Here is a 54,082-nt window from a genome sequence, read left to right on the forward strand (position 1 = left end):
CGAGGATCCGGCCTTCGGCACGGTGCGCTGGCGGACGCTGTTCTGTGCGGATCGCACGGCCACCGGCGGCGTGGTCATGGGGATCGCGGAATTCGCGCCCGGCGGGACCTTGCTGCCGCATCGCCACAGCCCGGCCGAGGTCTATTTCGGGCTGGAGGGGGCGGCAGTCGTGACCGTGGACGGGGTGCCGCAGGCGATGGGGCCGGGGGTGGCATTGTTCATTCCGGGGGATGCCGAACATGGCACGGTGGCGGGGGCTGAGGGGTTCCGGATGCTTTACGTCTTTCCGCGCGACCGTTTTTCCGAGGTGGAGTATCGGTTTTCGCCGCTCTGAGCGTGGATCGCGGGCGCACAGGGGGATGTGCGCGGATAGGGTGATCTGGCCTCTCGCCAAGCGCGAAAAATCGGCGTAAGCCGTTAACATGCAAATCATTCCGCTTGCCCATGCCAAGGATTTGCCGGTCTGGCGCAGACCGGTGACGCTGCTGTTCGTGATGGCCGCCGCGATGCCCATCGCCTTTGCCACATGGTCGGCGCTGCTCAATAACTTCGTGATCGAGGTGGCGCAGTTCGACGGCTCGGACATTGGCTGGCTGCACACGGTACGGGAGATTCCGGGGTTTCTGGCGATTGGCGTGATCGCGATCCTGATGTTCATGCGCGAGCAGGTGCTGGGAATGGTGGCGCTGATCCTGCTGGGGGTGGCGACGGCGATGACCGCGTGGTTTCCCAGTCTGGGCGGGATTCTGACGATCACCATGCTGTCGTCGATCGGGTTTCATTATTACGAGACGGTGAATCAGTCCTTGCAGTTGCAATGGCTGCCCAAGGACCGCGCGCCGCAGATGTTGGGCTGGCTGCTGGCGGCGGGGTCGGGGGCGACGCTTGTCGCCTATCTGTGCATCATCGTGACATGGGAGGCGTTGGGCCTGACCTATAACATGGTCTACTTGCTGTCGGGCGGCTTCACGGCGGCGGTGGCCCTGTTCGCGCTTCTGGCCTATCCGCAGTTCGAGGCGCCCGATCCGCAGATCAAGAAGATGGTGCTGCGGCGGCGGTACTGGCTGTATTATGCGCTTCAGTTCATGTCGGGCGCGCGGCGGCAGATCTTTGTCGTCTTCGCAGGCTTCATGATGGTCGAGAAGTTCGGTTTTCGCGTCCATGAGGTCACCGCATTGTTCACCATCAATCTGGTGGTCAACATGATCGCGGCCCCGCTGCTGGGCCGGGCGGTGGCGCGCTGGGGCGAGCGCAAGGCGCTGGCGGTGGAATATACGGGGCTGGTCTGCGTGTTTCTGGGCTATGGCGGGATCTACTGGTTCGGCTGGGGCGTGATGATGGCGGCGTTCCTTTATGTGATGGACCACGTTTTCTTTGCCATGGCGCTGGCGCTGAAGACCTATTTCCAGAAGATCGCCGATCCGCGCGACATTGCGCCGACGGCGGCGGTCGCCTTTACCATCAATCACATCGCTGCGGTTTTCCTTCCGGCGTCGCTGGGCTATCTGTGGCTTGTCTCGCCGAGTTCGGTTTTCGTGCTGGCGGCGGCCATGGCGGGTATCTCTTTCTGTCTGGCCATGCTGATCCCGCGCCATCCCGAACCCGGGAACGAGACGATTTTTGCCCGGTTCCTGCCGGCCCCGGCGGAGTGACCCTGCATGCCAAGCCCTGATCTGACCGAAGTTGCCGAGCGCCCCGCAGTGAGTGGCAAATCACAAGCGAAGTTCCTGACCGGATCGACCATGCGTCATGTGGTCGTGATGACGCTGACAGGCTCGCTGGGGCTGAGCTTTCTGTTTCTGGTGGATTTTCTGGCGTTGTGGTGGATCAGCCGTCTGGAGAACGAGGTGCTGATCACCGCCATCGGCTTTGCGGGGACGATCCAGTTCTTCGTGATGTCCGTGGCCGTGGGGATGATGATCGGCGCCGTTGCCTTGGTCAGTCGCGCGCTGGGCATGGGCGACCCCGAGGAGGCGCGCCGGATCGCCACATCGGCGATGATCTATGGCGCGAGTTTCCAGACGGCGCTGGCCGTTCTGGTCTTCATCTTCCGTCGCGAGATCCTGATCTGGACCGGGGCCGAGGGCGCGGCGCTGGAGGTGGCGGTCGATTTCCTTGGGATCTCGCTGCCGTCCTTGCCCTTTGTCGCCATCGGCATGTGCGCGAGCGCGGTGCTGCGCGCGGCGGGCGAGGCGTGGCGGTCCATGATGGTTACAGTGTCGGCGGGCGTTGTGGCGCTGATCGTCGATCCGATCCTGATCGTCTGGATGGGCTATGGCGTGAGCGGTGCGGCCATGGCCATCGTGCTGTCGCGGCTGGCGATGGCGGTGATGGGCTTCTATTGGGTCAGCCGGTCGCGCAACCTGCTGGCGCGCCCGAGTCTGATCGACCTGCGCGCCTTCCTTATGCCTTTCGCGGCGATTGCCATTCCGGCTGTGGCGACGCAGGTCTCGACCCCTTTCGGCAACTGGATTCTTGTGCGGGCCATGGCGCAGCATGGGGACAGCGCCGTGGCGGGTCTGGGCGTGGTGATGCGCCTGACCATCGTCTGTTTCGGGGGCATTTTCGCGCTTTCGGGGGCGATCGGCGGGATCATCGGGCAGAATTACGGGGCCAAGCAATATGACCGCGTGGCCTCGGCCTATACCGATGCGCTGAAATTCTGCGCCATCTATACTGCCGTGATCTGGGTGCTGCTGATCCTGTCCGCGGATCTGATCGCGGGGTCCTTCGGGCTGGGGGAAGACGGGGCCGAGATCGTGCGGGTCTTTGCCTTCTACGCGGCGGGGACCTTCGTGTTCACAGGCGCGCTGTTCGTGTCCAATGCAGCGTTCAACAATCTGGGTCGTCCGCTTTGGGCGACGGCGGCCAATTGGGCGCGCGATGCGATCCTGATGGCGCCACTGGCCTTTGGTCTGGGCGCGCTCTATGCCGGGGGCGGGGTGATCATGGGGCAGGCGCTGGCCAATACGCTGGCGGGCATTCTTGCGGCCTGGATCGGCTGGCGCTTTGTGCGCCGCCTGAACGGGCGGCCTGCACCCGTGCTTGACGGCAGGCCCGCATCCACATAACGGCTTGGGTCACACCTGTCCGGAGAGATGCCATGCCCACTTTCACCGCCATTACCACCCTGACCGGCAAGACCCCCGCCGAGGCGCTGGGCGAGGCTGTCGAGACCCTGACCCCGGAACCCGAGGGCGTGGGCGTCTTCGAGATCGAGGATGGCTCGGGCCTGTGGGAAGTGGCCTGCTACTTTACCGAAAAGCCCGACCATGCGGGGCTGGCGCTGCTGGCGACGATCCACGGGGCGAAACCCTTTGCCATTTCCGAACTGCCCGAGACCGACTGGGTGGCCAAGGTCAAGCGCGAGCTGTCGCCGGTCGTGGCGGGGCGGTTCTTCGTCTATGGCAGCCATGACGCGGACAAAGTGCCCGACGGGGTCGAGGCACTGCTGATCGAGGCGGCGATGGCCTTTGGCACGGGGCATCACGGCACGACGCAGGGCTGTCTGCGGGCGCTGGACCGTCTGGATAACGGCGGGTTCACGGGGCAATCCGTGGCCGATATCGGCTGCGGCACCGCCGTTCTGGCGATGGCGGCGGCGCGGATCTGGCCGAACCCGGTGCTGGCGGGCGATATCGACGAGGTCGCGGTCGATGTGGCCGAGGCCAATGTGTCAGCAAATGGGCTGGAAGGGCGCGTCCATTGTGTCGAGGCGACAGGGTTTGACCATCCGGCCATCGCGGCGGCCAGCCCCTTTGATCTGGTCTTTGCCAATATCCTGAAAGGTCCCTTGATCGATCTGGCCCCCGACATGGCAAAACACCTGATTGCAGGGGGCTATGCGATCCTGTCGGGAATCCTGAACGAGCAGGCCGACGAGGTGATCGAGGTTTACTCAACCAATGGTATTAATCTTGTGAATCGCGAAGAAATTGGCGAGTGGACGACGCTGACTCTTCGTAAAAATTGATAGATTAAGGTTAAATTGCAGCGGCTTGGGCGGACTTGCCTTAGTTATGCCGTAATTCCCGCATAAGCAGAGTACCAGATTTTCGGTGGGGGCCGATGTTGGGAGCTCTGACATGTCAGATGCATTTCAGGATTTTGACAACCGCTTGCGGCGCATCCAGAAGTCGCGGGTCAAGCTGGCGAATGGCTATGTTTCGGTCGTCGGGGACGATGGTCTGATCGTCGTCAAGCCGCGCCGCACACGGCGTTCCTTTTCCCTTCGCGTTCTCACCTTCGTGATTGTTGGGTTTCTTGGCTTCAAGATCATGATCCTGGCGGTTCTGGGTCTGCCGGTCTATCAGGATCGCGTGGCGTCCCTGCAAAAGGGATCGACGGTCGAAAAGGCCGGGGCTTGGCTGATGCAGGCCGATCCGCTCAGCGTGACATTGGCCGACAAGCTGCGCCGGTATCTGCCCTGATCCGGGGACCGTTTGGCTGGCGCTGATCCGCAGAATTGAAAAAGCCGCGCATCCTTTCGGGACGCGCGGCTTTTTGCTGCCGTGAGTGGCGCCTGGGTCGGATCAGCGATTCTTGACCACGATGTCGATGTCGCCACGGCACAGGCCGATGTCTTCCAGCTCGCGGTCCGAAAGTTTGGACAGCGCGTTGCGGGTGATGCGGGCGTCATTCCAAGCCGACACGATGCCGACGAGGGTCGAGAAGAAACCAGCCTGGCCAGAGGCCTGGGCGGCGGTGCGGGGGGCGTCATAAACAGCCATGTTCGTTTTCCTTGGTTGCGCGTCTGCGCGGTGAATGGGTCAAAGGGTGTCAAGACCTGTAACGGTCCTCTTTCTGCAGCTGCACATAGTTTGCCTTGATTCCCGGCACAAGACGGGCTGTTTGCATAGGTCTTATGCGACTTGTGCATGGGTCTGGATTTGGCGCAGGATCAAGAAAACAAGGCGGAAATGGGACATGGATTCTGTCGCTTTCAGTGCTGAAAGCGACGAATCCGCCCTAAATTCTGCATTGCAGCATCGCGGGGCGTCCTGAGCGGGCTTTCGCTTTGGGATTTCCTTTTGTTCGCCTTTCGTGCTAGTGCATCAAAAAAGCAACAGAGCAGGGGCAGATGATGCGGGTTTTGGGGATCGATCCCGGCTTGAGAAACCTCGGCTGGGGCATCATTGATGTCGATGGCAGCCGCCTGACCCATGTCGCCAATGGAATCTGCCACTCCTCGGGGGATGATCTGTCGCTGCGGTTGCTGGCGCTGCATGAGCAGCTGACCGCCGTTGTCGCGCAATACCGGCCCGATACGGCGGCGGTGGAGCATACATTCGTGAACAAGGACGGTGTCGCCACGCTGAAACTGGGGCAGGCGCGCGGGATCGCCTTGCTGGTACCGGCGCAGGCCGGGTTGACGGTGGGCGAATATGCCCCGAATGCGGTAAAAAAGACCGTGGTCGGCGTGGGCCATGCGGCCAAGGAACAGGTGCAGCATATGGTGCGGATGCAGTTGCCGGGCGTGGTTCTGGCGGGGCCGGACGCGGCGGATGCCTTGGCGGTGGCGATCTGCCATGCCCATCATGGGGCCGCCGGCAGCCCGCTGGCCGCCGCGATCCGGAGGGCGACGGCATGATCGGAAAGCTGACTGGCCGCATAGATTACCGCGCCGAGGATCATTTGCTGATCGACGTGGGCGGGGTGGGGTATCTGGTCTATTGCTCGGACCGGACGCTGGCCGCCCTGCCGGGGCCGGGCAATGTGGTGGCGCTTTATACCGATCTGGTGGTGCGCGAGGATCTGATGCAGCTTTACGGCTTTCCCACGCTGCTGGAGAAGGAATGGCACCGCCTTCTGATGGGGGTGCAGGGCGTGGGGGCCAAGGCAGCGCTGGCCATTCTGGGCGCTTTGGGGGCGGAAGGTGTCAGTCGCGCGATCATGCTGGGCGACATGAACGCGATCAAGGCGGCCAAGGGCATCGGCCCCAAGACCGCGCAGCGCGTGGTGATCGAATTGAAGGACAAGGCCCCCGCCGTGATGGCGATGGGCGGCACCCTGTCGGCGGCGATGGGCACCGCGCCCGCGGCGGTGGAGGGCGAGGTGATCGACGCCGCTCCCGCAGCGCGCAAGGCGCCTGCTCCCGCGCGGCCATCCGGCAGTGCGGCGGCGCAATCGGATGCCTTGTCCGCCCTGACCAATCTGGGTTATTCCCCCGGAGATGCGGCAGGCGCCGTGGCCCGCGCGGCGATGGACGCGCCCGAGGCCGATGCCGCCGCCCTGATCCGCGCCGCCCTCAAGGCGCTGGCCCCGAAAGGGTAAGAGATGACGCAGCCCGACCCGATTCTGGACCCGACACAGCAGCCCGAGGATTTCGATCGCGCCCTGCGTCCGCAGGGCTTGGACGAGTTCATCGGACAGGCCGAGGCGCGGGCGAATCTGCGCGTCTTCATCCAGTCGGCGCGCCAGCGCGGCGAGGCGATGGATCACACGCTGTTTCATGGCCCCCCCGGTCTGGGAAAGACCACGCTGGCGCAGATCATGGCGCGCGAATTGGGGGTGGGGTTTCGGATGACATCCGGCCCCGTGCTGGCCAAGGCGGGCGATCTGGCGGCGATCCTGACCAATCTGGAAGCGCGCGATGTGCTGTTCATCGACGAGATCCACCGGCTGAACCCGGCGGTGGAGGAGGTGCTTTACCCCGCGCTGGAGGATTTCCAGCTTGATCTGGTGATCGGCGAGGGACCTGCGGCGCGGACCGTGCGGATCGAATTGCAGCCCTTCACGCTGGTGGGGGCGACCACGCGGATGGGCTTGCTGACCACGCCATTGCGTGATCGTTTCGGGATTCCCACGCGGCTGGTTTTCTATACGGATGCGGAACTCTATGAGATCGTGATCCGCAATGCCCGGCTTTTGGGGGCGCCCGCCGAGGAAGGCGGCGCGATGGAGATCGCGCGCCGGTCACGCGGCACGCCGCGCATCGCGGGGCGCCTGTTGCGCCGCGTGGTGGATTTCGCGCTGATCGAGGGCAATGGCCGCGTGACGCGCGAGATTGCGGATTACGCGCTGACCCGGCTGGGCGTGGATCATCTGGGGCTGGACGGGGCGGATCGGCGTTACCTGCGTCTGATCGCCGAGAACTATCAGGGTGGCCCGGTGGGGATCGAGACGCTGTCGGCGGCGCTGTCGGAAAGCCGCGATGCGCTGGAAGAGGTGATCGAGCCTTTCCTGCTGCAACAGGGGCTGATCCAGCGCACGCCGCGCGGCCGGATGCTGGCGCAGAAGGCGTGGACGCATCTGGGGCTGGATGCGCCCAAGCGTGAGGCCGATCTGTTCGGCTGAGGCGTGGACTTTGAGTATTTTTGGCAAGATGAAGGAAAGGGCGCGGGCATGGCGGAGGCGTTGAGCGCGAAGGATGTCGAGGCGCTGTTCACGCGGTCTGATGGCACATATGCCTTTGCGCGCTGGGGGCGGCCGATCGCGCCTGTGGTGTTCGGGGTCGAGGATGAGACACTGGCCGTGATCAAGGGCGCGCTGGAGGCGGTTGTGACGCTGGCGGGCCATGAGATGGCCGAGACCGACCCGGAACTGGGCGCGAACCTGATGGTGTTCTTCTGCCGTGATTGGGATGAGTTGGCAGATGTGCCCAATCTGGACCGTCTGGTGCCGGACCTTGTGCCCCTGGTGGCGCGGTTGAAGGCGGCGGAGGCCAATCAATACCGGATTTTCCGCTTTGATGCGGCAGGCGGGATCAAGGCGAGTTTCGTGTTCTTGCGGATGGATGCGCATTTGCAGGCGGTGGGGGCGGATGTTCTGGCGCTGTCACAAGTGGTGCAGACGATTTTGCTGTGGTCGGATATGGCGTTTCGGGATCGCTCGCCGCTGGCGGTGGCGGGCGGGCAAACGATCCTGCGGCCCGAGATCGCGGGGCTGATCCGGGCGGCCTATGATCCGGTGATGCCTGTAGTGGCGCAGGATGCGTCCCATGCGTTGCGTCTGGTGGCGCGGCTGGGGCGGGTGGTGTGATCAGCCTGGCGTGCCGCCCAGGGCGCGGGTGATCTCGGCCGCGGCGGCGGCGACCTGGCGGCCATAGTCGGGGATGCTGCGCGCGTCGAAGCGGGCCGAGGGGCCGGAGATGGAGACGCCGCCCACAGCCTCGCCCTGCGCGTCGAAGATGGCGGCGCCGATACAGGCCATGCCCAGATGCCGCTCCTCGCGGTCAAAGGACCAGCCGCGCGCGCGGGTCAGGTCGAGATCGGCGAAAAGCTCGGCCGGGGTGGAAAGCGTGTGATCCGTGAAGGCGGGCAGGCCCGCCGATTGGATCAGCGCGCGCAGGCGGGGTTCGGACAGGGTGGCGAGGATGGCCTTGCCGGTGCCCGAGGCATGCATCGGCGTGCGCGTACCCGGGTTGAAGAAGGCGCGGATCGGGTGCGGGGTTTCGATCTGGCCGATGAACACCACCTCGGCCCCGTCGCGGATGGCAAGATTCGCGGTTTCGCCCGTGGAGTCCATCAATGCGCGCATGACAGGGCGGCTGAGTTCGGCCAGATTCATGCGCTTGAGGAAGGAGGCGCCCGTCCGATAGGCCTCGATGCCCACCATCCAGTCCTGCGTCGCCTCATCCAGTTCGGCGAAACGGTGTTTTTGCAGCGTGGTCAGGATGCGGTGCGTGGTGGCCGTGGGGATGCCGAGGCTGAGCGACAGATCGGTCAATGAGGCGCGTTCCTGCCGGGCCAGTGCGTGCAGCACGCCCAAGGCGCGGTCCAGCGCCTGCATGGTTTGCGCGCCGGTGTCGGTGAAGGGCGATTTGGGGCGGCCGCGTGATTTGCGTTCGGTCTGGGTCATGGATCTGTCCTGATGCGGGCTTGGCTGCCGCACAGGGTAGATCATTTCTGAAAAATATTTTCAATGTGGGGATGAAAAGATTTTTCAGAAACAGGAAAAATCATAAAAAACAGGTGGTCAGCGTCTTTTTGTCAGAAGTGGAAAGAGTTTTTGAGAAAATTGCGGGCTGGGAAAACTCTGCTACCCTAGGGGCAACTCAGGAGGAGAGCGACCATGTCCGACCAGAACCCGGTGTTCATCCCCGGCCCGACCAATATCCCCGATCGTCTGCGTCTTGCGATGCAGGTGCAGACCCGCGATCATCGCGCGCCGGATTTTGTCGATACTTTTGCCCCCGTGCTGGAAGATACCAAGCGTGTCTTTGGCACTGTGTCGGGGCGCGTTATCACCTTTCCGTCCAGCGGGACGGGCGGATGGGAGGCGGCGATCAGCAATACGCTGTCGCCCGGTGATCGTGTGCTGGTGGCGCGCTATGGCATGTTCTCGCATCGCTGGATCGACATGTGCCAGCGGCATGGGCTGGATGTGCAGGTGATCGACTGCGACTGGGGGACGGGCGCGCCGGCGGACCTGTTCGCAGAGGCGTTGCGCGCGGATAAAGTGCACAAGATCAAGGCGGTGCTGGTCACGCATAACGAGACGGCGACGGGTGTCGTGTCGGACATTGCCGCCGTGCGCGGTGCGATGGACGGGGCGGGGCATCCGGCGCTGTTGATGGTGGATTGCGTCAGTTCCCTGGCCTCGATGCCCTTCGAGATGGACGCCTGGGGCGTGGATATCGCGGTGGCAGGGTCGCAAAAGGGGTTCATGCTGGCGACCGGCATGGCGATCCTAGGGGTCAGTGAAAAGGCGCTGAGCCATATGGACAGCGCGAAGCTGCCGCGCACGTTTTTCGATTTCCGCGACATGCTGGCGGCCAATGCCAAGGGGGGCTTTCCCTATACGCCGCCCTTGCAATTGATCTACGGGATGCGTGAGAGCCTGAAGATGCTGTTCGAGGAGGGGTTGGACAATGTCTATGCCCGCCATACGCGGCTGGCGGGGGGCGTCCGGGCGGCGGTGCGGGCTTGGGGGATGGATCTGGTGGCGCGGTCGCCGGAGCTATATTCCGATACGGTGTCGGCCATCTATGTGCCGAAAGGGTTCGACAGTAACGCGCTGACGGAACATGCCTTTTCGGCCTATGGCCTGTCTTTCGGGATCGGGTTGGGGCAGATGAATGGCAAAGCCTTCCGCATCGGGCATCTGGGGATGCTGACCGATGTGATGGTCCTGTCGGGGCTGGCGGGGATCGAGATGGCGATGGCGGATCTGGACTATCCGATCCGGCTGGGCGCAGGCGTGGCGGCGGCGCAGGATCATTTCCGGGCGACGCGCGCGGCATCCTTGAAATCAGCGGCGTGAGGAGGCGATGAAAGACGTGATTTATCCAAGTTTTGACGATGTGATCGCGGCGCATGAGCGGATCCTGCCCTATATCCATCGCACGCCTGTGCTGACATCGACTTACCTGAACGCGCTGACCGGGGCCGATCTGCATTTCAAATGCGAGAACTTCCAGAAGGCGGGTGCCTTCAAGGTGCGGGGCGCCTGCAATGCGGTGTTCGGCCTGCCCGAGGAGAAACTGGCGCGCGGTGTGGCGACGCATTCCAGTGGCAACCATGCGCTGTCGCTGTCCTATGCGGCGGGGCGGCGGGGGATCCCCTGCACGGTGGTGATGCCGCGCACCGCGCCCGAGGCCAAGAAGGCGGCCGTGCGGGGCTATGGCGGGCGGATCGTGGAATGCGAGCCGTCCACCAGCAGCCGCGAGGCGGTCTTTGCCCAAGTGGTCGAGGAAACGGGCGCGGAATTTGTGCATCCCTACAATGACTTGCGCGTGATCACGGGGCAGGCGACATGCTCGCGCGAATTGATGGAGCAGGTCGAGGGTCTGGACGGGATCGTGGCCCCGATTGGCGGCGGCGGCATGATTTCGGGCACCTGCCTGACCGTGTCGAGCACCGCGCCGGGGGTGAAGATCTATGCGGCAGAGCCGCTGAATGCGGATGACGCGGCGCGTAGTTTCCGCGCGGGACATATCATCGCGGATGATGCGCCGGTGACTGTGGCGGATGGCCTGAAAGTGCCGCTCAAGGAGAATACATGGCACTATGTGTCCAACCATGTGACCGATATCCTGACCGCGACGGAGGAGGAAATCATCGCGGCCATGAAGCTGACATGGGAGCGGATGAAGATCGTGATCGAGCCAAGCTGCGCCGTGCCGCTGGCCGTGATCCTGAAGAATAGGGACGTTTTTGCGGGCAAGCGCATCGGCGTCATCATCACCGGCGGCAACGTCGATCTGGACAAATTGCCCTGGATGCAGGGCTGAGGAGACACCCCATGACCAAACATGTGAACCTGTCGGATTATGAAGTGGGCTATGATATTCCCGCCGCGATCGGGATGGATGAAAAGGATATCCAGACGCCGTGTCTGGTGCTTGATCTGGACGCTTTGGAGTGGAATATTGCAAAGATGGGTCGTTTCGCGCAAGAAATGGGCGTGAGGCACCGGGTGCATGGCAAGATGCACAAGTCCGTGGATGTGGCGTTGTTGCAGGAGCGTCTGGGCGGATCTTGCGGCGTGTGCTGCCAGAAGGTGTCCGAGGCCGAGGTGTTCGCGCGCGGCGGGATCAAGGATGTGCTGGTCAGCAATCAGGTGCGCGATCCGGCCAAGATCGACCGACTGGCGCGCATTCCCAAGCTGGGGGCACGCACGATTGTCTGCGTGGATGACGTGGAAAATGTCGCCGATCTGTCGGCGGCAGCGGTCCGGCATGGCACGCAGATCGAATGTCTGGTCGAGATCGACTGCGGCGCGGGGCGCTGCGGGGTGACGACGACGCCTGCTGTGGTGGAAATCGCTCGGGCGATTGATTCCGCGCCTGGCCTGCGGTTCGCGGGTTTGCAAGCCTATCAGGGCGCGATGCAGCACATGGACAATTATGATGACCGCAAGGCCAAGATCGACATTGCCGTGGCGCAGGTGCGCGATGCGGTCGAGGGGTTGAAGGCCGTGGGGCTGGACTGCGATATCGTCGGCGGCGGCGGCACGGGCAGCTATTATTTTGAAGGGAATTCGGGCGTTTACAACGAGTTGCAGTGCGGGTCCTATGCCTTCATGGATGCGGATTACGGGCGGATTCTGGACAAGGACGGCAAGCGGATTGATCAGGGCGAGTGGGAGAATGCGTTGTTCATCCTGACGAGCGTGATGAGCCATGCCAAGGCGGACAAGGCGATTGTCGATGCCGGGTTGAAGGCGCAGTCGGTGGATAGCGGCCTGCCGGTGATCTTTGGGCGCGATGACGTGACCTACGTGAAATGTTCGGATGAGCATGGGGTTGTGGCCGATCCGCAGGGTGTCTTGAAGGTCAATGACAAGCTGCGGCTGGTGCCCGGTCACTGTGATCCGACCTGCAATGTGCATGACTGGTATGTCGGCGTCAGGAACGGCAAGGTCGAGACGCTGTGGCCCGTGTCGGCGCGCGGGAAGGCGTTCTGAGATGGGTCAGATTGCGATCATCCCCGAGGATGTCTGCGCGCAGGTGGTGACGCCCGAGGCCGCTTTTGCGGCGGTCGAGGGGGTCTTTGCCGCCATGGCGCGGGGGGAGGCGCGGAACTTTCCGGTGGTGCGCGAGGCGTTGGGGCATGCGGATGCGCTTTATGGTTTCAAATCGGGTTTTGACAAGGCGGGGATGGCGCTGGGTGTGAAATCAGGTGGTTTTTGGCCGGGAAATGTCGCCCTTGGGTTGACTAATCATCAGTCCACGATCTTCCTGTTCGACCCTGATACCGGCCAGTTGCAGGCATTGGTGGGCGGAAATTACCTGACTGCGATCCGCACGGCGGCGGCCTCGTCCGTTTCGATCGCGCATCTGGCGCGGCCGGATGCGAAGGTGCTGGGCATGGTGGGTGCGGGGCATCAATCGACCTTCCAGCTGCGCGCGGCCGTCCGCCAGCGGGCGTTCGAAAAGGTCGTGGCCTGGAACCCGCATCCCGACATGCTGCCGAAACTGGCGGCGGTGGCGGCGGAGCTTGGCCTGCCTTTCGAGGCGGTGGAGCGCGAAGCGCTGGGAGCTGAGGCGGATGTGATCATCACCATCACCTCGGCTTTCGAGCCGCTGATGATGAAGGGCTGGATCAAGCCGGGCACGCATGTCGCCTGCATGGGCACCGATACCAAGGGAAAGCAGGAGGTGGATGCCAATCTGCTGGCGGCGGCGACGGTGTTCACCGATGAGGTGGCGCAATCCGTCACCATCGGCGAGGCGCAGCATGCGATTGCCGCGGGGCTGATCCATGAGAGCGACATTGTGCCGCTGGGGGCGGTGATCAACGGGACCCATCCGGGCCGGACGGGGGCCGATGAGATCACGGTTTTCGATGGCACCGGGGTGGGGTTGCAGGATCTGGCGGTGGCCCATGTGGCGATGCGCGCGGCACAGGCGCGGGGGCTGGGGGCAAGCGTCGCGCTGTGAGGGTTGCGGTCGGGGGTGGATTTGGCGCTAATGCGTGCAACCATCCCTGACCGAAGGCCACGCCCATGCCCCATACTCTGCCGATCCGCGTCTATTACGAGGATACCGATATGGCGGGGATCGTCTATTACGCCAATTACTTACGCTATATCGAGCGGGCCCGCAGCGATTGGGTGCGCGGGTTGGGGATCGACCAGAACGCGATGAAGGCGCAAGGTCTGGTCTTTGCGGTGCGGCGGGTCGAGGCGGATTACCTGATGCCCGCGCGATTGGACGACGAACTGGTGGTCGAGACCGAGGTGGTGCAGGTCACGGGCGCGCGGCTGGTCATGGATCAGGTGGTGTGGCGCGGCAAGGACCGGCTGTTTCACGCCATTGTCACTGTCGTGGTGATCTCGGACAGCGGTCATCCGGCGCGGATGCCGGCAAATATTCGCCAGATGTTGCATTGATGTGATCGAATGACGCAGATGTGTTGGCCTTCCCCTTTGAACTAGGGTAGTTTGCCTGCCAAATGGACCGCCAACGCGGCCGATAGTCAGAGCAGGCATAATGGAAACCGAGATCATCGCTGGCGCCGCCGGGGCGGACTACACCATGTGGGCATTGTTCGCCCGCGCCACAATCGTCGTTAAACTTGTCATGATAATACTGGTTCTGTGCTCCTTCTGGACATGGGCCATCGTGATTCAGAAAACGATCCGCTTCCGCAAGGCGCGTGGCGAATCTGCGACATTCGATCAGGCGTTCTGGTCGGGCGAACCGCTGGACGAGTTGTTCCAGCAGATCGGGCCGGAGCCTGCGGGCGCATCCGAACGGGTCTTTGCGGCGGGCATGATGGAATGGCGGCGCAGTCATCGCAACGATGGCGGCCTGATCGCAGGGGCCTCGGCCCGGATCGACCGCAGCATGGATGTGGCCATCGCCAAGGAAGCGGATGAGTTGCAATCCGGTCTGACGGTTCTGGCCACCATCGGCTCTGCCGCGCCCTTCATCGGCCTGTTCGGGACCGTCTGGGGGATCATGCATTCCTTCATCGAGATCGCCAAGGCGCAGAACACCTCTCTGGCCGTTGTGGCCCCCGGCATCGCCGAGGCGCTGCTGGCGACGGGCATCGGCCTTGTCGCGGCCATTCCGGCGGTGATCTATTACAACAAGCTGAGCGCGGATGCGGATCGGATCATCGGGGGCTATGGCGCCTTTGCCGATGAATTCTCGACCATCCTCAGCCGTCAGTTGGATAGCTGACGATGGGCGCGGGTGTTGTCAAAAGCGGTGGTGGCGGATCGCGCCGGGGGCGGCGGCGCGGGGCCGGGCGCGCCGGTGTCGTGTCCGAGATCAACATCACGCCTTTCGTGGACGTGATGCTGGTGCTGCTGATCATCTTCATGGTCGCGGCCCCGCTGATGACCGTCGGTGTGCCGGTGGAATTGCCCAAGACGGCGGCCACGTCATTGCCTGCGGAGCAGGAAGAACCGCTCAGCATCACCATGACGGCCGAAGGCGCGGTGATGATCCAGATGACCGAGGTGCCGCTGAATGATCTGGTGCCGCGCTTGCAGGCGATTGCGTCCGAGCGCGAGGGGGATCGCATTTTCCTGCGTGCGGATGGGGCGGTGCCCTATGCGGATGTGGTCACGGTGATGGGCGCGCTCAATCGCGGCGGGTTTTCCAATATCGGTCTGGTGACCGATCTTGGCGGTCCGGCGCTGGACGGAACCCAGCCCGCCGGGCAGGGCAACTGAGGGCGCCGTGCGGATCGGCTATTACATCTCTGGCGCCGGGCATATCGGTCTGATCCTGTGGATGTTCTTCGGGGGCATGTTCAACACGCCCCCGCAGTCGTTCGAGGTCACCGAGGTGTCGGTCATTTCCGGTGCGGAGTTCGAGGCGATGATGGCCGGCGTGCAGACCCCCGAGGTCACGACGGATGTGGCCATGCCCGCGCCCGAACTGCCCGCCGAGGAAGTGCCGCCCACCGAAAGCCAGCCCGACCCGACCCCGCCGCCTGCCGAGCCGCAGGTGACCGAGGCGCCGCCCGCGGACCCTGTGCCGCAACAGCCCGAGCCTTTGCCGCAGCAGGCCGAGGCCGAGGTCAGCGATGAGGCCCCGGTGATTGCGCCGCCACCCCAGGAAGAGGTGGTGCTGGCCCCGAACACATCCGACCGTCCGGTTCCGCGTCCCGCCGAGCGCGTGGCCCCGGAGCCTGTGGCCGCGCCCGAGCCGGATACGCAGGTGGCCGATTCCGTGACCGAGGAAGTTGTGCCCGACGAGTCTGCCGAGGTTGTCCGCGAGGAGACCGAGGGCGGCGCGCCCGAGGAGGCGACGACCCGGATCGTGACCGAGGCGATGGAGGAACCTTCCGCCGCGCCGACAACCTCGATCCGGCCGCGCACGCGTCCTGCGCGGCCAGAGCCCGCGCCCGTGGCCGAAACCCCGCGCGAGCCGGCGCCGCAACAGCAGGCGCAGGAACAGCCGGCGCAGCAGCCCGACCGCACAGCCGATGCCGTGAATGACGCCTTGCGTCAGGCCCTTGAGGGCGGCGCGGCCAGCCCCGCCGCCGGTGGGCAGAGTGGCCCGCCCATGACGTCCGGCGAGCGTGACGCGCTGCGCGTGGCCGTGCAGCAATGCTGGAACGTGGGATCGTTGTCATCCGAGGCGCTGCGCACAACGGTTGTGGTTGCGGTGTCGATGACCGAAGATGGACGCCCGCAGCCCGAGACGCTGCGCATGCTGAGCCATGACGGCGGATCGGCCGAAGCGGCGCGGCAAGCCTTTGAATCCGCGCGCCGCGCGATCATCCGTTGCGGGGCCAATGGCTTCAGCCTGCCGCGCGACAAATACGACCAGTGGCGCGATATCGAAATGACGTTCAATCCCGAGAACATGAGGATCAGATGATGACACGTGTGTTGACCCTGCTGGCGGCCTTGCTCGTCCTTGCGATGCCTGCGGCGGCTCAGACCGGCGGCCCGCTGCGCATCGAGATCACCGAGGGTGTGATCGAGCCCTTGCCCTTTGCCAACCCGGATTTCGTGGCCGAGAACGCCGCCGCCGCCGAATTGGCGCGCCAGATCGCGCGGGTCGTGTCCGAGGACCTGACGGGAACGGGTCTGTTCCGCGAGATCCCGTCGAGCGCCTTCATCAGCCAGATCACCAGCTTCAACAGCCCGGTGCAGTTCAGCGACTGGCGCGCGATCAACGCGCAGGCGTTGATTTCCGGGGCGGTCAGCGTGGGCGGCGATGGATCTGTGGCGGTGAAGTTCCGCCTTTATGACGTGTTCGCCGGTCAGGAGCTGGGCGACGGGTTGCAGTTCAACGGCACGCAGGCCGGGTGGCGGCGCATCGCGCATAAGGTGGCCGATGCGGTCTATAGCCGGATCACGGGCGAGGGCGGCTATTTCGACAGCCGCGTCGTCTATGTGGCCGAGACCGGCCCCAAGGATGACCGCCGCAAGCGTCTGGCGATCATGGATTATGACGGGGCGAATGTGCAATACCTGACCGACAGCAATTCCATCGTGCTGGCGCCGCGTTTCTCGCCCACCGGGGACCGCATCCTTTATACCAGCTACGAATCCGGCTTTCCGCGCATCTATGTGATGGATGTGGCTTCGGTCGGGCGGCGGGCGCTGCCGACGCTGGAAGGCGACATGAGTTTTGCGCCGCGTTTCGCACCCGATGGCAATACGGTTGTCTATTCGCTGACCACAGGCGGCAATACAGACATCTACCGGATGGATATCAATTCGGGGGCGGCAACGCGCCTGACCTCGACCCCGTCGATCGAGACGGCCCCGAGCTTCAGCCCGGATGGCAGCCGGATCGTGTTCGAGAGCGACCGGAGCGGCACCCAGCAGCTTTACATCATGGGCGCGAATGGCGGCGAGCCGCAGCGGATCAGTTTCGGGCAGGGCCGCTACGGCACGCCCGTCTGGTCGCCACGCGGGGACCTGATCGCCTTCACCAAACAGTCCAAGGGCCGTTTCCATATCGGCGTTATGCGGACCGACGGATCGGAAGAGCGGCTGCTGACCGCGTCTTTTCTGGATGAGGGTCCGACATGGTCGCCCAATGGCCGCGTGATCATGTTCACCCGCGAGACACAGGGCGAAAGCGGGGCCGCATCGCTGTATTCGGTGGATATCTCGGGGCGCAATCTCAAGCAGATCAGAACCGAGGGCGGCGCATCCGACCCGGCATGGTCGCCGTTGCAAAGATAGGCCAAGGCCGCGCGCACCGATTCCCTTGGGCGCGCGGATGTGCTAAAGACATCGACGAAACAGGCAAATTCTTGTGACACACAACAACAACGGGGCACCCATCATGACTCTCTTCACACGCGGCATCCTTCTGGCTTCTGTTCTGGCGCTGGCCGCCTGCACCAACCCTGACCGTTTCGACAGCGCGGGCGCTGGCGGTGCCGGTGGCGCGGGCGGGGCAGGTGGCATCGGCGCGCCGGGCAGCGCATCGGACCCGCGCTCGCCGCTCTATTTCCAGCAGACGATCGGGGATCGCGTGCTGTTCCAGGTCGACCAATCCAGCATCACGCCGCAATACCAGACCGTTCTGGACGGGCAGGCGCAGTGGCTGATGACCAATACCGATTACGTCGCCATCATCGAAGGCCATGCCGACGAGCAGGGCACGCGGGAATACAACCTTGCCCTTGGTGCGCGCCGCGCCAATGCCGTTCAGGAATACCTTGTCTCGCGCGGGGTGGCCCCCAGCCGCTTGCGCGTGATCAGCTATGGCAAGGAACGCCCGATCGAGCTGTGCAGCGACGAGGCCTGCTATTCGCAGAACCGCCGTGCCGTGACTGTCATCTCGGCTGGCCTGTCCAGCTGATCGGGGGTTTCGCATGACGCTGCTTTCCGCATGTCAGATGGGGGCGGGCCGTTTCGGCCCGGCCCTGCGGCCCGTCCTTGGCCGGTTGCGCCTGTCGGTGATGGCGCTGGCGCTGAGCGGCGCGCTCTTGCCGCAGATGGCCCCCGCGCAGGACAGCCAGACCCTTGCGGATATCCGCCAGGAAATGTCGATGCTGTTTGTCGAGGTGCAGCGCCTGCGCCGCGAGTTGTCCACCACTGGCGCCTCGGGCTTGGCGATCCCCGGCGGCTCGGTGCTGGACCGCGTCAACGTGATGGAAAGCGAGTTGCAGCGTCTGACCCGCAAGACCGAGGAGCTGGAGTTCCGGATCAACAGTATCGTTTCGGACGGGACCACCCGTCTGGGCGATCTGGAGTTCCGCCTGTGCGAGTTGGAGACAGGATGCGACATCGGCAAACTGGGTGAGACGACGACCCTTGGCGGCGGTCCCGCTCCGGCCACCACGGGCATGATCGCCTCGCCGATCCAGCCCGCGCCGGGCGGCGCGGCCTCGCCTTCCACCTCCACCCCCAGCGCCCCCACGGCGGAACTGGCCGTCGGTGAGAGAGCAGACTTCGAGCGGGCGTCGGAGGCGCTCGCATCCGGTGACTTTCGCGGCGCCGCGGACCTCTTTGCGACCTTTAATGAGACCTATCCGGGCGGACCGCTAGCGGCGGAAGCCGATCTGAAACGCGGTCAGGCCCTGTCGCAACTGAATGACGTGCGGGGCGCTGCGCGGGCCTATCTTTCGGCCTTCACCACCGACCAGACCGGCCCGAACGCGCCCGAGGCGCTGTTCCGGCTGGGCGATGCGCTGGGACAACTGGGCCAGACGCAGGAAGCCTGCACGACCCTGCAAGAGGTCGGTGTGCGCTTTCCGCAATCGGCCAGCGTCGCCTCGGCGCAGGAGGCCCGCACCCGTCTGGGCTGTCTTTGACGGCAGAGCGCGACGATCAGGCCGCGCTGGTCGCGGCGGTCGGTCGCGCGCTTGATCGGACGGCCCCGACCGGCATCGCCGTGTCGGGCGGCAGCGACTCGTTGGCTTTGCTGCATCTGGCGCATGACGCGGCGCGGGCGGAGGGTCTGGCGATCGCTGCCGTCACTGTGGATCACGGTCTGCGGTCCGAGAGTGCCGCCGAGGCGCAGGGCGTGGCGCGGATCTGTGACGACTTGGGCATTCCCCATGATACGCTGCCTTGGCAGGGCTGGGACGGGCGCGGCAATCTGCAGGCGGCGGCGCGGGAGGCGCGGTATGGCCTGATGGCGGCATGGGCGCGCGGGCAGGGGATCGGCACGATCCTTCTGGGACATACGCAGGACGATCAGGCCGAGACTTTCCTGATGCGGCTGACGCGGCAGGCGGGTCTGGACGGGTTGTCGGGCATGGCGGCCGGTTTCGAGCGCGACGGGATGGCATGGGCGCGGCCCTTGCTGGATGTGACGCGGGCACGGTTGCGTGACTGGCTGACCGGCCGGGGTATCGGGTGGATCGACGATCCCTCGAACGACAATACCCGTTTCGAGCGGGTCAAGGCGCGCCGCGCGCTGGCGGAACTGGCTCCCTTGGGGATCGACGCTGGCGGATTGGCCCGCGTGATGGCGCAACTGGCCGATGCGCGGGATGCGCTGCGCGCGCAACTTTATGATATCGCGGCGATAACCGTGCAGCAGGACCGGGGCGATCTGATCCTTGATTGGGCGGCATGGGCGCGGCACCATCCCGAGATGCGCCGCCGTATCCTTGTGGCGGGGCTGGTCTGGGTGGCCTCGACCCCCTATCCGCCCCGGCGCGAGGATGTCGCGGCGCTGTTGCAGGCGGTGGAGCGGCCGGGGCAACGGACGCTGGGGGGCTGTCTGGTGCTGCGACAGGGCGCGCTGCTGCGGATCACGCGGGAGCATCAGGCGCTGCGCGATCTGACGGGGGCGACCGACCGGCCTTGGGATGGCCGCTGGCAACTGGATGGCCCGCATGATCCTGCCCTGCATGTGGCGGCCTTGGGCGAGGCGGGGCTGCGGCTTTGCCCGGACTGGCGCGAGACGGGGCTGCCACGGGCGGCGTTGCTGGCCTCGCCGGCGGTGTGGGAGGGGGAGCGGCTGATCGCGGCACCGCTGGCCGGGGTCAATCCAGACTGGTCGGCGCGGATTGTCGCGGATTTTCACGCCACGCTGCTTTCGCATTGAAGTAAACCATTTGTTGCCTATTTTAGACCTAAGGTTCGTGGCATATTGCGGCGGACCAGAAGATTTGTGGGAGACATGCCTTGGGCAACGCGCGAAACATCGCTTTCTGGGTCGTTCTGTTCCTGCTGATACTGGCCCTTTTCAACCTGTTCAGCGGATCCGGAAACACCCTGCAAAGCCAGAATATCAGCTATTCGGAATTCGTCCGGGCCGTGGAAAGCGAACAGGTCAGCCGGGCGACGCTGGACGGCGAGCAGATCCGCTACCGCAGCACCGATGGCCGCGACTATGTGACGATCAAGCCCGAAGATGCGCAGGTCACAGACCTTCTGATCGCGAATAACGTGCCGGTGACGGCGGAAAGCCAGCAACAGTCGGGCTTCCAGACCTTCATCCTGTCGCTTCTGCCCTTCCTGCTGCTGATCGGCGTCTGGGTCTATTTCATGAACCGGATGCAGGGCGGCGGCAAAGGTGGCGCGATGGGTTTTGGCAAGTCCAAGGCGAAGCTGCTGACCGAAAAGCATGGCCGCGTGACCTTTGACGACGTGGCCGGTATCGACGAGGCCAAGGAAGAGCTGGAAGAGATCGTCGAATTCCTGCGCAACCCGCAGAAATTCAGCCGTCTTGGCGGCAAGATCCCCAAAGGCGCGCTGCTGGTGGGCCCTCCGGGCACCGGTAAGACGCTGCTGGCGCGGGCCATTGCGGGTGAGGCGGGCGTGCCCTTCTTCACCATCTCTGGTTCCGACTTTGTGGAAATGTTCGTGGGTGTCGGTGCCAGCCGGGTGCGTGACATGTTCGAACAGGCCAAGAAGAACGCGCCCTGCATCGTCTTTATCGACGAGATCGACGCCGTGGGCCGTGCGCGTGGCGCAGGCTATGGCGGCGGCAATGATGAGCGGGAACAGACGCTGAACCAGCTTCTGGTGGAAATGGACGGGTTCGAGGCCAATGAAGGTGTGATCATTCTGGCCGCCACCAACCGACGTGACGTGCTGGACCCGGCTTTGCTGCGTCCGGGTCGTTTTGACCGTCAGGTGACCGTGCCCAACCCCGATATCAAAGGCCGTGAGAAGATCCTTGGCGTCCATGCAGCAAAGGTGCCGCTGGGCCCCGATGCCGACATGCGCATCATTGCGCGCGGCACGCCCGGTTTCTCGGGTGCGGATCTGGCGAACCTTGTGAACGAGGCGGCGCTTATGGCCGCGCGTGTGGGCCGCCGTTTCGTGACGATGGCCGATTTCGAGAATGCCAAGGACAAGGTGATGATGGGGGCCGAGCGCCGGTCGATGGTGCTGACGCCCGACCAGAAGGAAAAGACCGCCTATCACGAGGCTGGCCATGCGGTTGTCGGTCTGGCGCTGCCGAAATGCGATCCGGTCTACAAGGCGACGATCATCCCGCGCGGCGGTGCGCTGGGGATGGTGGTGTCCCTGCCCGAGATCGACCGGCTGAACTGGCACAAGGCCGAATGCGAGGAAAAGCTGGCCATGACCATGGCGGGCAAGGCGGCCGAGATCCTCAAATATGGTGAGGAGAACGTGTCCAACGGTCCTGCCGGTGACATCCAGCAGGCCAGTGCGCTGGCCCGCGCGATGATCATGCGCTGGGGCATGTCCGACAAGGTTGGAAATATCGACTATGCCGAAGCGCATGAGGGATATTCCGGCAATACGGCGGGGTTCTCGGTCTCGGCCCATACCAAGGAGCTGATCGAGGAAGAGGTGAAGCGCTTCATTCAGGAAGGGTACGAAACCGCCCACCGCATCCTGACCGAGCGCAAGGACGAGTGGGAACGGCTGGCGCAGGGTCTTCTGGAATATGAGACCCTGACCGGCGAGGAGATCAAGCGCGTGATGCGTGGCGATCCGCCCCATGCCAATGATGATGAGGATGACAAGACCGACAAGGGCACAGCCGCATCCGTCACGGCCATTCCCAAGACCAAGCCCAAGGTGAAACCGGCGGGCGGGTTGGAACCTGAGCCGACGTAATGGCCACAAGCCTGCATACAGACTGGGACCCCGGAACCTATAGCAGGTTCCGGGGTCTTCGCTTGCGCCCCGCCCTTGATCTGCTGCGCGCGCTGCCGCCTTTGCCCGAAGGTCCGGTGGTTGATCTGGGCTGCGGCAATGGCGCGGCGGGACCTGCGCTGGCCACGCTGGGCCGGACTGTCACGGGGATCGACGCGTCTCCGGCGATGCTGGGCGAGGCGCGTGAGACGGGCGTTTACGCATCGCTGCATCAGATGGATATCGCGGCATGGACGTCAGAAGGACCGGCCCCCGCGCTGATCTTCTGCAACGCGGTGCTGCATTGGCTGCCGCATCACGAGGTGCTGATCCCGCGATTGGCCGCGATGCTGGCCCCTGGCGGCACGCTGGCGGTGCAGGTGCCGCATCAGAACAACGCGCCCTCGCACCGGGTGTGGCTGTCGCTGGCGGATGAGCTTTTTCCCGGACGGATCGACCCGGATCAGGGCCCCGCTGTGCTGCGCCCGGCGGAATATCATCGGCTGCTCACGCCTCTGGGTGCGCTGAGCCTGTGGGAGACCGAGTATTATCAGCAGCTTGACGCCTGCGCCGACGGCCATCCCGTGCGCCGCTTTACCGAGACGACCTTCGCCCGCCCCATCCTTGCCGCACTGGACGACGATGAACAGACCCGCCTGATCGCCGCCTATGAGGCGGTGATGGACAAGGTCTATCCCGCCGGGGCCGATGGCACGGTGCTGTTCCCCTTCCGACGGATGTTTTTTACGCTGACGGTCCCGGCCTGACATCGGACGCTGCCTGCCACATAGACGGCGATGGCTGCATCCGGCGGGGGAAGCCCAGCGTCAGAGGGGGGCATCGGGTCTGAAACCGGTAACGCCTTGCCTTGGCGCCACCTTTGTCATTCACTGACCCTCAACACGAGAGCGAGAGCGGGGGCCACCATGCGCCACGACTATCTGCATGACGCCGCAAGCGGGCGGCTGATCGCAGCGCCTGACACGGACAGTCGCGCGGTCTGGACCGATTTGCTGGCACCCACTTCCGAGGAGGAGGCGGCGCTGGAGGCGGAACTGGGGATCGACCTGCCCACCCGCGACGACATGCGCGAGATCGAACCCTCGGCGCGGATCTATTCAGAGGACGGCGCGCTGTTCATGACCGCCACCGTTCTGGCCGGGGCGGCGACGCTGGAGCCTGTCAGCGAACCCGTGACCTTTGTGTTGACCTCGGACCGGGTGGTGTCGATCCGCTATCACGAGCCTTATTCCTTGCAGAACGTGCCCCAGCGCGCGGCCGGGTTGCAGGCCGATTGCGCGACGCCGCTGAGGATGCTGATGACGCTGATGGAGGTGCTGGTGGAGCGTTGCGCCGACATCCTTGAGGCCGAAAGCCAGTCGGTCGATGCGCTGAGCCGCCAGATCTTTCAGCCGGCGGGCCAGCCTGCGCAGAAGGGCGTCGATCTGTCGGCGGTCATCAGCCGGATCGGGCGGCATGGCGAGTTGAATTCCCGGTTGCAGGACAGCCTTGTCACCATCGAGCGGATCGTCAACCACATGACCCAGATGCGTCTGGCCGCGCGCAAGGATCGTGCGGGGCAGGACAGTGCCAACCAGAAGGATGCGCCATCGGGCGGGCCGGTGTCGGGACTGAACGGGCGGGACAAGCGCCTGTTGCGCGACATCCGCTCGCTGATCGCCTATTCGGACGCGCAGTCGCAGCGGGTGACCTTCATGCTGGACGCCACGCTGGGGCTGCTGAACATCCAGCAGAACGGGATCATCAAGATATTCTCGGTCGCCGCCGTGGTGTTCCTGCCGCCCACGCTGATCGCATCGATCTACGGGATGAATTTCGATGTCATGCCGGAACTGGCCACCCCCTATGGCTATCCGCTGGCGCTGGGGGGCATGGTGCTTTCCGCGATCCTGCCGTATCTGTTCTTCAAGCGGAAAGGCTGGCTTTGACCGGCCCCGTGGCCCCGTCCAGCATCGCAAGGTGATATGTCATGCCAGCCCTTCTTCCCACAGGCTTTTCCGGCCGCATCACTTGGCTCGGGGTCATCACCTCTGAGGATCGCAAGGCGCTTGTGGCCGAGGCGCGCGATGCGCTGGATCTGACCTATGCGGGCATCGCAGGGTCCGTGCATGGCGGTGTGACGCGGTTGTCCTGTAGCCGGGTGACGGCGCAGCATCCCAAGGGCACGCCGATCCGGAATGAGCGGCAACTGTCGATCCTGTCGGTCGAGGAGATGGGCCAGATCGCGGCGCGCATGGGGCTGGACACGCTTGACCCGGCGCGATTGGGGGCGTCCATCGTGATCGAGGGGATTGACGATCTCAGCCACCTGCCGCCCTCGTCCCGGTTGCAGGCACCCTCGGGCGCGACGCTGGTCGTGGACATGCAGAACCGTCCCTGCATCCTGCCCGCGCGCAGCATCGACACGGTGCATCCCGGATATGGCAAGGCGTTCAAGCCCGCAGCCGAGGGGCGGCGGGGCGTGACCGCATGGGTGCAGCGCGAAGGGCGCATCGCGCTGGGGGACAGGCTGACCCTGCATGTGCCGGATCAACGCGTCTGGGCGCATCTGGCCGACGCGCGGCGGCGTTGACGGGGGGACGAGATCCCGCATAGCGGCCGAAACACCCGCGCATGAGCAGGCCAGACCCCTTGGGGGCCGTTTGTTTGGCCGCAAATGTCGGAAACGCGATCTTTACGCCCGCCCCGGCTCTGTATAGCCAAGGAACTGTCGGGACAAACCGACCAGACAGGGAAGAGGGACATGACGTTCAGATCCGATATCGAGATTGCCCGCGACGCGCGCAAACAGCCGATCCAGGAGATCGGGGCCAAGCTGGGCATCCCGGCGGCGCATCTGCTGCCTTACGGTCATGACAAGGCCAAGATCAGCCAGGAGTTCATCTCATCGGTGCAGGATCGCCCGAACGGCAAGCTGATCCTTGTGACCGCGATCAATCCGACCCCGGCGGGCGAGGGCAAGACGACCACCACTGTCGGGCTTGGCGACGGGCTGAACCGCATCGGCAAACGGGCGGCGATCTGTATCCGCGAAGCCTCGCTGGGGCCGAATTTCGGCATGAAGGGCGGGGCCGCGGGGGGCGGCTATGCCCAGATCGTCCCGATGGAGGAGATGAACCTGCATTTTACAGGGGATTTCCACGCCATCACCAGCGCCCACAACCTGCTGTCGGCGATGATCGACAACCATATCTACTGGGGCAATGCGCTTGAGATCGACGCGCGGCGCATCACGTGGCGGCGCGTGATGGACATGAATGACCGCGCCCTGCGCGATGTGGTGGTCAGTCTGGGTGGCGTATCGAACGGTTTTCCGCGCCAGACCGGGTTCGACATCACGGTTGCCTCGGAAGTCATGGCGATCCTGTGCCTTGCCAAGGATCTGGCCGATCTGGAGCGGCGTCTGGGCGATATCGTCGTGGCCTATACGCGCGAGCGCAAGCCGATCTATGCCCGCGACATCAAGGCGGACGGCGCGATGACGGTTCTTTTGAAGGATGCGATGCAGCCCAATCTGGTGCAGACCTTGGAGAACAACCCCGCCTTCGTGCATGGCGGGCCCTTTGCCAATATCGCGCATGGCTGCAACTCGGTGATCGCCACGACGACGGCGCTGAAACTGGCCGATTACGTGGTGACCGAAGCGGGTTTCGGGGCCGATCTGGGGGCCGAGAAGTTCATGAACATCAAATGCCGCAAGGCCGGGCTTGCGCCGGATGCGGTGGTGATCGTGGCGACCGTGCGCGCGATGAAGATGAACGGCGGGGTCGCCAAGGCCGATCTGGGGGCCGAGAACGTGGCCGCCGTGCAGGCGGGCTGTCCGAACCTTGGTCGCCATATCGGCAATGTGAAATCCTTCGGCGTGCCTGTCGTGGTGGCAATCAACCATTTCGCGGGCGATACCGCCGCCGAAATCGCGGCGGTTCAGGCCTATGTCGCCGAACAGGGCGCAGAGGCGGTGCTGTGCAAACATTGGGCACAGGGCGGGGCCGGGACCGAGGAACTGGCCCATAAGGTCGTGGCGCTGGCGGAAAGTGGGCAGGCGCAATTCGCGCCGCTCTATCCCGACGAGATGCCCCTGCTGGAGAAGATCGAGACCATCGCCAAGCGCATCTATCACGCCGATGCCATTCTGGCCGATGACAAGATCCGCGCGCAACTGGCCGAGTGGGAGGCGGCGGGTTACGGCCATCTGCCGGTCTGCATGGCCAAGACGCAGTATTCCTTCACCACCGATCCGACCCGGCGCGGCGCTCCCGTGGGTCATACGGTGCCCGTGCGCGAGGTGCGCCTGAGTGCCGGGGCGGGGTTCGTGGTGGCGATCTGCGGCGAGATCATGACCATGCCCGGCCTGCCGCGCACCCCCAGCGCCGAGGCGATCCGGTTGAACGGGGCGGGCCAGATCGAGGGATTGTTCTGAGCCCTGGCCGGGGATGCCTCCGGCGGGGATATTTGCGGCAAGAAGAGACGGAAGGGCAAGGCATATGACAGCCAGCATCATCGACGGCAAGGCATTCGCGGCGGGGCTGCGGGACAAGGTGGCGGGGCATGTCGCGCGCCTCGGGGCGGATCATGGCATCGTGCCGGGATTGGCCGTGGTGCTGGTGGGCGAGGACCCGGCCTCGGAAGTCTATGTCCGCTCCAAGGGCAAGATGACGGTCGAGGTCGGCATGCGGTCCTTTGAGCATCGTCTGGCGGCGGATACGGATGAGGCGACGCTTCTGGGCTTGATTCAAAAGTTGAACAATGATCCACAAGTGCATGGTATCCTTGTTCAATTGCCGCTGCCCGCGCATCTGGACTCTGATCTGGTGATCAATGCGATCGACCCGGCCAAGGATGTGGACGGCTTCCATATCTCGAATGTCGGGCTGCTGGCGACGGGGCAGAAGGCGATGGTGCCCTGCACGCCGCTGGGGTGCCTTTTGATGCTGCGCGCCCATCACGGCGAGCTGTCTGGGATGGAGGCTGTGGTGATCGGCCGGTCCAACATCGTGGGCAAGCCGATGGCGCAACTGCTGCTGGGGGAAAGCTGCACGGTGACGGTGGCCCATTCGCGGACCCGTGATCTGGCAGGCGTGGTGCGGCGGGCCGATATCGTGGTGGCCGCCGTGGGGCGCGCGCAGATGGTGCCGGGCGACTGGATCAAGCCGGGGGCGACGGTGATTGATGTGGGCATCAACCGCGTGGATGCGGGCGGGGGCAAGACACGTCTGGTGGGCGACGTGGAGTTCGACAGCGTCGCCGCCGTGGCCGGCGCCATCACCCCGGTGCCGGGTGGGGTGGGGCCGATGACCATCGCCTGCCTGCTGGCCAATACCGTCACCGCCTGCTGCCGGGCCAATGACCTGCCCGAACCCGAAGGTCTGACGGTCTGAGGCGCGATCGGCCTGCCGGGCGGTGCGTCTGATCCCGCCGCGTGGCGGGCGTGATCACGCGAAGCCGTCCACCGGCACCATCGTGCCTTGCAGGATCGCGATCAGGGTCAGCTTGTCCGCCTGTCGGGCATGCACTTCGGCGCTGACCACCATCAGGCGGCGGCCCGGCTTGATCACCCGCCCTGTCGCGATCAGCAGATCGCCCACGGCCGGGGCCAGCAGGTTGATCTTGATCTCGGCGGTCAGCACGTCGCGGTCGGGCGGCATCAGGCTGAGCGCGGCATAGCCTGCGGCCGTGTCACCCAGCGAGAAGGTCAGCCCGGCATGGCCAAACCCCTGCTGCTGGCGCAGACCGGGCAGGATCGGCGCTTCGATCCGCACCTCGCCGGGGCCGAGTTCCGCCAGTCGCGCGCCAAGCGTCTGCATCATCGTCTGCGCCTCGAAGCTGCGGGAAATGCGGTCGGAAGTAAACTGGTCCATCTGAGATACCGTTCTGGGTTGAATTCTGGTGACAGCCGACCGACCCGGCGCGGGGACGGCCGCATTGTGCAAGCTTGCCGGATCAGGACAGACCAAATAAGTATGCGGAAGTATAGCCATGTCTTTGACATAAGGGACAGCCATCGATGCCAGAGGCGTTCATCTCTGCGGCGCGCGCATTGTCGATGCGGGGCAACCTGTCACTCGGACTGCTGGCCATTCTGGCGGCGGTCGTGACGGGCCCGTTCGACACGCACCGGACGCTTAGCCTGCCGATGCAGGTTGGCTATTGGAGCGTGATCGTCCTGGGTTCGATCTTCATCGCGACCCTGGTTCAGGACTATCTGGCGCCCCATATGCGGCACCTGCCGATGTGGCAGCAGGCATTGGCGGATTCGATCGGCATGGCGGTGCTGTTCTCACCGCTGGCCTATGGCTGGACCTATCTGCTGGTCACGCCGCTGGATGGAAGTCTGATGGCTTTTCACTGGTTCGTGCTGGATGTCGCCCTGATCAGCTTTGCGATCTTTGCCGCGCGCCGGATCATCATCACCCGGGTCCGGCTGGCGGCGTTCGAGGCCTCGGACAGCGGGGCGATGCCGGGGCTGACGCCCGAACAGGAGGCGCGTCCGCGGCTCTATCGCCGGATTGCGCCCGATGATCCCGGCCCCATCATCCGGATCGAGGCGATGGACCATTTCGTCAACGTGGTGACTCCGCAGGACATTTATCAGTTGCGGCTGCGGTTTGCGGATGCGGTGGATCAGATGGACGGGGTGGACGGGCTGATCACCCATCGTTCGCATTGGGTGGCGCGCGAGGCGGTGGATGATGTGGAGCGCGAGAACGGGCGCGTCTTCCTGCGTGTCGCCTGCGGGACGCGGGTGCCTGTCAGCCGCAAGCAGATCCCTGTGCTGGAGCAAACCGGGTTGATCTGATGCGCCGTCAGCGCGGCATGGGCACGGCCACGGCCTGACGCCCGGTCAGCACGGCGATGGCATCGGGCGCCATAAGGGCGTCCAGCACCGCATCCGTGCTGCGCAAGCCCCCTGTATAGGTGCCATAGGCGGGCAGGATCACGCGGGAGGCGTCGATCAGAAAGGCCGGGCGGCTGAGCGTGCCTGCACGGGTGCGGATCTGCGCCTTGGGGTGATAATGGCCCGAGATTTCGCCTTGCCCGGCGGGATCGGCGATATGGCGGAAGGTCAGCGGGGGCAGGCGCAGTTCGGCCAGATGGGTGCCGCCCAGATCGACGGGGCCGGGGTCGTGATTGCCCTCGGCCCAGATCCAGCGCCGCCCCGCCTGTAGCCGCGCGATCCAGAGGCGGGCGTCATCCGTCAGGCCATCCTGCGCGGCCAGATCGTCGAAACTGTCGCCAAGGCAGATCACGGTGGTTGCGCGGGTCGCGTCCAGATCGGCCTGCAGGCGGGTCAGGGTGTCCTGCACCTCATAGGGGGGCAGAGCCATGCCGCCGCGCCGCACACGCCGTTCCGATTTGCCGAAGTGCAGGTCTGACACGGCCAGCAGCCCCTGTGCGGGCCAGTGCAGCGCGCCAGAGGGCAGGGCATGCAGGGTTTCCCCGGCAAGGGTGAAGGCGTGATGGACCATGATCCGCCTCTTGGCAGGCGATCAGACCCAAGGCAAGAGGATCAGCTGAACCCGGCTTCGCGCATCAGTTCCTCTGCCGCCTCGGCCATCAGGCGTTCGCGGGCCATGCCCTCGACCGGAACGCGGCCCATTTCAAGAAAGAGCGGCGCGGAGAAGGGCGTCAGGCGGCTGAGGCGGATCACGTCGATCCGGTCGCCCACCCGTTCCAGCATCTCGCGCACGCGGCCGAAATCGACAAGGCCGCGCATCGCCTCGGTGCGGGTGATCTTGAGCAGCAGGTGATCGGGGTCGTATTTGACCAGCGTGTCATAGAGGATGTCGGACGAGAATGTCGCCTGCCGCCCGGATTTGCGCTGCCCCGCGCTGATGCGGTCGATCAGCCCCGCGATGGTGGCCGAGGCGCGGAAGGTGCGTTTCATCACAGCATTGCCCTTGAACCATGCCTCCAGCCCATCCTCCAGCTTTTGCGGATCCAGCAGGGCACGCGCATCGGTCAGGGGTTTCAGCCCCCAGATCAATGTCGCATAATCGGTGGCGACGAAACCCAGCGGGTCCAGCCCCATCTCCTCCATCCGTTTGGTCAGCAGAAGGCCGAGGGTTTGTTGGGCATTGCGCCCGGCGAACCCATAAACGCAGGCATGTTCGCGCCCGTCATGGGGAAAACTTTCGATCAGAAGCCGCCCCGGCTCTGGCAGGCGGCTGACGCGGGCCTGCAGGGCCAGCCAGTCGGTGATGTGCGCGGGCAGGTCCGGCCAGTCGTCCTGTTGCAGCATCCGCAGGATACGGGTGCTGAGCTGGGTGGAGGTGGCGAATTTCGTGCCCATGAAGGTCGCGATCTTGGGCTTGCGGCCGGGGTCGGGGCTGACCTCGACGGTCATCTCGCGCAGACCCTCATAGCGGACGATCTGCCCGCCGATCAGGAAGGTGTCGCCGGGGGTCAGGGTGGCGGCAAAAGCCTCCTCGATCTCGCCCAGGGGTTTGCCGCCGCGATTGCGCCGGAAGCGGACCTTGAGCGTGTCTGTGTCCTGTATCGTGCCTATATTCATGCGGATCTGGCGCGCGGCGCGCGGGTCGCGCAGTTGCCACAGCCCGTCCGGGCGCTGCATCAGGCGTTGCCAGCGGTCATAGGCGCGCAGGGCATAGCCGCCGGTGGCGATGAAATCGAGACAGGCGTCGAAATCGGCGCGGGTCAGGGTGGCATAGGCGCCGGCGGTCGTGACCTCGGCGTAAAGCGTATCGGCGTCAAAAGGCCCGGCGCAGGCTGCGATCAGGATCTGCTGGCAGAGCACGTCCAAAGGCCCGTCCCCACGTGGTTCGCCGTCAAGGTCATGGGCTTTGACGGCCTCCAAGGCTGCCAGACATTCGATCACCTCGAAACGGTTTGCGGGCACCAGAAGCGCCTTGGAGGGCGCGTTATAGCGGTGATTGGCCCGGCCAATGCGTTGCACGAGGCGTTTGACGTTCTTGGGTGCGCCGATCTGGATCACCAGATCCACATCGCCCCAGTCGATCCCCAGATCAAGGCTGCCGGTGCAGACGATGGCGCGCAACTGTCCGGCCACCATCGCCGCCTCGACCCTTGCGCGCTGTTCGCGGTCAAGGCTGCCGTGATGGATGCCGATGGGCAGCGCGTCCTCATTGGCGAGCCAGAGGTTGTGAAAGAAGATCTCGGCCTGCGCGCGGGTGTTGTGGAAAATGAGCGTGGTGTTGTGGGCCTTGACCTGCGCCAGCACGGCGGGGATCGCATAGGCGGCCCCTCCGCCGGACCATGGGGGCGGCTGGTCGGTGGTCAGCATGGCGATATCGGGGTCTGGCCCCGGATCGGCGGTCAGGATCGGGCAGGGGTCGGGGTGGCGCGCCAGAAAACGCGCGATGGCGGCGGGGTCATCCACGGTGGCCGACAGGCCCACGCGGCGCAGATCGGGACAGAGGGTTTGCAGGCGGGCCAGCGCCAGCATCAGCTGATCACCGCGCTTGGAGTCGGCCAGTGCGTGGATTTCATCGACCACCACGCGCTTGAGGCCCGCGAAGATGCGGGGGGCGTCCTCGTAGGAGGTCAGCAAGGCAAGGCTTTCCGGCGTGGTCAGCAGGATATGCGGCGGGTCGGCGCGTTGGCGGCGTTTGGTATGGGCGGAGGTGTCGCCGGTGCGGTCCTCGATCCTGATGGGCAGGCCCATCTCGGCCACGGGGGTTTGCAGGTTGCGCTTGATATCGGCGGCCAGCGCCTTGAGCGGCGAGACATAGAGGGTGTGCAGGCCCGTGTGGTCCGCGGTGGCGAGGTCGGCCAGCGTGGGCAGAAACCCTGCCAGCGTCTTGCCGCCGCCTGTGGGGGCGATCAGGAGGAGCGCCGGATCATGGCTGCGCGCCAGCATGTCAAGCTGATGCGGATGCGGCGCCCAGCCCTTGGTCTGGAACCAGTCGGTGAGGATGGGGGGCAGGGCGGTGCTCATGCGGGCTTAGGTAGGGCAGGCGCTGCGGCAAGGCTAGGGGGTGAAGAGAGACTGCGATGGGAATGGTGCGCCAGCCGTCATGGATCGGCACCTTTTGCGTGCGATCAGGCGAGAGGAGCAAGAAAGAGGGAGGCCCGGATGAACAAAACGGGCTAGCCGCCAGTGTCCAAGGGTCATGACCGGGCGCACTGGCACGGGCGGCTATGCGATGCGGTGGCGCGGCGGGCCTTGTTTTCGCCCGGTGTGATTGCATCGGCTGTGGATGCCTCCGGCGGGGATATTTGGGGCAAAAAGAAGCAGGTCTTGCGGGGTGAAGGGCTGGGTGCGGGGAGCGGTCATCTGGGAGCGCCTGCGGGCCTCTGTCGCCGGGGTGACAGTTTGGCGGCCTGCGCCGCATGCTGCGTCTTGCGCCTGTCACCAAGCGGCGCTAGGGCCAAGGCATGAGCATTCCGATGACACCGACGCAGCACATGCGCGCGATTGCCGTGCTGGGGCTGCCCTTGATCCTGAGCCATGTGGCGCAATTCTCGATCTCGCTGACGGATGCGCTGATGCTGGGCTGGTATGATGTGACGGCGCTGGCCGCGCAGGTTCTGGCGGGGATGGTGTTTTTTGTGCTGTTCCTGTTCGGATCGGGCTTTGCCTGGGCGGTGATGCCGATGGTGGCCGAGGCGGAATCCGCAGGGCAAAGCCAGCAGGTGCGGCGCGTGACACGCATGGCCATGTGGCTGTCGATCCTGTTCGGGGCGGTGTCGATGCCCCTGATGATCTGGTCCGAGGCGCTGTTGCTGGCTTTGGGCCAGACCGAGGAGGTCGCGGGTGAGGCGAGCCGTTACCTGAACGTGGCGGGCTGGGGGATTTTTCCCGCGCTGCTGGTGATGGTGCTGAAATCCTATCTGGCGGCGCTGGAGCGCACGCAGGTCGTGCTGTGGGTGACGATCGGCGCGGTTCTGGTCAATGTCATCGTCAATTACGCGCTGATCTTCGGCAATTGGGGCGCGCCGGAGATGGGGATCGTGGGGGCGGCCTGGGCCTCGGTCTCGGTGCAGATCGTGTCGCTGCTGTTGCTGGCCATCTATGCCGCCGTCGTGACGCGGGAACATGCGCTGTTCATCCGCTTCTGGCGCCCCGATTGGGAAGCCTTCGGGCAGGTGTTCCGGCTGGGCTGGCCCATCGGGATCACCACGCTGGCCGAGGTGGGGCTGTTCGCGGCGGCCTCGGTCATGATGGGGTGGCTGGGCACGCTGCCGCTGGCGGCGCATGGGATCGCGTTGCAGGTGGCGTCACTGGTGTTCATGATCCATCTGGGGCTGGGCAATGTGGCGACGGTGCGGGCAGGGCGCGCGCTGGGCGTGCAGGACTGGGCCGGGCTGCGGTTGGGCGCGCAGGTGGTGGTGGCGCTGTCGCTGCTGCTGGCGGGGCTGACGGTTGTGTTTTTCCTGCTGATGCCCGAATTCCTGATGGGGCTGTTCCTGTCGCCGGACGAGCCGGACCGGGCGGGCGTGATCGCCATCGGTGTGGTGCTGCTGGCGGCGGCGGCGCTGTTCCAGCTGGCGGATGCGGCGCAGGTCATGGCCCTGAGCCTGCTGCGCGGGGTGCAGGATACGAAGGTGCCGATGATCATCGCCGCGCTGTCCTATTGGGCGCTGGGGATGCCTGTGGCCTATGTGCTGGGCTTTGTTCTGGGCTGGGGCGGCGTGGGGATCTGGCTGGGGCTGGCCGTGGGGCTGGCAGGCGCGGGCGTCTTCATGATGCTGCGCTTCTGGGGGGTGATCCTGCCGCGACTGACGGCGCAGCGCTGAGGCGCGCTTAGTCGCCCTTCATCAGGCGGTCGGCCTTCTTGCGCACCAGAACGGTGCGCAGGTCATGCATCGCCAGAAGCAGCGTATCCGTCACGGTGTCAAGCTGTTCATCCGTGGCGCGGGTCTGCGCCCATTGCGTCGTCAGGTTCATGTGATCGACGGCGCGCAGGATGTCATCCACGTCACGCGCCGCCAGAAGGGCGGTGCGCTGGGTCATCCAGTCGGTGATGGCGGCCATGTCCGCCTCGGTCAGGCGGCGGTCGCCATGGGGTTTCACCTCGCCATTGCGGATGTTGATGGTGGCGATCTGGTCCATCTCGATCCGCCGCTGGCGGTTCTCGGTGTCCACGCGGAACACCAGAGCACCGTTTTCCCGCACGCGGAAGTAATAGTCGGGAAGATCACCTGCCATGGGGGCTGCTCCTGTTCAGGTCAGTCCGGCGCAGAAGCGCTGGATGCGGGCACAGGCCTCGGTCAGGGCTGCGTCCGAGGTAGCGTAGCTGATGCGGAAGTTGGGTGAAAGACCGAAGGCGGCGCCGAAGACCACGGCGACGCCGGTGTCCTCCAGCAAGGCGCGGGCGAAGGTTTCGTCATCCGTGATGACGGTACCGCCCGGCGTGGTCTTGCCGATCAGCCCTTTGATCGAGGGGTAGACGTAGAAGGCGCCCTCAGGCGTGGGGCAGGTGACGCCGTCTATGGCGTTCAGCGCGGAGACGACCAGATCGCGCCTGCGGGCGAACATCACGTTATTGGGGGCGATGAAGTCATGGGGGCCGTTCAGAGCCTCGACTGCGGCCCATTGGCTGATGGTGCAGGGGTTCGAGGTGCTTTGCGACTGCACCTTGCGCATGGCGTCGATCAGCGGTTTCGGCCCCGCCGCATAACCGATGCGCCAGCCCGTCATGGCATAGGCTTTGGACACGCCATTCATCGTCAACGTGCGGTCATAGAGCGCAGGTTCCACCTGTGCGGGGGTGCAGAAGGTGAAATCGTCATAGGCGAGGTGTTCGTACATATCGTCGGTCAACACCCAGACATGCGGGTGACGCATCAGCACATCGGTGAGGGCTTTCAACTCGTCCCAGCTATAGCCCGCGCCTGTGGGGTTTGAGGGTGAGTTGAACAGGAACCATTTGGTCGCGGGCGTGATCGCGGCCTCCAGCTGGTCGGGCGTGATCTTGAAGGCGTTTTCCAGCGTGGCCTCGATGAACACCGGCGTGCCGCCCGCCAGCAGGACCATATCGGGATAGCTGACCCAATAGGGCGCGGGGATCACCACCTCATCGCCGGGATTGAGAGTGGCCATGAAAGCGTTGTAAAGCACCTGTTTGCCACCCGTGCCGACGCTGACTTGCGCGGGGGTATAGTCCAGCGCGTTGTCGCGTTTGAACTTGGCGCAGATCGCGGCTTTGAGTTCCGGGATACCATCAACGGCGGTGTAGCGGGTCTTGCCGGCGTTGATCGCGGCAATACCTGCGGCGCGAATATGGTCGGGCGTGTCGAAGTCAGGCTCGCCCGCGCCGAGGCTGATGATGTCGCGGCCCTGCGCGGCCAGTTCCATCGCCAGATTGCTGACCGCGATGGTCGGTGACGGTTTCACGCGGTCAAGCGTCTTGGACAGAAAGGACATGGGCGTGGGCCTCTGGTTTGAATTCGGCAGATCAATGTCTTAGGATGCACGGATAGGCCGATCAAGCAGGATCGGCGGATGGGAGTAAAATGGCAGCGGACCGCACCGAAATCGACGACATCAATGACGTGAGCGAGATGGCCGACAACTGGTACGGACCGGATACGGCCACTTTCGGGGACAGGGTCGCCGCCGCGCGCGAGGCGGCGGGCATGACCCAGAAGCAGATGGCGCGCCGTCTGGGGGTCAAGCATGGCACCGTGCGCGACTGGGAGGATGATCTGTCCGAGCCGCGCGCCAACAAGCTGTCGATGATGGCGGGGCTGCTGAATGTCTCGATCGTCTGGCTGCTGACAGGCGAGGGGGACGGTGTCGCCGCCCCGGTTGACGAAACCCCGATTTCGCCCGATATCAACGCCCTGCTGGTCGAGATCCGCGACCTCAAGACCCAGATCGGGGCCGCGGCCGACCGTCTGGGGCGGCTGGAGAAAAGCCTGCGGATGAAGTTGAAGGGCGAATGATATGCTGATCGAAGAAGCGCCGCAGGGCGAGTCCCGGGAGACACGGCTGCGGCGTCTGGCCATGCGCTCGATGCGGCGCGGGATAAAGGAGATGGACGTGATCCTGTCGCGCTATGCCGAGTTGCATCTGGCCGATCTGGATGAGGCGATGCTGGACAGCTATGACGCGCTGCTGCGCGAGAATGATCACGACCTCTATTACTGGACGAGCGGCGTGCAGGAACCGCCCGCGCATTTTGCGCCGCTGGTGGGGCAGATCCGCGCCATGCTGGCCGCGCAGGGGGGCGCCGTGCCGCGCTGAGCGGGGCGGGTCCACGGATAATCAATCGGATTTTAGGGATATCGGCCGGGGTTTAACCGGTTATTGGGATTTTTGCGTCATCTTCGCCCTCGGTATCAGAAAGCCGACGGAGACGCCCCATGACGATGCACAAGACCCTGACCACGGGTACGCGATCCGGCTTCATGGGCGGGTATCTGGATGCGTTGTCGCTGGTGGAACGGTTGCACCGCCTGTTGCTGGACGTGATCAAGGATGAATTCGAACGCGTCGGCATGCTGGAGGTGAATGCCGTGCAGGCGCTGCTGTTGTTCAACATCGGCGATAACGAGGTGACCGCGGGGGAATTGAAGACGCGCGGCTACTATCAGGGCAGCAATGTCAGCTACAATCTCAAGAAACTGGTGGAAATGGGGTTCATGCATCACCAGCGCTGCGAGATCGACCGCCGCTCGGTGCGGGTCAGGCTGACGCCGCGCGGCCGTGAGATCCGCGATGTGGTGGCGGGACTGTTCGCGCGCCATGCCCAAGGGCTTGAAAGCCGTGGCGTGCTGGGCCCTGACGGGATCGAGGAGATCACATCCGCCCTGCGCCGGGTCGAGCGTTACTGGGCGGATCAGATCCGCTATATCTATTGATGCATCGGGTTGCGGCCGTGGATGCCTCCGGCGGGGATATTTGTAGCAAGCAGAAGCCGGTGTTGCCCTGTGGCGGCGCTGGGCACGGGGCGCATCGGGCGCGGCGCCGGGTGTTCCGGGCAGGCATGCGGCACCGGTCACAGCCAAATGCGACGCGGCGCGGGTCAGGGGCGGTGGTGACCGATCCGGATTTCCAATTCGCGCAGCAGTTTGCGGCGCATCGCGCGTTGCACATCCTCGAAGCCTTCGGCCACTTCGACAAAGGCGGCAGGTCCACGGATCACGACTTCGCGGAAATAGGCGGCCAGACCGGCTTCGGCCCCCTCGGTCAGCCCGTGGTCCGTGGCCAGTTCCCGCACTTCGATGGCCAGCGCGTTCACCGTGATGGCGCTGTAGTCGAAGGTTGCATAGGCGACATCGGGGCCGAAACCGTCATTGTTCACCCCGTCGCCCGAGATGTCGAGGACACGGGCATCGCAGGCGGGACCCTGGCGGAACAGCTCATGGGCATATTCCAGCGCGTGACCGATGGCGGTGGAGAATTCGGCATAGCTGCGGCGACTGGTGGCGATCCGCTCTGCAGTGGCCAGAATCGTCGCCTCGTCCCGCAGCATGATCCAGGGCAGGACCATGTCCTGCTGGACCCGACCGCTCCATTCGAACATGGCCAGCGCCACGGGGCGGTCGGGTTGGCTGAGAATGGCATCGACCACATCGGGGGCGCGCAGGGCCTGTGCCAGACCGCCACGCTGCAGGGCATCCTCCAGCGGATCGACCGAGGAGGAGATGTCCATCGCCAGCACAAGGGCAAGGCGGCAGGCCTCCTGCGCCATGGCGGGGCCGGTCGCCACGGCCATCCCGGCCGCAGCGATGCAGGCCCGCAGGGCGGCCGCGCGCCGCACGCCCCGCAGCCCTTACCAGTGGCCGGTGTTGGGCATGCTGAGCCAGGGTTCTGCCGGGGTCAGGGCCTCGCCTTTCTGCAGCAGTTCGACCGAGACGTTGTCGGGGCTGCGCACAAAGGCCATGCGCCCGTCGCGCGGCGGCCGGTTGATGGTCACGCCATTGTCCATCAGGTGCTGGCACATGGCGTGAATGTCATCCACCTCATAGGCCAGATGGCCGAAATGGCGGCTGTCCGACGGCAGGCCGTCATCGCCGTCCCAGTTGTAGGTCAGCTCGACCGGGCATTCCTCCTGACCGGGAGGCGCCATGAAGACAAGGCTGAACCGCCCGGCCTCGCTGTCATAGTGGCGGGTCTTGACCAGACCCAGCAGTTCGAAGAAAGCTTGTGTCTTTTCAAGGTCTTTCACGCGCACCATTGTGTGCAGATAACGGATGGTCATGGGAGAGTCCTTTCTGTTCCGGTTCGGGTGGCACAGTCAGAATCGCGACCTGACGCCAAAGGAGACCGCGATTTCGCTTGCCTCGAAGCGGCTGACATTGGAGCGGGTTTTCTGTGCCCTGACAGTCATAGATGGCACAAATCCGGCATAGTCAAATGCTTCAAAAAGCATTTCGACGCTTCCGAAGACGGTTTCATCCAGCCGCCCGCCCGGAACGACGATGAAGCCGACGGCATAGTCGGGAAAGTCCGAGGTCGCCGCCCCCAGCGCAAAGGACAGCCGGGCCGGGCCGACGGGCGCGGCCATCGCGTATTGCAGATAGGCCGCGGTTCGGGTGTTGACGGCATTGCGGGAGTCGCTCTGGCTGTCGCGCCACGAGAGGGACAGGCTGATCCTGTCGCCATTGTCCAGACCATGCGCCAACGTCCCGCGCAGCGCGAGGCTTTCGATCGGTCGATTGGCGCTGGTCTCGAAGCTGCGCCGTTCGATCTCTGCGCCGACGGACAGGGTCGTGGCGGGGGTGAGGGACAGGCCGCCGGACAGGCCCAGCCGCCCAAAGCGCTGATAGGGGCTGCCGCCATACCAGCTGCGCCCTGCAACCAGATCGGCCGAGATCAGCCCCCTGCCGTCCATGCCACCGGGGCGGACCGCGTGCCGCAGCCCCGCCTCGACCGAGGAAAAGGCGAAATCCTCGTTCGAGACATCGGCCCCCGGAAAGCTGTTTGCCAGCGCGAGGGAGCTGTCATCCAGCCAGACGCGGGAAGAATAGAGCCGGGCGAGGGCCCGTGTTTCGCTGCTCTGCGTCCGGTGAAGCCGGTAGCCCAGTGCCAGATCCGCCGCGGCGGTGACACCGGACAGAGCCTGCGACAGCCCGTCGAAAATGCCGATCACCGGCACGCCTTCGATCAGCGCATAGGGGCTGTCGCTGCCGTTGTTCACATTCGACGAGGGGGCGAGCGAAAAGCTGAACCTGAGTTGCAGGGGGTCAAGGGCGCGGACGCGGCGGTAATCCTCTTCAATACGGGGCAGGAATGCGGGATCGGGGGCGTGGATCAGGGAGCGGCGCAGCCAGACCTGGGCTCGGGTGAAGCGCTGCTCCTCGACCGAGATGCGGGCAGCCAGTTGCGCGGCCTGAAACTTCTCGGGGGTGGTCTCGGCATGGCGATAGGCCAGCGCAGCGGCGCGGCGGGCCGCGGCCGGTCTGGCCTGCTGTCGAAAGGCCGAGGCGATCAGGTAATGGGCGAAGGCGTCATTGGGGTCCGCCTGAAGCAGGCCATAGCCGATCTGGAGGGCCAGTGTCGGGTTGCCCTGTTCAAGCGCCGCAACGCCGATGTTGCGGGCCTGATCGAGGGTCATGTTGATCTCGGCCTGCGGGGCGGTGGGGGCTTGCGCATAGGCCGCGCCCCCCCATGTCAGCGCGGCGCAACACAGGCCGATGAACCAGCTTGACCTGCGCTCAATTGACATCGGCGCAGAGCGTGGGATCGGAGCCTGCCACACCGCAGCGGCTGAGCACGAAAACGCCGATCTCGCGCTCGCCTTCGAGGTTTCGCAGATTGCCCTCGCCATCAAATTCGGTCAGGGAGACGACGCCGCCGACGGCGGCGGCATCCGTGCCGCCGAAGATGCCACCGTAGTCGCCGATATCGGGGCTGTCAGAGCCGCGATACTGGACCAGACCCCCGAAGAAGGTGCCATCCGGGGCGATGTCCGCGACACGCAGGATCACGTCCGGCAGGTCATTGGGCTGCGTGTTGGGCAGGGTCGCGCCATATTGTGCAAAGACACGGTCCGTGATGGCCCCGTTCACCGCGTTGTTGGCGAAATCCACGTTCAGGAAGATGGTGCCCGTGGTCTGGGCGCTTTGACTAGGGCGCAGCACATCGGATATGCCGGGATCCACTGGCGATAACTGGTCGCCGGGCGCATTGACGTTCGTCACACCCGTATAGGTGCCCGCATAGGAGACGAGGCCACCATCTGGTAGGGTGGACGGAGTCGTGAAAGTGGCGTTGCGTTCGTAGAACCCGCCGCTGAAATAGGTGTTGAACTGCCCGCCATCGGACACGACACCGGCCTGCACGGATTGCTGCGGATCGCTGCTGCGCGCGACCATGGCGGTATAGTGCCGGTCCAGCGGGTCGTCCTGCACGGTGAAGGCGATGTAGCCGGGTCGATCGAGATCGGGTGTCCTTTGGTAGGTCGCGTTGACGATACCGGAGTCCAGGGAATTGAGGCGCAGCACGAGGGTCCCGGCGGCGGCGTTATAGGTTGCGGCTTGCAGGTTCAGGGCCAGTGACGCGGGGATCGGGTTCTCGGCCGACGGCGGGGCGGGCGGAACCGGAATGTCCTCGCCGCTGTCCTCGTCCACGGGCGTGAAAGGGTTTCCACTACAGGCCGCCAACAGGCAAGCGGCCAGAAGGAAGGTCGGGAACTTGATCATGGAAATGGCCCTTTGAACGCGCGGAAATGTGGCGGCAGGGTTTCGTCTGGGCACCCGAAAGTCAATCGGGCACACTTCAAGGCAGAGTAAATTTCACCGGGTGTGGCCATTGGAACCGCCCCACTATTGTGGTTTCCGAGGGGGGCATCCTCAAGATATAGTGATGGCCGACTCATATCCGCAGACAAAGGAGCCCCCGACATGCCGCTTACACCAGACCAGCAGGCCGAGGTTGATGCACAGCGCGCGCAGACCGTGCCCACGCGGCGCGCGGTGTCGCCGGGGATGGAGGCGCATCTCTATACCGCGATCCCTGTGCTGGATCACGGCTTTGTCCGGGTGATCGACTATATGGGCGACGATGCGGCGATCTGTCAGGCCGCAAGGGTCAGCTATGGCCGCGGCACCAAATCGGTGCAGAATGACGAAGGGCTGATCCGTTATCTGATGCGGCACTGGCATTCGACCCCGTTCGAGATGTGCGAGGTCAAGCTGCACGTCAAGCTGCCCGTCTTCGTGGCGCGGCAGTGGATCCGGCACCGGACGGCGAACGTCAACGAATATTCAGCGCGCTATTCGATCCTTGACCGCGAATTCTATATCCCCGCGCCCGAACATCTGGCGGCGCAGTCCGTGGTCAACAATCAGGGGCGCGGTGCGGCGCTGGAGGGTGAGGAGGCGGCACGGGTGCTGGACATCCTCAAGACCGACGCGAACCGGGCCTATGATCATTACGAGCAGATGATTTCGCAGGACGGGCAGGCGGGTCTGGCGCGCGAGTTGGCGCGGATGAACCTGCCCGCGAATATCTATACCCAGTGGTATTGGAAGGTGGACCTGCACAACCTGCTGCATTTCCTGCGCCTGCGCGCCGATGCCCATGCGCAATACGAAATCCGCGTCTATGCCGATGCGATCTGCAAGGTCGTCGCCGATTGGGTGCCCTTTGCCTACAAGGCCTTCGAGGATTATCGCATGGGTGGCGCCACGATGAGCGCAACAGCCCTTGATTGTGTGCGGCGCATGTTGAAAGGTGAAGCGGTCACGCAGGAGACCTCGGGCATGAGCAAGGGGGAATGGCGGGAGTTCGTGGAGGTGATTGGTAATGGTTGAATTCAATCTTCCTGGTTCATCCTATGATGAATTGAAAAAAATTATAATGGGTTATGGTGACGTTTCTCAAAAAGCAAGTCTTTCCGAAGTAAGTAAATTAGCTGGTGTGCACGAAACGACAATTAGTAGATCGGCGAAGTTTCTTGTAGATGTTGGTTTGATTACTAACGGTGCTCAGAAATGTGCAACAGATTTGGGAAAACGGCTATCGCGGGCGCTTGATCATTCGGTGGATGATGACATCAAGGAATGTTGGGCTCTTGCAGTAGAGTCAAATGAAAAAGTTGCAAAATTAGTAACGACAATTAGAATAAAGGGTGGAATGCAGGAGCGAGCATTTTCAGATCATGTGCTATACGTCTCTGGCGCGAAATCTACTTCATCGAATAAAACCGGTGCGAGAACGGTCACTGATATTTTGTTAGTTGCTGGTCTAATCAACGAGATTGATGGGAAGTTGAATGTTTCTCGACCTACTAATGTTGCTCCCATCGAGTCGGGCGGTAGCAAACAGGAAGAGTCAACGTCTGCTCATGAGCGAAAACAGGTCGAACCTGATTTTGTCAAAGAACTACCTATTTCTGTTCAGCCTAAGTCACCACAGATAAACATAAACTTGCAGATTGTCCTTCCTGAGGCAAAGGATCCAGAGGTATATGAACGTATTTTTCGTGCTTTAAGAGATAATTTATTGGATTGATTCTTTGATGCAAGACGAGATAGAGATCTGGCTGAAACGGGTGGGTAGTGCCAGTAAAGAAGTTGATCGAATTTTGTCTGATTATGGGCGGCCTTCGCCGCGCCTAAATTATCTTCAAGAGTTGCAAGAGGAGTTGGTGAAGGCGCCAGTTGACGTGCAGCTTTATTTCCTAGAGTCGATTTCCTGCCTGAAGGTAGGCGTGATTAGACCCGCAATAGTTTCCTCTTGGTCGGGTTTCATATCTATTTTCTGTGAAAAGTTTTTAGTCGAGAAGGGAGATATTATTAGTCAAAAATATAACGCGTGGAGTACTGAAAGTTCAAGCCACCTGCTAGATTCTGCAATTGAACATCAAATTTTAGACGTTGCTGAAAAGATTAACTTCATCTCAAAATCCGACAAGAAAAGATATATAGGCTGGCATAGTCAGCGGAATGAATGTGCTCATCCAAGTATTTTTAGGCCAAGTTTAAATATTGGAATAGGATTCGTTGAGAGTATGATCCTTGAGTCAAAAAAGTTTTTGTGATCTCGGGTAGGTTCATGCCTCCCGCACCGCCTTGCCCTTGCAGGGCAACCACTGGCTGCATACGTCGAAAGGGTAACCCAGAAGGAGGTAACCGATGCAATTCTAGCTCAATACCGACCACAACATTCAGGGCGATGACCGACTGGCCGAGGTGGCCGAGGCCGTTGTGACCGGGGCTTTGGGGCATCTGACCGGGCGGCTGAGCCGGATCGAGGTGCATCTGGCGGATGCCAATGGAGCCAAAGGCGGGGCGGATGATATCCGCTGCACCGTCGAGGCGCGGCCCGAGGGGATGCAGCCGCAGACCGTGACCCATAACGACGCCGATGTGGACGCGGCGCTGCGCGGCGGGGCCAAGAAGATCCGCGCGCTGCTGGACTCGGAGTTCGGCAAGCTGGACAAACGGCGGTAGCCCGGGACCGGGGGGACGCGTCTGTCATCCAGAACGCGCGGCCGCCCGTATCCCCTTGAACCACGTGAAAGGCCGCCCCCCGTGCAACTGATCATTCTCTATGTCTCGACCGCCGCTGTTTTCCTGATCCTTGACGCGATCATGTTGAGCCGCGTGATGAAGCCCCTGTTCGAGACGCATCTGGGCGACCAGCTGGCCGCGCCGATCCGCTTTGCGCCTGCGGCGGTGTTCTATCTGTTCTATGTGGGGGGCTTGCTTTATTTCGTGTCGCTGCCCGCCCTGCGCGACGGGATCGCGGTGCAGGCGCTTTGGGGTGGGGCGCTGTTGGGGGCGATGGCCTATGGCACCTATGAGTTCACCAATTACGCCACATTGCGTGATTGGCACTGGCATATGGTTGCCGTGGACCTGACCTGGGGGGCTGTCCTGACGGGCGTGTCGGCCTGGGCGGGGGTGATGATCACCCGCGCCCTTACCTGATCAACGGAATGCCGGGACCCGGTCCGGTTACAGAAGCCTGAGATCGGCCGCCATCTGGCGTCCGTCCCGCCCCTCCTGCAACTCGTAGGACAGTTTCTGATTGTCGGCGAGGCCGGTCAGGCCGGACCGCTCGACCGCAGAAATATGGACGAAAACGTCCTTGCCGCCATCATCGGGGGCGATGAACCCGTAGCCTTTGGTCGTATTGAACCACTTCACGGTGCCGTTGGGCATGTCCCGTGTCTCCTTCACGTATCATCGTTACCACGCCTGTCTGAGGCGTGCTGCGCGGCGCGCATGATGAAAAGATTGCATGGGTTTTGTAAAAATCAAGAAAAAGACCCGTGAACTTACGGTGTTTTGACGGTATTCAGCCGCGGATGACCGATTGCGAGGCGATGATGACCCTTTACGGATTGAAAACCTGTGACACCTGCCGCAAGGCGATCAAGGCTCTGCCGGCGGCGGAGTTTGTGGATGTGCGCGCGGCGGGTGTGCCGGCCGATCTGCTGGCGCGGGCCCATGCGACCTTCGGGGACAGGTTGGTCAATACCGCCTCGACCACGTGGCGGGGCCTGTCCGAGGCAGAGCGGGCGCGCGATCCGCTGGCGCTTCTGGCCGATCATCCGGCGCTGATGAAGCGGCCGCTGATCGTGGCGGATGACGGCACGCTCTATCTGGGTTGGGGCAAGGATGTGCAGGCGTCTTTGCTTGCGTGAGGGCGGCGCGGTGCCTATCTGGAGTGGAACGGAGGGCGGATCATGCGCAACGCGGCCCTGATGCTGGGGATCATTGGCGGGCTTATGGCCATGCTGGTCGGTTTTTTCAGCTATGGTTATACCGAAGCCGTCGAGAGATATGGCGAGATCGAGGGGCTGTTTGAGCAGGTCGCCAATATGGAAGTGATCCGCGCGGCCAGTTTCCTGTCTCCGCTGCTGGCGATTGCCGGGGGGGCGATGGCCAAGGTACGCGCGCTGTGGGGCGGTGTCTTGCTGCTGCTGTCGGCGGGGGGGATGTATTACGCCTTTGGATTCAACGTGTTTACCATGTTCCCCATCGGGTTCTGTCTTGTCGGTGGTCTTCTGGCCTTGGCCGCCGGGAAACCCGACGAGCCGAAGGCGCATTTCTGATCAGCGCTTGAACAGGCGGTCCAGCGACAGCGGGCCTGCGCCCTTGATCACCAGAACCATCAGCACCAGAAGCCACAGCGCCCGCTGGTCCATGATCGGGCTGTCGGGTATGCGGTCGAACCAGGCGCCCAGCGTTTCGGGATGTGCCAGCGCGCCATGCCCCACAAGATCGGTCAAGGTCTGCACGAGGACGAAGCCGATCATGCCAAGCGCGGCAAGGCGGGTCATCAGACCCAGCAGGATCAGCAGGGGCAGGAGGAATTCGGCCCATGTTCCCGCCAGCACCACCAGTTTGTGCCACAGGCCGAACTGGCTGATGTCATAGCCGGCGGACTCCATCGCGCGGGGGAAGATCTGCGCATAGGCCCCGACCGAAGGCTGGAACAGGCCGAGAAGGCCCGGTCCCAGCTTGGTCAGACCCGAGGCCCAGAAATAGGCCAGAAGTACCCCGGCAAAGACCAGTCGGGCAAGGGTCGGCAATAGCCAGTCGGCGCGGTTCAGCGGCGCGATGGCGCGGTCATGCAGTCGGATCAGGGCAGTCGTCATCAGTCTCGCCTTTCGGGCTGAGCCGCGCCGGTGTGGCGCGTTGGGCGGTGGGGATGAGGCGCGCGGGGGCTGGCGTCAGCCCTGCCGCGCGCCGGTGATGGCGGCACCTGCGAGGAGCAGGCCAAGGATGGGGGCGGGATCGAAACTGTCGTTTCTGGCCATCCCGGCCTCATGCGCCGCGCCAAGGGTTGCACCCTCCCGCAGCGCCGCGACGAAAGCGGCACCGCCCTTGGGCATGGGATGGGCCACGGGATCGAAGTCGGGGCGGGTGATCAACACGTCCTGCGGCTGCGGTGGCGGCTTGGGGCTTCCGGGGATCATGGTATAGGTCCAGATCGCGTGCAGCGGCCAGGGCGAGGGGATCACCTCGATCGCCGGGGCGAGGGTGACGCTTGTGGCGGCCAGATCCTCGGGCGCGATGGCAGCCAGTGCGGCGGGATCGAGCGGCGTGCTGTCAGCCGCGTGATAGGATCGGCGCAGCGCCAGTTCCAGCCGCGCCACATCACCCAGATAGCCCAGATGCGCCAGTTGCGGCGTGGCTTCCAGAAAGGCGGGAAAGTCCTCGCCGTAATGCATCATCAGCCGTGACCGGGGCGGGTTGTCCTGCTGATAGGCGCGGGCGAGCCCGGTAAAATTCTGCGCGCCCAGCAGTTTGGACACGGCGGGAAAGCCCTGTTCCAGCGCGGCGATCAGCGAGGCGGTGACATTGTTGCGATAGACGTTGAAGCGGCGACCTGCGGGGCGGCCTGTGCCATCCTGCAATCCCTGCGGCACCGGGCGGTCCGGGTCCATGAGCGCGGGCAGGAAGTCATCGACAAGGCCGGTCATGACGCGGCCCGCAGCGCCGGGCGCAGTTTGGCGAGGGCCTCGGCGGCGCGCTGTGCCTCGGCGGCCAGAACGGGCCAGTCGGGCACGTCATTGTCCCATTCCACCAGCACCGGGCGCGGGCCGGAACGGGCCAGCACATGGTCGAGCAGGGTCCAGACCGGGTCGGCAATCGCGGCCCCGTGGCTGTCGATCAGCAGGGGCGCGCCGTGGTCATCTTCATCCGTATCATGGCCGCCCAGATGAATCTCGCCCACCGCGTCCAGCGGAAAGGCATCGACATAGGCGCGCGGATCGAAGCCCAGATTGGTGGCGGAGACAAAGACGTTGTTCACATCCAGAAGCAGGCCGCATCCGGTGCGGCGCGTCAGCTCGCGCAGGACATCGGGTTCCGCCCATGTGCTTTCGGCAAAGGCCAGATAGCTGGAGGGGTTTTCCAGCAGCATGCGCCGGCCCAGCGTGTCCTGCACCTGGTCGATATGATCGGCGAGGCGGGCGATGGTGGCATCAGTATAAGGCAGGGGCAGCAGGTCGTTCAGAAAGGCGCTGTCATGGCTGGACCATGCCAGATGTTCCGAAAAGCTGGCCGGTTGCAGCCAATCGCAGAGCTGTTTCAACCGGGCGAGGTGATCGCGGTCCAGCGGGCCTTCACCGCCGATGGACAGGCCCACGCCATGCACGGAAATGGGGAAGCGGTCAGCCAGATGGCGCAATTGCGCGAGAGGGCGGCCCCCGTCGCCCATGTAATTCTCGGCATGAATTTCCAGCCATTGCACCGGGCGCGCATCGGCGATGATGTCGCTGTAATGCTGCGGCTTGTAGCCGATGCCGGCTGCTGCGGGCAGGGTTGTGGTCTGTTGGGGGGCGGTGGTCATGGCAGATGCTCCGTGACAGGCAGGCGGGGCGGGCGCATGGGTGGCGGGATGGGCCGCAGGTCGGATCATGGGGGGTGGGGACAGGTGCGATGCACCTGCCCCCTGTGATGGATCATGCGGGCAGGTCGCGGTCCAGCGCTTCCAGCGAGCCTTTGCGCTCGGTCCCGTCGGCCATCGCGGGCAGTTCGATCTCGGTGCAGGTGCCGGCATCGACCAATGTCCATGCGTTGCCCTGATAGTCGACCTTGGAGGAGCCGGCGCAGGTGGTGCCGGGACCGGCGGCGCAGTCGTTCTGACCGGCGAGCGAGACGCCGAAGCATTTTTCCTTGGCCTGGGCCTGTGCCGGGGTTGAATGGGCGGCGAGGGCGGTGGCCATGGCCCCTGCAATGGCGAGGGATTTCATCATGGTGGACATTGGGTCTTCTCCCTTGAGGTTGATGTCGGTATCGCGGTCTTGGCGATAACATAGTGGTAGCTGGTGGCATCCGTCACGGGCCAGACACGAGAAAGTGTGTCACAGGCCCGTGAGAAAAACCCGCAAAACCTGACCCGGCGGGGTGTCAACCGGCGGAAAACAGCGCGCTCCGGTTGAGTGGAAACGCGCTATCGGTGTGTCGATTGTTACAGCAGATCGGGGGGCGTCGCCTCGGCTGCGAGGGTGGCCACAATCGCGTCAAGCGGTGTAACGGACGTCGAAGTCTCACCAAGTCGGCGGAGCGACACGGTGCCCTCTTCGACCTCTTTCATGCCGCAGGCGAGGATGACGGGGACCTTGCCCACGGAATGTTCGCGGATCTTGTAGTTGATCTTTTCATTCCTGAGATCCGCCTCGGCCCGGATGCCGCGGGCTTTCAGCGCATCCACCACCTTGAGGCAATAGTCATCCGCATCGGACACGATGGCGGCCACCACGACCTGACGCGGGGCCAGCCAGAAGGGCAGCTTGCCCGCGTGGGATTCGATCAGGATGCCGATGAACCGCTCGAAACTGCCCAAGACCGCGCGGTGCAGCATGACGGGGCGATGTTTCGCGCCGTCCTGGCCGATATAGGATGCGTCCAGCCGTTCGGGCAGGACGAAATCCACCTGATGCGTGCCGCATTGCCAATCGCGCCCGATGGCGTCGGTCAGTACGAATTCCAGTTTCGGCCCGTAGAAGGCGCCTTCGCCGGGGTTCACGGTCGGTTCAATGCCAGCCGCGCGGGTGGCGGACAGAAGGGCGGCTTCGGCCTTGTCCCAGATCTCGTCGCTGCCTGCGCGGACATCGGGGCGGGTGGAGAATTTCACCTTGAAGGATTCGAAGCCCAGATCGCGGTAGATCGCCGAGAGAAAGCCGATGAAGCGGGAGGTTTCCGCCTCGATCTGATCCTCGCGGCAGAAGATATGCGCGTCATCCTGCGTAAAGCCGCGCACGCGCATGATGCCATGCAGCGCGCCCGAGGGTTCATAGCGGTTGCACGATCCGAATTCGGCCATGCGCAAGGGCAGGTCGCGATAGGACTTCAGGCCCACGTTGAAGATCTGCACATGGCAGGGGCAGTTCATGGGCTTGAGCGCGTTGACGGTCTTTTCGCGGGCGTGTTCCTCATCGACTTCGACGATGAACATGTTTTCCTGATAGTTGGCCCAGTGGCCGGATTTTTCCCACAACACGCGGTTCACGACTTGGGGTGTGTTCACCTCGACATAGCCGCCCTTGCGCTGCTGGCGGCGCATGTAATCCTGCAATTCGGTATAGATCGTCCAGCCGTTCGGGTGCCAGAACACCTGACCGGGGGCTTCTTCCTGCATGTGGAAGAGGTCCATCTCGCGGCCCAGTTTGCGGTGGTCGCGTTTGGCGGCCTCTTCCAGCATCGTCAGATGGGCTTTCAACTCGTCCCGGTTCAGGAAGGCGGCACCATAGATGCGTTGCAGCATGGGGCGCGTGCTGTCGCCGCGCCAATAGGCCCCCGCGACGTTCATCAGCTTGAAAGCATCGGCGGGCACCTGCCCGGTGTTTTGCAGATGCGGACCACGGCAGAGGTCCTGCCAATGGCCGTGCCAATACATCCGCAAGGGTTCGTCGCCGGGGATGGAATGGATCAACTCGACCTTGTAGGGCTCGTTATTCGCCTCGTAATAGGCGATGGCGCGGGCGCGGTCCCAGACTTCGGTCGTGACGGGATCGCGCTTGGCGATGATCTCGCGCATCTTCTTTTCGATGACGGCAAGGTCTTCGGGCGTGAAGGGTTCGGCGCGGTCGAAATCGTAATACCAGCCGTTGTCGATCACCGGGCCGATGGTGACTTTCACCGCAGGCCAGATCTCCTGCACGGCGCGGGCCATGATATGGGCCAGATCATGCCGGACCAGTTCCAGCGCAGGCGCACGGTCGGCCATCGTGTTGATGGCAAGGCTCGCGTCCTGCGTGATGGGCCATTGCAGATCCCAATGCTTGCCGTCCAGCGTGGCGCTGATCGCCTTTTTGGCAAGAGATTTCGAGATGTCTGCGGCGACATCTGCGGCGGTCACGCCTGCGTCATAGCTGCGTGCATTGCCATCAGGGAATGTGAGAGAGATCTGTGCCATATCGGCCTCCTCGTCGGTTTGGCGCCCACGGAACGCCCGGTTGCGGGTTATATATTGTGCGGTGCCTATGTGACGGGCGGATGGTCCCAAGTCAAGCGGGGGCGATGCGGGGTTTTCCCCGCGCGCGGGCTGGGGCAAGATCAGGGTCTAGGCCGCGAATGACAAAGGGCAGGGCAGATGGTGGAGTATCTTGAGACGGAAGCCGGGCGGCGCATCGCCTATCAGCGGCAGGAGGGGCGCGGGCCGGGCGTGGTGTTTCTGGGCGGCTTCCGCTCGGACATGACGGGGACCAAGGCGCAGTTCCTTGAGGACTGGGCGCGAGCTGAGGGGCGGGCCTTTCTGCGGTTTGACTATTCCGGGCATGGGCAATCCTCCGGCGCGTTCGAGGAAGGGGCGATCGGTGATTGGGCGGCGGATGCGATGGCGGCGGTGGCGCGGCTGACGGCGGGGCCGCAGATATTGGTGGGATCGTCGATGGGCGGCTGGATTTCGCTGCTGCTGGCGCGGGACATGGCGCAGCGTGTTGCGGGGCTGGTGACCATCGCGGCGGCACCGGATTTCACCGAGGACAGCATGTGGGCCGGGTTCGACACCGATCAGCGCGCGGTGCTGGAGGAGGTGGGCCGGATCGCGCTGCCATCGGAATATGGCGAGCCTTTGGTGATCACCAAACGGCTGATCGCGGATGGCCGCAACCATCTGGTGCTGCGCGCGCCGTTGGATTTGCCGTTCCCGGTCAGAATGTTGCAGGGCACGGCGGATGCGGATGTGGACATGTCCGTGGCGCTGCGTCTGCTGGACCATGTGACCGGCCCGGATATCCGGCTGACGCTGGTCAAGAGCGCGGATCATCGGTTTTCGGAGCCCGCCTGTCTGGATCTGATCGCGGCGGCGATTGCCGATGTGACAGCGGCGGTGGCCTGAGATGGAGCAGCGCATCAGCCTTGTGACATTGGCCGTGGCAGACCCCGACCGCGCGGCGCGGTTCTATGAGGCGCTGGGCTGGACCCGTGTGGACAGCGAGCCGGGCATCCGGGTCTTTGATCTGCTGGGGCAATCGCTGGCGCTGTATCCGCGCGCCGATCTGGCCCGCGACATGGGTATATCCGAGACGGAACTGGGCACCGGGGCCATGACGCTGGCCTGCAATACCCGCACCCGCGCGGAGGTTGCGCAGGTCATGGCCGAGGCCGAGGCGGCGGGGGCGCGCATCCTGCGGCCTGCGCATGACGTGTTCTGGGGCGGGCATATCGGCTATTTCGCGGACCCGGACGGGCATGTCTGGGAGGTGGCGTTCAACCCGTTCTCGCCTTTGTCGGCGGCGGGGGCGTTCCGCTGGGCGGGCTTTGGCGACACGCCCGCCAATCCGGTTGACGATGGGGCCTGATCTGTCCACCTTGGCGGCGATGTCCGTCCCGATTGCAAGGCTGTGACCCCTGATGCCCGATCCTCTTGTCCTGTTGCCCGGCATGATGTGCGATGCCCGCCTGTTCGCCCCCCAGATCATCGACCTGTCGCGCGATCACGCGGTGATGGTCGCGCCGATCACACAGGGCGAGCGGATCGAGGAAATCGCATCAAGCCTGCTGGATGTGCTGCCCGCGAAATTCGCGCTGGCCGGGCTGTCGATGGGCGGGATCGTGGCGATGGAACTCTTGCGCCGCGCGCCAGAGCGGATCACGCGGCTGGCCCTGATGGATACGAATCCGCTGGCCGAGACGCCCCAGACCGCCGCCGCCTATGAGCCGTTGATCATCGGGGCGCGGGCGGGGCGGCTGGACGAGGTGCTGCGCGGCTTCATGAAGCCCGAATATCTGGCGCCGGGGCCGCAGCGTCTGGCTGTGTTGAACCAGGTGATCGAGATGGGGCGTGATCTTGGGCCGGAGGTCATGGTGCGGCAGGTGCGCGCGCTGCAACGGCGCCGGGATCAGCAGCCCACGCTCAGGCGCTGCAAGGTGCCGACGCTGATCCTCTGCGGGGCACATGACACGCTGACCCCGCTGAAGCGGCATGCCTTCATGGCGGACCTGATCCCCTATGCCCGGCTGGAAGTGATCGAGGAGGCGGGCCACCTGCCGACGCTGGAGGCCCCCGAGGCCACGACCGCCGCGCTGCGGGTCTGGCTGAAACAGCCTTTCGTGCTGCAATGAGCGGTTTACCGGAGCACGTGGCGGGCTATGGCGCGGTCACGGCCTTTGCCGAAGAAGCCGCCTGTCCCGATCTGCCGGTGATCCCCGAACGCGGCGTGGCCGGGACGGCGGAGAAGCGGCTGCCCGATCTGGCCGCAGCGCTTGCGGCGGTGGGGCTGCGCGACGGGATGACGGTGTCCTTTCATCACCACCTGCGCAATGGCGACGGGGTGCTGAACGCGGTGCTGGATGCCGTGGCTGCCGCCGGGATCGGGGGGCTGACGCTGGCCCCCAGTTCGATCTTTGCCACCCATGCGCCGCTGGTGGATCACATGGCGCGCGGGACCGTGACCGGGTTGCGCACCGCCTATATGGCCGGGCCGGTGGCGCAGGCGGTCAGCCGCGGGGCGCTGGCGCGGCCTGTGGTGCTGCATACCCATGGCGGGCGGGCGCGGGATATCGAGACGGGGCGGTTGACCATCGACGTCGCCTTCATCGCGGCGGCCATGGCGGACCGGGCGGGGAACCTGACCGGGGCGCAGGGGCCCTCGGCCTTTGGGCCCTTGGGCTATGGGCAGGTGGATGCGGCGCGGGCGCGTGTGACCGTGGCGGTGACCGATTGTCTGGTCGAGGAGTTGCCCTGCGCTGCGGATATCCCGGCGGCGCAGGTGGATCATCTGGTCGTTCTGGACCGTATCGGGGATGCGGCGCGGATCGTGTCGGGGACGACGCAGATCACGACCGATCCCATGGGGCTGCATATTGCGGCGATGGCGGCGGATCTGATCGCGGCCTCTGGCCTGATGCGCGACGGGATGAGTTTCCAGACCGGGGCGGGGGGCACGTCGCTGGCGGTGGCCGCGCGGTTGGGGCAGTTGATGACGCAGGCGGGCGTCATCGCGGGCTTTGCCAGCGGCGGCATCACCGCGCCCATCGTGGCGCTGCACCGTGCGGGACTGGTGCGGCGGCTGTGGAATGTCCAGAGCTTCGATCTGGATGCGGTGGCAAGTTATGCCGATGATCCGCTGCACAAGGGAATGAGCGCCAGTCGCTATGCCAACCCGGCCCGCGCGGACAGTATCGTCAATGCGCTGGATGTGATGATCCTTGGCGCGACCGAGGTCGGGGCGGATTTCGACGTGAACGTGACCACGGGCAGCGATGGCACGATCATGGGCGGCTCGGGCGGTCATGCGGATGCGGCGGCGGGGGCCAAGCTGGCGATTGTGGTGACCCCGCTGGCGACAAGCGGCTGGCCGCGTCTGGTCGAGCGTGTGACCTGCCGCACCACCCCCGGCGCGCATATCGACGCGGTGGTGACCGAGGCGGGGATTGCGATCAACCCGCGCCGTCCCGATTTGCTGGAGCGGGCGCGTCATGCGGGTCTGCCCGTGATGACGCTGGCCGAGATGCGCGCCATGTGCCCGCCGCCGCGCGCGGTGCTGCGGCCCGTGCCGGATGCGCCCGTGGTTGCGGTCTGTGAATATCGTGACGGGCGGGTGATCGATCTGGTCCGGCGGCAGCCGGTCTAGGTCATGGCACCGCGCAAACCCACCACGACCGAGAAGATCAGGCGGATGAACCAGAGGTTTCTGGTGCGGGTCCGGCGCAAGGTGCCGGCGGGGTTGCGGCTGGTGGCCGGGCTGTTGCTGATTCTGGGCGGTGTGCTGGGCTTTCTGCCGGTGCTGGGCTTCTGGATGATCCCGCTGGGACTGGGTGTCGCGGCGTTGGATGTGAAGCCGCTGATCGCGTGGGTGCGCGGGCGCAAGGACGGGCGCTGGAAGTAGGGGCAGCGAGACGC

Annotated in this window: 61 protein-coding genes (1 of these 61 only partly in view); 44 read left to right on the plus strand and 17 right to left on the minus strand. The window is 64.3% G+C overall.

The window, feature by feature from the left end; all coding sequences use genetic code 11:
* From PVW27_RS05675 to PVW27_RS05695, 5 genes are all read left to right on the plus strand, one after another.
* Window positions 1-334: the 3' portion of a cupin domain-containing protein gene (locus tag PVW27_RS05675; RefSeq protein ID WP_274555895.1), read on the plus strand. It extends 128 nt beyond the left edge of the window; only the last 334 of its 462 coding nucleotides appear in the window; the start codon falls outside the window, past its left edge; it ends in the stop codon at window positions 332-334.
* Between the two features lie 88 nt (window positions 335-422).
* Complete coding sequence (locus PVW27_RS05680; RefSeq protein ID WP_274555896.1) at window positions 423-1,652, plus strand: MFS transporter; 1,230 nt, start codon at window positions 423-425, stop codon at window positions 1,650-1,652.
* A 6-nt stretch (window positions 1,653-1,658) separates the two neighbouring features.
* Entirely contained in the window at window positions 1,659-3,071 is a 1,413-nt protein-coding gene (locus PVW27_RS05685) for an MATE family efflux transporter (RefSeq protein WP_274555897.1), read from the plus strand.
* 32 nt (window positions 3,072-3,103) lie between these two features.
* Complete coding sequence (locus PVW27_RS05690; RefSeq protein ID WP_274555899.1) at window positions 3,104-3,973, plus strand: 50S ribosomal protein L11 methyltransferase; 870 nt, start codon at window positions 3,104-3,106, stop codon at window positions 3,971-3,973.
* Window positions 3,974-4,085: 112 nt separating this feature from the next.
* Window positions 4,086-4,430 carry a hypothetical protein gene (locus tag PVW27_RS05695; RefSeq protein ID WP_274555901.1) on the plus strand — a complete coding sequence of 115 codons (345 nt, stop codon included), beginning with the start codon at window positions 4,086-4,088 and terminating at the stop codon, window positions 4,428-4,430.
* 102 nt (window positions 4,431-4,532) lie between these two features.
* Here PVW27_RS05695 and PVW27_RS05700 read toward each other — a convergent pair whose 3' ends face one another.
* Window positions 4,533-4,730 (minus strand): DUF1127 domain-containing protein, encoded by a 198-nt coding sequence (locus PVW27_RS05700; RefSeq protein ID WP_274555903.1) that lies wholly within the window; start codon window positions 4,728-4,730, stop codon window positions 4,533-4,535.
* 353 nt (window positions 4,731-5,083) lie between these two features.
* Between PVW27_RS05700 and ruvC the strand changes: the two genes are divergently transcribed.
* Genes ruvC through PVW27_RS05720 form a run of 4 tightly spaced genes read left to right on the plus strand, consistent with a single transcriptional unit; the run spans window position 5,084 to window position 7,980 of the window.
* Window positions 5,084-5,590 carry a crossover junction endodeoxyribonuclease RuvC gene (gene ruvC / locus PVW27_RS05705; RefSeq protein ID WP_274556126.1) on the plus strand — a complete coding sequence of 169 codons (507 nt, stop codon included), beginning with the start codon at window positions 5,084-5,086 and terminating at the stop codon, window positions 5,588-5,590.
* Entirely contained in the window at window positions 5,587-6,273 is a 687-nt protein-coding gene (gene ruvA / locus PVW27_RS05710; protein WP_274555905.1) for a Holliday junction branch migration protein RuvA, read from the plus strand. The genes ruvC and ruvA overlap by 4 nt, the downstream gene beginning before the upstream one ends.
* A gap of 3 nt (window positions 6,274-6,276) precedes the next feature.
* Window positions 6,277-7,296, plus strand: a complete 1,020-nt coding sequence (ruvB, locus tag PVW27_RS05715) for a Holliday junction branch migration DNA helicase RuvB (protein ID WP_274555906.1) — start codon at window positions 6,277-6,279, stop codon at window positions 7,294-7,296.
* Window positions 7,297-7,344: 48 nt separating this feature from the next.
* Entirely contained in the window at window positions 7,345-7,980 is a 636-nt protein-coding gene (locus PVW27_RS05720; protein ID WP_274555908.1) for a hypothetical protein, read from the plus strand.
* On the opposite strand, the gene PVW27_RS05725 is transcribed toward PVW27_RS05720, so the two are convergent.
* Complete coding sequence (locus PVW27_RS05725; protein WP_274555909.1) at window positions 7,981-8,799, minus strand: IclR family transcriptional regulator; 819 nt, start codon at window positions 8,797-8,799, stop codon at window positions 7,981-7,983.
* Window positions 8,800-9,012: 213 nt separating this feature from the next.
* On the opposite strand from PVW27_RS05725, the gene bhcA reads away from it, so the two are divergent.
* The 18 genes from bhcA to folD all read left to right on the plus strand — a co-directional run bounded on the left by bhcA (window position 9,013) and on the right by folD (window position 27,779).
* Window positions 9,013-10,203: an L-aspartate--glyoxylate aminotransferase BhcA gene (gene bhcA / locus PVW27_RS05730; RefSeq protein ID WP_274555911.1), complete on the plus strand. Its 1,191-nt coding sequence runs from the start codon at window positions 9,013-9,015 to the stop codon at window positions 10,201-10,203.
* A gap of 7 nt (window positions 10,204-10,210) precedes the next feature.
* Window positions 10,211-11,173: a beta-hydroxyaspartate dehydratase BhcB gene (bhcB, locus tag PVW27_RS05735; protein WP_274555913.1), complete on the plus strand. Its 963-nt coding sequence runs from the start codon at window positions 10,211-10,213 to the stop codon at window positions 11,171-11,173.
* 11 nt (window positions 11,174-11,184) lie between these two features.
* On the plus strand, window positions 11,185-12,348 hold the full coding sequence (gene bhcC / locus PVW27_RS05740; protein ID WP_274555915.1) for a 3-hydroxy-D-aspartate aldolase BhcC: 1,164 nt from the start codon (window positions 11,185-11,187) through the stop codon (window positions 12,346-12,348).
* Window positions 12,349-12,358: 10 nt separating this feature from the next.
* Window positions 12,359-13,324, plus strand: coding sequence for an iminosuccinate reductase BhcD (gene bhcD / locus PVW27_RS05745; RefSeq protein ID WP_274556128.1), 966 nt, complete (start codon window positions 12,359-12,361; stop codon window positions 13,322-13,324).
* A gap of 65 nt (window positions 13,325-13,389) precedes the next feature.
* Window positions 13,390-13,776: a tol-pal system-associated acyl-CoA thioesterase gene (gene ybgC / locus PVW27_RS05750; protein ID WP_274555917.1), complete on the plus strand. Its 387-nt coding sequence runs from the start codon at window positions 13,390-13,392 to the stop codon at window positions 13,774-13,776.
* Between the two features lie 100 nt (window positions 13,777-13,876).
* Window positions 13,877-14,572 carry a protein TolQ gene (gene tolQ, locus PVW27_RS05755; RefSeq protein WP_274555919.1) on the plus strand — a complete coding sequence of 232 codons (696 nt, stop codon included), beginning with the start codon at window positions 13,877-13,879 and terminating at the stop codon, window positions 14,570-14,572.
* Window positions 14,573-14,574: 2 nt separating this feature from the next.
* The gene (locus PVW27_RS05760; protein ID WP_274555920.1) at window positions 14,575-15,069 is read left to right on the plus strand and encodes an ExbD/TolR family protein; all 495 of its coding nucleotides are present in this window, start codon (window positions 14,575-14,577) and stop codon (window positions 15,067-15,069) included.
* 7 nt (window positions 15,070-15,076) lie between these two features.
* Window positions 15,077-16,225 carry an energy transducer TonB gene (locus PVW27_RS05765; protein WP_274555922.1) on the plus strand — a complete coding sequence of 383 codons (1,149 nt, stop codon included), beginning with the start codon at window positions 15,077-15,079 and terminating at the stop codon, window positions 16,223-16,225.
* Complete coding sequence (gene tolB, locus PVW27_RS05770; protein ID WP_274555924.1) at window positions 16,222-17,547, plus strand: Tol-Pal system beta propeller repeat protein TolB; 1,326 nt, start codon at window positions 16,222-16,224, stop codon at window positions 17,545-17,547. Before PVW27_RS05765 ends, tolB begins: the two co-directional genes overlap by 4 nt.
* Before the next feature lie 103 nt (window positions 17,548-17,650).
* The gene (gene pal, locus PVW27_RS05775) at window positions 17,651-18,172 is read left to right on the plus strand and encodes a peptidoglycan-associated lipoprotein Pal (protein WP_274555925.1); all 522 of its coding nucleotides are present in this window, start codon (window positions 17,651-17,653) and stop codon (window positions 18,170-18,172) included.
* Between the two features lie 100 nt (window positions 18,173-18,272).
* Window positions 18,273-19,127 carry a tol-pal system protein YbgF gene (ybgF, locus tag PVW27_RS05780; RefSeq protein WP_274556130.1) on the plus strand — a complete coding sequence of 285 codons (855 nt, stop codon included), beginning with the start codon at window positions 18,273-18,275 and terminating at the stop codon, window positions 19,125-19,127.
* Window positions 19,124-20,371 carry a tRNA lysidine(34) synthetase TilS gene (gene tilS, locus PVW27_RS05785; protein ID WP_274555927.1) on the plus strand — a complete coding sequence of 416 codons (1,248 nt, stop codon included), beginning with the start codon at window positions 19,124-19,126 and terminating at the stop codon, window positions 20,369-20,371. Before ybgF ends, tilS begins: the two co-directional genes overlap by 4 nt.
* Before the next feature lie 80 nt (window positions 20,372-20,451).
* A complete protein-coding gene (gene ftsH, locus PVW27_RS05790; protein WP_274555928.1) occupies window positions 20,452-22,362 on the plus strand; it encodes an ATP-dependent zinc metalloprotease FtsH in 1,911 nt (636 codons plus the stop codon).
* The gene (locus tag PVW27_RS05795) at window positions 22,362-23,147 is read left to right on the plus strand and encodes a methyltransferase domain-containing protein (protein WP_274555929.1); all 786 of its coding nucleotides are present in this window, start codon (window positions 22,362-22,364) and stop codon (window positions 23,145-23,147) included. The genes ftsH and PVW27_RS05795 overlap by 1 nt, the downstream gene beginning before the upstream one ends.
* Before the next feature lie 159 nt (window positions 23,148-23,306).
* Window positions 23,307-24,329 (plus strand): magnesium transporter CorA family protein, encoded by a 1,023-nt coding sequence (locus PVW27_RS05800; protein WP_274555930.1) that lies wholly within the window; start codon window positions 23,307-23,309, stop codon window positions 24,327-24,329.
* 41 nt (window positions 24,330-24,370) lie between these two features.
* Complete coding sequence (locus PVW27_RS05805) at window positions 24,371-24,973, plus strand: MOSC domain-containing protein (RefSeq protein ID WP_274555931.1); 603 nt, start codon at window positions 24,371-24,373, stop codon at window positions 24,971-24,973.
* 171 nt (window positions 24,974-25,144) lie between these two features.
* A complete protein-coding gene (locus PVW27_RS05810) occupies window positions 25,145-26,821 on the plus strand; it encodes a formate--tetrahydrofolate ligase (protein ID WP_274555932.1) in 1,677 nt (558 codons plus the stop codon).
* Window positions 26,822-26,885: 64 nt separating this feature from the next.
* Complete coding sequence (folD, locus tag PVW27_RS05815) at window positions 26,886-27,779, plus strand: bifunctional methylenetetrahydrofolate dehydrogenase/methenyltetrahydrofolate cyclohydrolase FolD (RefSeq protein WP_274555933.1); 894 nt, start codon at window positions 26,886-26,888, stop codon at window positions 27,777-27,779.
* Window positions 27,780-27,833: 54 nt separating this feature from the next.
* On the opposite strand, the gene PVW27_RS05820 is transcribed toward folD, so the two are convergent.
* The gene (locus tag PVW27_RS05820; RefSeq protein WP_274555934.1) at window positions 27,834-28,259 is read right to left on the minus strand and encodes a PaaI family thioesterase; all 426 of its coding nucleotides are present in this window, start codon (window positions 28,257-28,259) and stop codon (window positions 27,834-27,836) included.
* A gap of 146 nt (window positions 28,260-28,405) precedes the next feature.
* Between PVW27_RS05820 and PVW27_RS05825 the strand changes: the two genes are divergently transcribed.
* Complete coding sequence (locus PVW27_RS05825) at window positions 28,406-29,197, plus strand: LytTR family DNA-binding domain-containing protein (protein WP_274555935.1); 792 nt, start codon at window positions 28,406-28,408, stop codon at window positions 29,195-29,197.
* Between the two features lie 7 nt (window positions 29,198-29,204).
* Here PVW27_RS05825 and pdeM read toward each other — a convergent pair whose 3' ends face one another.
* On the minus strand, window positions 29,205-29,867 hold the full coding sequence (pdeM, locus tag PVW27_RS05830; RefSeq protein ID WP_274555936.1) for a ligase-associated DNA damage response endonuclease PdeM: 663 nt from the start codon (window positions 29,865-29,867) through the stop codon (window positions 29,205-29,207).
* A gap of 41 nt (window positions 29,868-29,908) precedes the next feature.
* Window positions 29,909-32,317, minus strand: a complete 2,409-nt coding sequence (locus tag PVW27_RS05835; RefSeq protein WP_274555937.1) for a ligase-associated DNA damage response DEXH box helicase — start codon at window positions 32,315-32,317, stop codon at window positions 29,909-29,911.
* Window positions 32,318-32,757: 440 nt separating this feature from the next.
* Here PVW27_RS05835 and PVW27_RS05840 point away from each other — a divergent pair, with 440 nt between their 5' ends.
* Window positions 32,758-34,119 carry an MATE family efflux transporter gene (locus PVW27_RS05840; protein ID WP_274555939.1) on the plus strand — a complete coding sequence of 454 codons (1,362 nt, stop codon included), beginning with the start codon at window positions 32,758-32,760 and terminating at the stop codon, window positions 34,117-34,119.
* Between the two features lie 7 nt (window positions 34,120-34,126).
* On the opposite strand, the gene PVW27_RS05845 is transcribed toward PVW27_RS05840, so the two are convergent.
* Complete coding sequence (locus tag PVW27_RS05845; RefSeq protein WP_274555941.1) at window positions 34,127-34,531, minus strand: hypothetical protein; 405 nt, start codon at window positions 34,529-34,531, stop codon at window positions 34,127-34,129.
* Between the two features lie 15 nt (window positions 34,532-34,546).
* Window positions 34,547-35,749, minus strand: coding sequence for a pyridoxal phosphate-dependent aminotransferase (locus PVW27_RS05850; protein WP_274555943.1), 1,203 nt, complete (start codon window positions 35,747-35,749; stop codon window positions 34,547-34,549).
* An 89-nt stretch (window positions 35,750-35,838) separates the two neighbouring features.
* Between PVW27_RS05850 and PVW27_RS05855 the strand changes: the two genes are divergently transcribed.
* The 3 genes from PVW27_RS05855 to PVW27_RS05865 all read left to right on the plus strand — a co-directional run bounded on the left by PVW27_RS05855 (window position 35,839) and on the right by PVW27_RS05865 (window position 37,188).
* On the plus strand, window positions 35,839-36,270 hold the full coding sequence (locus tag PVW27_RS05855) for a helix-turn-helix domain-containing protein (protein ID WP_274555945.1): 432 nt from the start codon (window positions 35,839-35,841) through the stop codon (window positions 36,268-36,270).
* Window position 36,271: 1 nt separating this feature from the next.
* Window positions 36,272-36,571, plus strand: coding sequence for a succinate dehydrogenase assembly factor 2 (locus PVW27_RS05860; protein ID WP_274555947.1), 300 nt, complete (start codon window positions 36,272-36,274; stop codon window positions 36,569-36,571).
* Between the two features lie 119 nt (window positions 36,572-36,690).
* A complete protein-coding gene (locus PVW27_RS05865; protein WP_274555948.1) occupies window positions 36,691-37,188 on the plus strand; it encodes a MarR family winged helix-turn-helix transcriptional regulator in 498 nt (165 codons plus the stop codon).
* Between the two features lie 164 nt (window positions 37,189-37,352).
* On the opposite strand, the gene PVW27_RS05870 is transcribed toward PVW27_RS05865, so the two are convergent.
* Genes PVW27_RS05870 through PVW27_RS05885 form a run of 4 tightly spaced genes read right to left on the minus strand, consistent with a single transcriptional unit; the run spans window position 37,353 to window position 40,974 of the window.
* A complete protein-coding gene (locus PVW27_RS05870) occupies window positions 37,353-38,090 on the minus strand; it encodes a DUF1194 domain-containing protein (RefSeq protein WP_274555950.1) in 738 nt (245 codons plus the stop codon).
* A 12-nt stretch (window positions 38,091-38,102) separates the two neighbouring features.
* Window positions 38,103-38,531 (minus strand): VOC family protein, encoded by a 429-nt coding sequence (locus tag PVW27_RS05875; protein WP_274555952.1) that lies wholly within the window; start codon window positions 38,529-38,531, stop codon window positions 38,103-38,105.
* A gap of 36 nt (window positions 38,532-38,567) precedes the next feature.
* A complete protein-coding gene (locus PVW27_RS05880) occupies window positions 38,568-39,998 on the minus strand; it encodes a surface lipoprotein assembly modifier (protein WP_274555954.1) in 1,431 nt (476 codons plus the stop codon).
* The gene (locus tag PVW27_RS05885) at window positions 39,988-40,974 is read right to left on the minus strand and encodes a thymidylate synthase (protein ID WP_274555955.1); all 987 of its coding nucleotides are present in this window, start codon (window positions 40,972-40,974) and stop codon (window positions 39,988-39,990) included. The genes PVW27_RS05880 and PVW27_RS05885 overlap by 11 nt, the downstream gene beginning before the upstream one ends.
* 201 nt (window positions 40,975-41,175) lie before the next feature.
* On the opposite strand from PVW27_RS05885, the gene thyX reads away from it, so the two are divergent.
* The 5 genes from thyX (at window position 41,176) to PVW27_RS05910 (ending at window position 44,208) form a co-directional block, all read left to right on the plus strand.
* Window positions 41,176-42,087 carry an FAD-dependent thymidylate synthase gene (gene thyX / locus PVW27_RS05890; protein WP_274555957.1) on the plus strand — a complete coding sequence of 304 codons (912 nt, stop codon included), beginning with the start codon at window positions 41,176-41,178 and terminating at the stop codon, window positions 42,085-42,087.
* Window positions 42,080-42,787 (plus strand): hypothetical protein, encoded by a 708-nt coding sequence (locus PVW27_RS05895; RefSeq protein WP_274555959.1) that lies wholly within the window; start codon window positions 42,080-42,082, stop codon window positions 42,785-42,787. Before thyX ends, PVW27_RS05895 begins: the two co-directional genes overlap by 8 nt.
* A gap of 7 nt (window positions 42,788-42,794) precedes the next feature.
* Entirely contained in the window at window positions 42,795-43,316 is a 522-nt protein-coding gene (locus PVW27_RS05900) for a hypothetical protein (protein ID WP_274555961.1), read from the plus strand.
* 151 nt (window positions 43,317-43,467) lie between these two features.
* Window positions 43,468-43,728 (plus strand): HPF/RaiA family ribosome-associated protein, encoded by a 261-nt coding sequence (locus PVW27_RS05905; RefSeq protein WP_274555962.1) that lies wholly within the window; start codon window positions 43,468-43,470, stop codon window positions 43,726-43,728.
* Between the two features lie 81 nt (window positions 43,729-43,809).
* A complete protein-coding gene (locus tag PVW27_RS05910) occupies window positions 43,810-44,208 on the plus strand; it encodes a DUF2177 family protein (RefSeq protein ID WP_274555964.1) in 399 nt (132 codons plus the stop codon).
* A 27-nt stretch (window positions 44,209-44,235) separates the two neighbouring features.
* Here PVW27_RS05910 and PVW27_RS05915 read toward each other — a convergent pair whose 3' ends face one another.
* Window positions 44,236-44,442, minus strand: a complete 207-nt coding sequence (locus PVW27_RS05915; protein WP_274555966.1) for a cold-shock protein — start codon at window positions 44,440-44,442, stop codon at window positions 44,236-44,238.
* 167 nt (window positions 44,443-44,609) lie between these two features.
* Between PVW27_RS05915 and PVW27_RS05920 the strand changes: the two genes are divergently transcribed.
* Window positions 44,610-44,927 (plus strand): arsenate reductase family protein, encoded by a 318-nt coding sequence (locus PVW27_RS05920; protein ID WP_274556132.1) that lies wholly within the window; start codon window positions 44,610-44,612, stop codon window positions 44,925-44,927.
* A 42-nt stretch (window positions 44,928-44,969) separates the two neighbouring features.
* A complete protein-coding gene (locus PVW27_RS05925; protein ID WP_274555968.1) occupies window positions 44,970-45,338 on the plus strand; it encodes a hypothetical protein in 369 nt (122 codons plus the stop codon).
* Here PVW27_RS05925 and PVW27_RS05930 read toward each other — a convergent pair whose 3' ends face one another.
* The 5 genes from PVW27_RS05930 to thrS form a co-directional block, all read right to left on the minus strand.
* On the minus strand, window positions 45,339-45,884 hold the full coding sequence (locus PVW27_RS05930) for a DoxX family membrane protein (RefSeq protein WP_274555971.1): 546 nt from the start codon (window positions 45,882-45,884) through the stop codon (window positions 45,339-45,341). It lies immediately after the preceding gene.
* A gap of 75 nt (window positions 45,885-45,959) precedes the next feature.
* A complete protein-coding gene (locus PVW27_RS05935; protein ID WP_274555973.1) occupies window positions 45,960-46,712 on the minus strand; it encodes an HvfC/BufC N-terminal domain-containing protein in 753 nt (250 codons plus the stop codon).
* On the minus strand, window positions 46,709-47,584 hold the full coding sequence (gene bufB, locus PVW27_RS05940) for an MNIO family bufferin maturase (RefSeq protein WP_274555975.1): 876 nt from the start codon (window positions 47,582-47,584) through the stop codon (window positions 46,709-46,711). Before bufB ends, PVW27_RS05935 begins: the two co-directional genes overlap by 4 nt.
* Before the next feature lie 112 nt (window positions 47,585-47,696).
* On the minus strand, window positions 47,697-47,999 hold the full coding sequence (locus PVW27_RS05945) for a BufA1 family periplasmic bufferin-type metallophore (RefSeq protein WP_274555976.1): 303 nt from the start codon (window positions 47,997-47,999) through the stop codon (window positions 47,697-47,699).
* Between the two features lie 206 nt (window positions 48,000-48,205).
* Window positions 48,206-50,152 carry a threonine--tRNA ligase gene (thrS, locus tag PVW27_RS05950; protein WP_274555978.1) on the minus strand — a complete coding sequence of 649 codons (1,947 nt, stop codon included), beginning with the start codon at window positions 50,150-50,152 and terminating at the stop codon, window positions 48,206-48,208.
* Between the two features lie 177 nt (window positions 50,153-50,329).
* Here thrS and PVW27_RS05955 point away from each other — a divergent pair, with 177 nt between their 5' ends.
* From PVW27_RS05955 to PVW27_RS05975, 5 genes are read left to right on the plus strand one after another with little or no spacing between them, the layout of a single operon-like run.
* Window positions 50,330-51,076 carry an alpha/beta hydrolase gene (locus PVW27_RS05955; protein ID WP_274555981.1) on the plus strand — a complete coding sequence of 249 codons (747 nt, stop codon included), beginning with the start codon at window positions 50,330-50,332 and terminating at the stop codon, window positions 51,074-51,076.
* Window position 51,077: 1 nt separating this feature from the next.
* Window positions 51,078-51,539 (plus strand): VOC family protein, encoded by a 462-nt coding sequence (locus tag PVW27_RS05960; protein ID WP_274555983.1) that lies wholly within the window; start codon window positions 51,078-51,080, stop codon window positions 51,537-51,539.
* 52 nt (window positions 51,540-51,591) lie between these two features.
* On the plus strand, window positions 51,592-52,302 hold the full coding sequence (locus tag PVW27_RS05965; RefSeq protein WP_274555984.1) for an alpha/beta fold hydrolase: 711 nt from the start codon (window positions 51,592-51,594) through the stop codon (window positions 52,300-52,302).
* Window positions 52,299-53,813, plus strand: a complete 1,515-nt coding sequence (locus PVW27_RS05970) for a citrate lyase subunit alpha (protein ID WP_274555985.1) — start codon at window positions 52,299-52,301, stop codon at window positions 53,811-53,813. The genes PVW27_RS05965 and PVW27_RS05970 overlap by 4 nt, the downstream gene beginning before the upstream one ends.
* Before the next feature lie 3 nt (window positions 53,814-53,816).
* Window positions 53,817-54,068 (plus strand): hypothetical protein, encoded by a 252-nt coding sequence (locus PVW27_RS05975; RefSeq protein WP_274555986.1) that lies wholly within the window; start codon window positions 53,817-53,819, stop codon window positions 54,066-54,068.
* Window positions 54,069-54,082 lie beyond the last annotated feature (14 nt).

Origin of the sequence: Seohaeicola sp. 4SK31, assembly GCF_028802875.1 — a bacterium.
GTDB lineage: Bacteria > Pseudomonadota > Alphaproteobacteria > Rhodobacterales > Rhodobacteraceae > Seohaeicola.

Bases quoted from the DNA above. Each gene is read 5' to 3' on its own strand.
- PVW27_RS05680 (WP_274555896.1), top strand. From the start codon at position 423: ATGCAAATCATTCCGCTTGCCCATGCCAAGGATTTGCCGGTCTGGCGC.
- PVW27_RS05685 (WP_274555897.1), top strand. From the start codon at position 1,659: ATGCCAAGCCCTGATCTGACCGAAGTTGCCGAGCGCCCCGCAGTGAGT.
- PVW27_RS05690 (WP_274555899.1), top strand. From the start codon at position 3,104: ATGCCCACTTTCACCGCCATTACCACCCTGACCGGCAAGACCCCCGCC.
- PVW27_RS05695 (WP_274555901.1), top strand. From the start codon at position 4,086: ATGTCAGATGCATTTCAGGATTTTGACAACCGCTTGCGGCGCATCCAG.
- PVW27_RS05700 (WP_274555903.1), bottom strand. From the start codon at position 4,730: ATGGCTGTTTATGACGCCCCCCGCACCGCCGCCCAGGCCTCTGGCCAG.
- ruvC (WP_274556126.1), top strand. From the start codon at position 5,084: ATGCGGGTTTTGGGGATCGATCCCGGCTTGAGAAACCTCGGCTGGGGC.
- ruvA (WP_274555905.1), top strand. From the start codon at position 5,587: ATGATCGGAAAGCTGACTGGCCGCATAGATTACCGCGCCGAGGATCAT.
- ruvB (WP_274555906.1), top strand. From the start codon at position 6,277: ATGACGCAGCCCGACCCGATTCTGGACCCGACACAGCAGCCCGAGGAT.
- PVW27_RS05720 (WP_274555908.1), top strand. From the start codon at position 7,345: ATGGCGGAGGCGTTGAGCGCGAAGGATGTCGAGGCGCTGTTCACGCGG.
- PVW27_RS05725 (WP_274555909.1), bottom strand. From the start codon at position 8,799: ATGACCCAGACCGAACGCAAATCACGCGGCCGCCCCAAATCGCCCTTC.
- bhcA (WP_274555911.1), top strand. From the start codon at position 9,013: ATGTCCGACCAGAACCCGGTGTTCATCCCCGGCCCGACCAATATCCCC.
- bhcB (WP_274555913.1), top strand. From the start codon at position 10,211: ATGAAAGACGTGATTTATCCAAGTTTTGACGATGTGATCGCGGCGCAT.
- bhcC (WP_274555915.1), top strand. From the start codon at position 11,185: ATGACCAAACATGTGAACCTGTCGGATTATGAAGTGGGCTATGATATT.
- ybgC (WP_274555917.1), top strand. From the start codon at position 13,390: ATGCCCCATACTCTGCCGATCCGCGTCTATTACGAGGATACCGATATG.
- tolQ (WP_274555919.1), top strand. From the start codon at position 13,877: ATGGAAACCGAGATCATCGCTGGCGCCGCCGGGGCGGACTACACCATG.
- PVW27_RS05760 (WP_274555920.1), top strand. From the start codon at position 14,575: ATGGGCGCGGGTGTTGTCAAAAGCGGTGGTGGCGGATCGCGCCGGGGG.
- tolB (WP_274555924.1), top strand. From the start codon at position 16,222: ATGATGACACGTGTGTTGACCCTGCTGGCGGCCTTGCTCGTCCTTGCG.
- pal (WP_274555925.1), top strand. From the start codon at position 17,651: ATGACTCTCTTCACACGCGGCATCCTTCTGGCTTCTGTTCTGGCGCTG.
- ybgF (WP_274556130.1), top strand. From the start codon at position 18,273: ATGGCGCTGGCGCTGAGCGGCGCGCTCTTGCCGCAGATGGCCCCCGCG.
- PVW27_RS05795 (WP_274555929.1), top strand. From the start codon at position 22,362: ATGGCCACAAGCCTGCATACAGACTGGGACCCCGGAACCTATAGCAGG.
- PVW27_RS05800 (WP_274555930.1), top strand. From the start codon at position 23,307: ATGCGCCACGACTATCTGCATGACGCCGCAAGCGGGCGGCTGATCGCA.
- PVW27_RS05805 (WP_274555931.1), top strand. From the start codon at position 24,371: ATGCCAGCCCTTCTTCCCACAGGCTTTTCCGGCCGCATCACTTGGCTC.
- PVW27_RS05810 (WP_274555932.1), top strand. From the start codon at position 25,145: ATGACGTTCAGATCCGATATCGAGATTGCCCGCGACGCGCGCAAACAG.
- folD (WP_274555933.1), top strand. From the start codon at position 26,886: ATGACAGCCAGCATCATCGACGGCAAGGCATTCGCGGCGGGGCTGCGG.
- PVW27_RS05820 (WP_274555934.1), bottom strand. From the start codon at position 28,259: ATGGACCAGTTTACTTCCGACCGCATTTCCCGCAGCTTCGAGGCGCAG.
- PVW27_RS05825 (WP_274555935.1), top strand. From the start codon at position 28,406: ATGCCAGAGGCGTTCATCTCTGCGGCGCGCGCATTGTCGATGCGGGGC.
- pdeM (WP_274555936.1), bottom strand. From the start codon at position 29,867: ATGGTCCATCACGCCTTCACCCTTGCCGGGGAAACCCTGCATGCCCTG.
- PVW27_RS05835 (WP_274555937.1), bottom strand. From the start codon at position 32,317: ATGAGCACCGCCCTGCCCCCCATCCTCACCGACTGGTTCCAGACCAAG.
- PVW27_RS05840 (WP_274555939.1), top strand. From the start codon at position 32,758: ATGAGCATTCCGATGACACCGACGCAGCACATGCGCGCGATTGCCGTG.
- PVW27_RS05845 (WP_274555941.1), bottom strand. From the start codon at position 34,531: ATGGCAGGTGATCTTCCCGACTATTACTTCCGCGTGCGGGAAAACGGT.
- PVW27_RS05850 (WP_274555943.1), bottom strand. From the start codon at position 35,749: ATGTCCTTTCTGTCCAAGACGCTTGACCGCGTGAAACCGTCACCGACC.
- PVW27_RS05855 (WP_274555945.1), top strand. From the start codon at position 35,839: ATGGCAGCGGACCGCACCGAAATCGACGACATCAATGACGTGAGCGAG.
- PVW27_RS05860 (WP_274555947.1), top strand. From the start codon at position 36,272: ATGCTGATCGAAGAAGCGCCGCAGGGCGAGTCCCGGGAGACACGGCTG.
- PVW27_RS05865 (WP_274555948.1), top strand. From the start codon at position 36,691: ATGACGATGCACAAGACCCTGACCACGGGTACGCGATCCGGCTTCATG.
- PVW27_RS05875 (WP_274555952.1), bottom strand. From the start codon at position 38,531: ATGACCATCCGTTATCTGCACACAATGGTGCGCGTGAAAGACCTTGAA.
- PVW27_RS05880 (WP_274555954.1), bottom strand. From the start codon at position 39,998: ATGTCAATTGAGCGCAGGTCAAGCTGGTTCATCGGCCTGTGTTGCGCC.
- PVW27_RS05885 (WP_274555955.1), bottom strand. From the start codon at position 40,974: ATGATCAAGTTCCCGACCTTCCTTCTGGCCGCTTGCCTGTTGGCGGCC.
- thyX (WP_274555957.1), top strand. From the start codon at position 41,176: ATGCCGCTTACACCAGACCAGCAGGCCGAGGTTGATGCACAGCGCGCG.
- PVW27_RS05895 (WP_274555959.1), top strand. From the start codon at position 42,080: ATGGTTGAATTCAATCTTCCTGGTTCATCCTATGATGAATTGAAAAAA.
- PVW27_RS05900 (WP_274555961.1), top strand. From the start codon at position 42,795: ATGCAAGACGAGATAGAGATCTGGCTGAAACGGGTGGGTAGTGCCAGT.
- PVW27_RS05915 (WP_274555966.1), bottom strand. From the start codon at position 44,442: ATGCCCAACGGCACCGTGAAGTGGTTCAATACGACCAAAGGCTACGGG.
- PVW27_RS05920 (WP_274556132.1), top strand. From the start codon at position 44,610: ATGACCCTTTACGGATTGAAAACCTGTGACACCTGCCGCAAGGCGATC.
- PVW27_RS05925 (WP_274555968.1), top strand. From the start codon at position 44,970: ATGCGCAACGCGGCCCTGATGCTGGGGATCATTGGCGGGCTTATGGCC.
- PVW27_RS05930 (WP_274555971.1), bottom strand. From the start codon at position 45,884: ATGACGACTGCCCTGATCCGACTGCATGACCGCGCCATCGCGCCGCTG.
- PVW27_RS05935 (WP_274555973.1), bottom strand. From the start codon at position 46,712: ATGACCGGCCTTGTCGATGACTTCCTGCCCGCGCTCATGGACCCGGAC.
- bufB (WP_274555975.1), bottom strand. From the start codon at position 47,584: ATGACCACCGCCCCCCAACAGACCACAACCCTGCCCGCAGCAGCCGGC.
- PVW27_RS05945 (WP_274555976.1), bottom strand. From the start codon at position 47,999: ATGTCCACCATGATGAAATCCCTCGCCATTGCAGGGGCCATGGCCACC.
- thrS (WP_274555978.1), bottom strand. From the start codon at position 50,152: ATGGCACAGATCTCTCTCACATTCCCTGATGGCAATGCACGCAGCTAT.
- PVW27_RS05955 (WP_274555981.1), top strand. From the start codon at position 50,330: ATGGTGGAGTATCTTGAGACGGAAGCCGGGCGGCGCATCGCCTATCAG.
- PVW27_RS05960 (WP_274555983.1), top strand. From the start codon at position 51,078: ATGGAGCAGCGCATCAGCCTTGTGACATTGGCCGTGGCAGACCCCGAC.
- PVW27_RS05965 (WP_274555984.1), top strand. From the start codon at position 51,592: ATGCCCGATCCTCTTGTCCTGTTGCCCGGCATGATGTGCGATGCCCGC.
- PVW27_RS05970 (WP_274555985.1), top strand. From the start codon at position 52,299: ATGAGCGGTTTACCGGAGCACGTGGCGGGCTATGGCGCGGTCACGGCC.
- PVW27_RS05975 (WP_274555986.1), top strand. From the start codon at position 53,817: ATGGCACCGCGCAAACCCACCACGACCGAGAAGATCAGGCGGATGAAC.